Here is a 57,272-nt window from a genome sequence, read left to right as displayed (position 1 = left end):
TTGCTGGGCACCGTGTGGGGCATCTACCATGCGCTGGCCGCCGTGTCGTCGTCGGGCACCGTGGAGATCGACAAGGTCGCCGGCCCCGTCGGCGAAGCGCTGATCATGACGGGTGTCGGCCTGATGGTCGCGATCCCCGCCGTGCTGGCGTATAACGGCTACAACCGCGTGAACCGCCTGACCTTGTCCGAGCTGGACGCGTTCGCGCACGACCTGCATGCTTATTTAACGCGGCACTGACGAAGCACTGACAGCGATGGCATTCGGCGCATTCAACCACCACCGGCAGAAGGAATCGATGGCCGACATCAACGTCACGCCGATGGTGGACGTGATGCTGGTGCTGCTCGTGATCTTCATCCTGGCCGCACCGATGTTCACGCATGCGGTGAAGCTGGACCTGCCGAAGGCGGGCGGTGCGCGTGCGCCGCAACCTGCCGACACCGTGCGCATCGCGATCGATGCACAGGGCACCGTGTACTGGAACGACGAAGCGGTGCCGGCCGCCGAACTGCAACCGCGCCTGGCCGGCGCCGCGAAGCGCGATCCGCAACCCGAGCTGCAATTGCGCGCCGACCGCGCCACCCGCTACGAAGCCGTGGCCACCGTGATGGCGTCCGCGCAGCAAGAAGGATTGACGAAGCTCGTCTTCGTCACCGATCCAAAGGAAAAAAAATAAATGGCCAGTGTGACCCTGGACGGCGCGGCGATCCGCGACGAAGCAAGCTTCCACGCCGCGAGCCGCACGGCGTTCGGTTTCAACGACCACGTGGCGCCGACGATGGATTCGTGGATCGACGCGCTCTCCTACCTGCGCGACGACGAAGGCATGACGAAGTTCCGCCTGAAGGCGAACGAGGTGCTGGAGATCGTCGTCACGAATGCGGCCGCGCTGCGCGCCGCCGCGCCCGACCTGCTGGATGAAATCACCTACTGCATCGGTGGCATCAACGAGCGCTACGAGGATTACGGCGAGAAGCCGGCCCTGAAGCTCGTGCTGAAGTAAGGAGCCGCGATGAGCGTGCCCGCATGGATCGAGGAAGGCCTGGCGGCACGCCCCGATCTCGTGATCGCGGCGCAGCGTGCCTACAGCCTGCGTGCCGTCGACATCGACCAGCCGGCTCTCATCATTCCGCTGCACGGCAGGAAGACGCTGGACACGGGCGCCGCGGCCGTCGAGCTGGGCTCGGGCCGCTACCTGATGCTGCATCGGCCGCTGCGCTGCACGGTGCAGAACATTCCCGAGCATGGCGACTACCGCGCCTGGTGCATCGGGTTCCCGTGGCGCGTGATCGAACTGGCGCGCACGCTGCTGGACGCCCACGCGCCGCCGCCTTTGCCCGCGGCCACGCACAGCACCGGCGCACTCGGCATGCTGGATGCGGAACTGCGCCACGTGCTGGCGCTGCTGTGTGCCGGCACGCCGGACCAGTGCGCGCTCGACCATGCGCTGCTGGGCGTGCTGCTGGCGCTGCACCGTCACGGCGACGACCAGTTCCGGCTGGCGCATGACCTGTCGGTGGCCGCGCGCATCCGGTTGATCGTGTCGGCCGAGCCGGGGCGTGACTGGTGTTCCGCCGACTTCGAAGAACGGCTGCACATGAGCGGCGCCACGTTGCGGCGCCGGCTGGCGGATGAAGAGACTTCGTTGCGCATCGTGCTGCGCGATGCCCGCCTGCACCACGGCCTGGCGCTGCTGCAGACGACGCGCCGGCCGCTGCACGCGGTCGCCGCGGCCTGCGGCTACCGTTCCGTGCCCAGTTTCGCGCGGCAGTTCGCGGCGCGTTTCGGCACGCCGCCACAGTCCATCTCCACGCTCGCGCCCGAACCGGTGCGACGCCGCCCCGCGGCATCGGTGAGCGTTTCGCGACACTGATTGAGCGCACCGCGGCGGCCTGCCGCGGCATCCTGATGTTCCCGATCCTTCCCGATCTGCATAGGAGAACATCATGAAAACCACCATCGTCCTCGTCGTGTCGCTGCTGTGTGCCGGCGCCCACGCGCTCGACCTGCACAGCAAGGACTTCCGCGACGGCGGCACGCTGCCGGCACGCCAGGTCTACCAGGGCTTCGGCTGTACCGGCGGCAACGTGTCGCCGCAACTGGCGTGGAGCGACCCGCCGGCGGGCACGAAGAGCTACGCCGTGACGGCCTACGACCCGGATGCACCGACCGGCAGCGGCTGGTGGCACTGGGTCGTGTACGACGTGCCGGCCAGTGTGCATGCGCTGGACAGCGGCGCCGGCCGCGCCGACGGCTTGCCCGCCGGTGCGCGGCACGGCCGCAACGATTACGGCACGCAGGACTTCGGCGGCGCCTGCCCGCCGCCGGGCGACAAGCCGCACCGCTACGTGTTCACGGTGCACGCGCTGAAGGTGGAGAAGCTGGACGTGCCCGCCGATGCGTCGGCCGCGCTGATCGGCTACATGATCAACGCGAACCGGCTGGGCAGTGCGAAGGTGACGGCGGTGTACGGCCGATAAAAAGGCGCTGTTCGCGTTCACTGAGCTTTCATCCCGGAACGGAACTTATCGCAGAGATTACGGTCGCTCCTGCTGCCGGGGTGCAACCGCCGCCCGCAGCCAATGCTCGGGAATGGTCAGTGACGCCGCATCGAGCACCATTTGCCAGCCGGCGTAATTGGCCAGGTAGCGGCTCGCGACACCGCAGAAAACGCGCAGCCACGTCTTGAAGCGGCTATGCCAGCCGTTGACGCCGTTAACGTGGATGGCGCCGCGCGCATGCTCGCCGGCGCGCACGTTGATTGCCCGATGGCTGATCCGTGCCAGCTTCGCAAACGCTGGGTAAGCGGCAGCGCCGTAACTGACCAGCAAGGCGTCGCACGCCAGCACCGGTTTCAAGTAGCGCAGCAGGCGCTCGGCATCCGGCTCGCCCTGGCCGGCATGAAAAGCGTGCGTGGTCTTGCCGCGATCGCGCGCGACCAGCACGCACTCATGCTGACTGATGCCGCGGCACGTGGCCCTGCCACCGCGCTTGCGCGCCGGCCTGTCGAGATGGCGCGAGCCCTTCTGCGATTCGAGGACGTAGGTTTCGTCGGCTTCGACGATGCCCTTCAGCGTTGGCGGCTCCTCGCACCGCACGGCGGCGACGAACCGGTGGCGCCAGCGAAAGCTGGTCGACTTCGCAACCGCGACGCGTTCGGCGGCTGCGCGCACCGTGCGCGAGTCAATCAAGCACTGGAAATAGGCGAGCCATTTGTCGCGATGCCGCAGGCGCGCCAGCGGCGTGCCGGTCAGCGCATTGAAGCTATGGTGGCAGGCGATGCAGCGATACCGCTGCAAGCCATTGGCGTGCCCGCTGCGGTGACAGCGCGCATTGCCGCAATGAGGACAGGCACATCGCCCCTTCGCTTGCTCGATCAGGGCCAGGCAGCGCCCGGGCGCCTCCAGCGTGGCAAGCCAGTCGCGCAGGCAAGCGATCTCGTCGGCCGACAGCGGCAGCTGCGCCAGCGCACGGAATAGGTGCTGAAAGCCGCTCGTTCTCATCCTTGCCTCCTGTTATCGATGAGTTATCTCAACAGAAGGTAAGACAGCGTTGACGCCTGGAAGTTCCCCAACCTTACGCGAACAGCGCGGTAAAAAACCGGTGTCAGACACCGGTGTCAGACACCAGTTCCGGGTCGGTGGCCGCTCAGGCAGCCTTCTCGCCCGGTGCGAGTGTGAGTACGTCGAAGCCGGTCGCCGTCACGGCCACCATGTGCTCCCACTGCGCCGACAGCGAACGGTCGGCCGTCACGACGGTCCAGCCGTCTGGCAGCGAGCGGGTCTGGTGCTTGCCGGCGTTGATCATCGGCTCGATCGTGAACACCATGCCGGGTTCCAGCTTCAGGCCCATGCCCGGGCGGCCATAGTGCAGCACCTGCGGGTCTTCGTGGTACACCATGCCGATGCCGTGGCCGCAGTAGTCGCGCACGACGGAGAAGCCGGCGTTCTCGGCAAGCACCTGGATCGCATGGCCCACGTCGCCCAGGGTCGCGCCGGGCTTCACGGCGCGGATGCCGGCCCACATCGCGTCATACGTCACTTCGCACAGCCGGCGTGCCGCCTTGCTCGGATTGCCCACGTAGTACATGCGGCTCGTGTCGCCGAACCAGCCGTCCTTGATGACGGCCACGTCGATGTTGATGATGTCGCCATCCTTCAGGATCTTCTTCGGCGTCGGGATGCCGTGGCAGACCACCTCGTTGACGGACGTGCACACGGTCTTCGTGAAGCCGGCATAGCCCACGTTCGCCGGGATCACCTTCAGCACGTCGACGATGTACTCGTTGCACAGCTTGTCCAGGTATTCGGTGCTGACGCCGGGTTTGACGTGCGGGCCGATCATCGTCAGCACGTCCGCGGCCAGCTGGCCTGCGATGCGCGAGAGTTCGACCTGTTCCGGCGTCTTGATCAGGATGGCGTTGCTGTTCTTCTTACGCATCGTGCAGCGCCTCTCGCGTTACCGGTGTCAAGCGCAGCGGGCCCTGGCCCGTGTCGCCGCGCAGCAGCAGCTGGCACAGTTCGCTGTAGTTCAGGTCGGGATTGGTTTCGGCCAGCAGGCCGATGCGCAGCCAGTGCTCGGCCTGCGCATTGATCGAGCGGCTCAGTGCGCCGCTGGCGATGCGCAGGTTCTCATGCATCTGGTCGGAGATCTTGACGATGCCCATGGTGGTGCCTTTATATGGTCTATATACGAACCATATATTAGCACGTGCGACGCCGTCATGCTGCCGTTTCCCCTGGCGCCAGGGTCAGCACGTCGAAGCCGGAAGGCGTCACCGCCACCATGTGCTCCCACTGCGCGGACAGCGAGCGGTCCACGGTGACGACGGTCCAGCCGTCGGCCAGCGTGCGCGTGGCGTGCTTGCCGGCATTGATCATCGGTTCGATCGTGAAGACCATGCCGGGCACCAGGGTCACGCCCGTGCCGGGGCGGCCGAAGTGCAGCACGTGCAGGTCTTCATGGTAGACGGTGCCGATGCCGTGCCCGCCATAGCTGCGCACGACGGAGTATCCGGCGCCCTCGGCCACCTGCTGGATGGCATGCCCCACGTCGCCCAGCCGTGCGCCGGGGCGCACGGTGCGGATGCCGGCCCACATCGCGTCGTACGTGACTTCGCACAGCCGGCGTGCGGCCTTGCCGGGCTTGCCCACGTAGTACATCCGGCTGGTGTCGCCGAACCAGCCGTCCTTGATGACGGCCACGTCGATGTTGACGATGTCGCCATCCTTCAGCACCTGGTCCGGGCGCGGAATGCCGTGGCAGACGACGTCGTTGACGGACGTGAGGATCGTCTTCGGATAGCCGTGGTAGCCCACGTTGGCCGGCACGACCTTCAGCACGTCGACGATGTACGCGTGGCACAGCCGGTCCAGGTGCTCGGTAGTAACGCCCGGCTTGACGTGCGGGCCGATCATCGTCAGCACGTCCGCCGCAAGCTGCGCCGCGGCGCGCGAGCATTCGATCTGGTCCGGCGTCTTCAGGATGACGTCGCTGGTTCGGGTAAGCATGGGCGCCTCGGCATGAGTGAATATACGGTTTATATATGAAACGTATACTATCACACCCCGCGCCGCCCGCGTTATCGTGGATGTTTCCCAAAATCGGGGTCAGACCCCGTTTTTTGGAAACATTGGTGTGGCGCAGCGATCAGCGCACGGCGGCGACGTCGAAATGCGGGTTCTGGATCAGCCCCAGCACATTGCCGAACGGGTCCGCGAGCTCGACGACGCGGATGCCGTCGCCCACGTCCTGGATCGCCGAGTGGATGGTCGCGCCCAGTTCGATCACGCGCGCGGTCTCGGCGTCGATGTCGTCGACGCCCCAGTACACCTTGGTGCCCGCGGTACCGGGCTGGCCGTCCGGCACGATGCCCAGTTCGAAGCCGGCGATCGCGAAGCCCACGTAGAACGGCTGGTCGAAGTAAGGTTCGGTGCCGAACACCCTTGCGTACCACGCCTTTGCGGCGGGCAGGTCGTTGGCGGGATAGATGGCGGTGCGCAGTCCTTTGATCATGGTGCTCTCCTGGTTGACGATCCGGCCATCATGCCATGCCGCCCCGTGGGCGGATTGGAAAAATGGAAGGTCGTCAGCCCAGGCCGCCGCTTATGGCAAAGAGCGTGCGAGCAGCGGCGCGAGCCGGTCCACGGCGAAGTCGATGAAGGCGCGGATGCGCGGCGGCATGTGGCGCTGGTTCAGGAAGATCAGGTTGATCTCTTCCAGGTCGCCTGCATTGAAGGCGGGCAGCAGCTCGACGAGGTCGCCGCGCTGGATATCGTCGTACACGTGGAACAGGCCGACGCGGCTGATGCCCAGGCCCTGCAGCGTCAGCTGCCGCATCGTTTCGCCGTTATTCGTCAGCATGCCGCCGCCGACGGCCAGGTGCGTCAGGCGGCCGTCGACGAGGAACGGCCACTCGCCCGTCGCGCGGCGAAAGTTGAAGCCCAGGCAGCGATGGCCGGCCAGGTCCGACGGCACCTGCGGCGTGCCATGCTGCTCCAGGTAGGAGGGCGCGGCCACCACCGCCATCCGGCTGCGCCCCAGGTTGCGGGCGCGGTACGACACGTCGTGCAATGGGCCCATGCGCACGGCGACGTCCACCTCGTCGCGCTGCAGTTCGATCTTGGCATCGGTGAGCGAGATGTCGACGGTGATGTCCGGGTACAGCCGGCTGAATTCCGCCAGCGCGGGCACCAGGTAGTGCTGGCCGAACGGCAGCGACACGTTGACCCGCAACATGCCGCGAATTTGCGCGGAGCGCTGCGACGCGCGCTGTTCCGCTTCCTCGATGTCCTGCAGGATGCGCACGCAGCTGTCGTGGTATTCGCGGCCTTCGGCGGTCAGCGCCAGGTGCCGCGTGGAGCGCTTGAACAGCTGCACGCCCAGCCTTTCCTCGATGCGCGACACCACCTTGCTGACGGCGGAAGGGGAGAGGTTCAACAGGGGCGCGGTCGCGGAAAAGCTGCCCGTTTCCACGACCTTCACGAAGACCTGCATTTCGCCGCTGCGGTTATCCAACTCTGCCCCTTTCGCTGTACTGCCGGCGAGTATACCTGCGCTCAGGCGATCGTCTGTACCGTGCCGCCCTCGGCACGGATCGCCGCGCCGTTGATCACCGCGGCGCGCGGGCTGGCCAGGAAGGCGACGACGTCCGCCACCTCGGCCGGCTTGGCCAGGCGGTAGATCAGCGACGACGGGCGGTTCTCGTCCATGAACTTGCGTTCCGCCTGCGCGTACGGCAAGCCCGGGTTGACGGATTCGATGAACGACTTCAGGCTGTCCGTCTCGGTCGGCCCAGGGAGAACAGCGTTGACGGTGACGGCCGTGCCCTTCGTCAGCTCCGCCAGGCTGCGCGAGATCGACAGCTGCGTGGCCTTGCTGGCGCTGTAGTGCGCCATCGCGGCCATCGGCGTCAGCGCCACTTCGCTGGAGATGAACACGACGCGGCCCGCGCCGCGCTCCAGCATGCCCTTCATGTAGGTGCGGGCCAGCCGCACGCCGCTCCACACGTTCGTTTCGAACATGCGCTGCCAGTCCTCGTCCGTCGTGCTGAAGAAGTCCGACAGCGCATACGTCCCCATGTTGTTGATCAGGATGTCGACGTGCGGATAGCGCTCCGCGGCCGCCCGTTCCGATCCAGGCACGGACAGGTCGGCCGCCAGCGGCAGCACGCGCTCGAAGCCATGCTTGTCGCGCAGCGCGGCCACCGCCTTGGCCACGGTCGCTTCACTGCGGCCGTTGACGATCACGGTGGCGCCTTCGGCCAGCAGGCGGTCGGCGATCGCGTAGCCGATGCCGGAAGTGGATGCGCTCACGAGCGCGGTCTTGTCGTTCAGGTCCAGTTGCATAAGTCCTCCCAAAGATGAGCGGCAAGCATAGGTCCCGCGCGGCGCCCGATAAATGGGCGCTGGAGAACAAGACTTGTGAACCCGGTTCACGGACAGAAGTTACCGTTCGGCGGCCGGCGCGCTGGCGGCGAAGTCGTGGAAATCGCGGATCAGGTGGGATTGGTCGAAATAGCCGCAGTCGGCGGCCAGCGCGGCCAGGTCGCCGTCGGCAGCCGTGTCACGCAGCCGGTCCAGCGCGTGCCGGAACCGGCAGATGCGTGCGAACAGCTTCGGCGTCAGGCCCACCTGCTGCCGAAATTGCAATGTGAGGTGCTGGCGCGAGACGCCGAGATCGTCCGCCAGCGCGTCGACCCGCAGTGCGCCGCCCGCCGCCTCGATCGCGGCTACCGCGTGCAGCGCCAGCGTCGGTGCGCTTGGTGCGGGCGCCAGCCGGGCCAGCAACGCCTGTTCGATCAGCCGGAGACGGGCGGTATCGGTCAGGTCGCGGCTCCACAGCGCGTCGTCGAGCCGGTCCGCCGCGGCGCGGCCCCACAGCGCGGGCAGGTCGGCCCGGCTGTCGGTCATCACATGCAGCGGTACGCCGAGGAAGCGCCCGGCCGCGCCGGGCTTGAACCGTACCGCCACGGTGCGCACGGGCGTCGTCGCCGGCACGACGATGGCCGTGCTCATCATGCCGACGGCGAACGGGGCGGCGCCGCCGTCCTGCCACAAGATGTCCACGCAGTTATCGGGCAGCACCCGGTGGGCGTGCGGGGCGGCGGCGGAGACCGGGGCGGCCACCCGGGCCGTCCACAGGCACGCGACATGCGGGCGCAGTGCCGGGCAAGGGGGATATTCGCGATATGTCATCATGGCCGAACCAGTATAATGTCCGGTTCATATCCATATTTCACCGTTTTCCACTTTCTGCATCCATCATGCAAGACAAATATAGTCCCGCCGACGTCGAAAAAGCCGCCCAATCGCACTGGAAGGCGATCGACGCCTACAAAGCCGTCGAAAACGACCCGCGTTTCCCGAAAGGCAAGTACTACGCCTGCTCGATGCTGCCTTACCCGTCCGGCAAGCTGCACATGGGTCACGTGCGCAACTATACGATCAATGATGTGATGTACCGCTACCTGCGGATGAACGGCTACAACGTGCTGATGCCGATGGGCTGGGATGCGTTCGGCATGCCCGCCGAGAACGCGGCCATGGCGAACAACGTGCCGCCGGCGCAGTGGACCTACTCGAACATCGCCCACATGCGCTCGCAGATGGAGATGATGGGCCTGGCCATCGACTGGTCGCGCGAAATGACGGCCTGCAAGCCCGAGTACTACAAGTGGAACCAGTGGATGTTCCTGAAGATGCTCGAGAAGGGCATCATCTACAAGAAGACCGGTACCGTGAACTGGGACCCGGTGGACCAGACCGTGCTGGCCAACGAACAGGTCGTCGACGGCCGCGGCTGGCGTTCCGGCGCGCTGATCGAGAAGCGCGAGATCCCGATGTACTACGCCCGCATCACCGATTATGCGGAAGAGCTGCTGGACTTCGTCGACAACAAGCTGCCCGGCTGGCCCGAGCGCGTGCGCATCATGCAGTCGAACTGGATCGGCAAGTCGACCGGCGTGCGCTTCGCGTTCCCGCACCAGATCAAGGGCGACGATGGCGCGCTGATCGGCGACGGCAAGATGTTCGTGTTCACGACGCGTCCCGACACGATCATGGGCGTCACGTTCTGCGCGGTGGCGGCCGAGCACCCGATCGCCACGCACGCGGCGAAGAACAACGCGGAACTGCAGGCCTTCATCGCCGAGTGCAAGATGGGTTCCGTGATCGAGGCCGACATGGCCACGATGGAAAAGAAGGGCATGCCCACGGGCCTGTTCGTCACGCACCCGCTGACGAACGAGCAGGTGGAAGTCTGGGTCGGTAACTATGTGCTGATCACGTATGGCGACGGCGCCGTGATGGGCGTGCCGGCGCACGACGAGCGCGATTTCGCGTTCGCGAAAAAATACAACCTGCCGATCAAGCAGGTGATCACCACCGCCGACAACAAGGAATACTCGCTGGACGCATGGCAGGAATGGTATGGCGACAAGGAAGCGTCGATCGTCACGAACTCCGGCAAGTACGACGGCCTGCGTTACGCGGAAGCCGTCGATGCGGTGGCTGCCGACATGGCCGCGCTGGGCCTTGGCGAGAAGAAGGTCACGTTCCGCCTGCGCGACTGGGGCATCTCGCGCCAGCGCTACTGGGGCACGCCGATCCCGATGATCAACTGCGCCGACTGCGGCTCGGTGCCGGTGCCGTACGAAGACCTGCCCGTCGTGCTGCCGGAAGACTGCGTGCCGGACGGCACGGGCAACCCGCTGAACAAGCACGAGGCCTTCCTGAAGTGCGACTGCCCGAAATGCGGCAAGCCGGCGCGCCGCGAAACGGACACGATGGACACGTTCGTCGATTCGTCGTGGTACTACATGCGCTATACGTCGCCAGGCTCGAACGATGCGATGGTCGATACCCGCAACGATTACTGGATGCCGATGGAGCAGTACATCGGCGGCATCGAACACGCCGTGCTGCACCTGCTGTACGCGCGCTTCTGGACGAAAGTGATGCGCGACTTCGGCCTCGTGAAATTCGACGAGCCGTTCGTCAACCTGCTCACGCAAGGCATGGTGTTGAACGAGACCTACTACCGTGAAGACGCAGCGGGCAAGAAGACGTGGTACAACCCGGCCGACGTGGAACTGACCACCGACGACAAGGGCCGCCCGGTATCGGCGCTGCTGAAGGAAGACGGCCAGCCCGTATCGATCGGCGGCACGGAAAAAATGTCGAAGTCGAAGAACAACGGCATCGACCCGCAGGCGCAGATCGAGCAGTACGGCGCCGATACGGCCCGCCTGTTCACGATGTTCGCGTCGCCGCCGGAACAGACGCTGGAATGGTCGGGCAGCGGCGTCGAAGGCGCCAACCGCTTCCTGCGCCGCGTGTGGGCGTATGCATACGCGCAGAAGGACCGCATCGCCGCCGCCGGTGCCACCGTCACGGCGAATGCAAGCACGGACGCGGGCAAGACGCTGCGCCGCGAACTGCACAAGGTGCTGCAGCAGGCCGACTACGACTTGAAGCGCATCCAGTACAACACGGTGGTATCGGCCTGCATGAAGATGCTGAACACGCTGGAGTCGGCCAAGCTGGACGACAGCGCCGAATCGTCGGCGGTGATCTCGGAAGGCCTGTCGATCTTCCTGCGCCTGCTGAACCCCGTCGCGCCACACATCACGCACGTGCTGTGGGCGGAGCTGGGTTACGCGGCCGCCAACAAGGACATCCTCGATACGGCCTGGCCGCAGGTCGATCCGGCCGCGCTGGAACAGTCCGAGATCGAGATGATGATCCAGGTGAACGGCAAGCTGCGCGGCTCCGTGAAAGTGCCGAAGGCCGCCGACAAGGCGGCGATCGAGGCGGCCGCGCTGGCCGAGGAGAGCGTGCGGAAGTTCATCGAAGGGACGCCGAAGAAGGTCATCGTCGTGCCGGGCAAGCTGGTCAACATCGTGGTGTAAGGCTATGGCGACGACTCTGAAAGGCATTACCCGCAACGTGGTGCTGCTGGCCGCGCTGGCCGGCAGCGCAACCGCGCTTTCCGGCTGCGGCTTCCACCTGCGCGGCTCGGGCGGCAACTACACGCTGCCGTTCTCGTCGATGTACATCAGCCTGCCGGATTCGTCGCCGCTGGCGATCGACTTGAAGCGCAACATCCGCGTCAACGGCGGTACGACGATCGTCACCGATCCGAAGCGGGCCGATGGTGTCGTCGAGGTCATCACCGATCCGGAAAAAACGCGCAGCAAGTCGATCCTGTCGCTGAACAGCGCCGGCCGCGTCAGCGAATACCTGCTGACGTATAACATCGTCTTCCGCGTTACGAATGGCACGGGCACCCAGCTGCTGGGCCCCACGCAGATCACGCTGACGCGCCCGATCACGTTCAGCGAAACGCAGCTGCTGGCGAAGGAACAGGAAGAGGCGCAGCTGTACCGCGACATGCAGAAGGACCTGGTGCAGCAGATGATGCGGCGCATGGCGGCGATCAAGCCGTCCCGTCCCGATGCGGCGCCGACCAGCACGGTCAGCCCGCTGTCCGTGCCGGGCATCGTCGCGCCGGGTTCGGTCGCGCAGCCGGGAACGACGGCCACGCCGGTGCCGCAGGGACCTGCGGAGCCCAAGGAACGCCAGGAGTAGCATGATACTCCGCGCTGAAGCGCTGGACGGCCACCTGGCCAAGTCCCTGGCACCGCTGTACGTGATCACCAGCGACGAGCACCTGCTCGCGCTGGAAGCGGCGGACAAGATCCGCCGTGCCGCCCGCGCGCAAGGCTATTCCGAGCGCGACGTGCTGACGGTGGAGCGCAGCTTCAAATGGGGCGAGCTGCTGGCCGCCAACCAGGCGCTCTCGCTGTTCGGCGACAAGAAGCTGATCGAGTTGCGCATCCCCACGGGCAAGCCGGGCAAGGATGGCGCCGCGGCGCTGCAGGCCTATGTGAAGGACCTGTCGCCGGATAATCTCACGCTGATCACGCTGCCGAAGCTGGACTGGCAGACGGCCAAGGCGGCCTGGGTGGCGGCCCTGCAGCAGGCGGCCGTGTACGTCGAGATCCCGAACATCGAACGGGGGCAGCTGCCGAACTGGATTTCGATGCGGCTGTCGATGCAGGGCCAGAGCACGGACCGGCAAAGCCTCGACTTCATCGCCGACCGCGTCGAGGGCAACCTGCTGGCGGCGCACCAGGAAATCCAGAAACTGGGCCTGCTGCACGCGGCGGGCAAGCTGTCGTACGAGCAGGTGCACGACGCCGTGCTGAACGTGGCGCGCTACGACGTGTTCAAGCTGTCCGAAGCGATGCTGGCGGGCGACGCCGCGCGCCTCGTGCGCATGCTGGAAGGCTTGAAGGGCGAGGGCGAGGCGCTGCCGCTGGTGCTGTGGGCCGTGTCCGAGGAAATCCGCACGCTGCTAAAATTGAAGGCAGGGATGGCGCAGGGCCGGCCGCTGCCGGCGCTGCTGAAGGAATACCGCATCTGGGGCCCGCGCGAGCGGCTGATGGACCCGGCACTGCGGCGCGTGACGCTGCCGGTGCTGGAGGACGCGCTGCGCCAGGCCGCCCAGGTCGACAAGATGGTCAAGGGCTTGCGCGCCAAGGCGTACGCGGGCGACCAGTGGGACGCCATGCTGCAGCTGGCGTTGAGAATAGCTCGAGGACAATGATGAACGACGCAGTTCGACACGATGTCAGGCAGTACATGGAGGAGCTGGGCAAGCGCGCCCGCACCGCATCGCGCGCGATGGCCCGCGCCGACAGCGCGACGCGCAACCGCGCGCTGATGCTGATCGCCGATGCGATCGAGCGCGATGCGGCCGCGCTGCGCGCCGCCAACCAGCAGGACCTGGAAGCGGCCCGCGCGAACGGCCTGGCGCCGGCGATGGTCGACCGGCTGACGTTGTCGGAGAAGGCGATCGCCACGATGGTCGAAGGCCTGCGCCAGATCGTCGCGCTGCCAGACCCGGTGGGCGAAATCTCGAACATGAAGGTGCGCCCGACCGGCATCCAGGTCGGCCAGATGCGCGTGCCGCTGGGCGTCATCGGCATCATCTACGAAGCGCGGCCGAACGTGACGGTCGATGCGGCGGGCCTGTGCATCAAGAGCGGCAACGCGACGATCTTGCGCGGCGGCTCGGAGGCGATCCACTGCAACCGCGCGCTGGCGAAGATCGTCAAGCAGGGCTTGATCGACGCGGGCCTGCCGGAAGACGGCGTGCAGGTGGTCGACACGACCGACCGCGCCGCCGTCGGTGCGCTGATCACGATGCCGCAATACGTGGACGTGATCGTGCCGCGCGGCGGCAAGGGCCTGATCGCCCGCCTGATGGAAGAAGCCACCGTGCCGATGATCAAGCACCTGGACGGCATCTGCCACGTGTACATCGATGCGAAGGCCGACCTGAAGAAGGCGCTGGACATCGGCTTCAACGCGAAATGCCACCGCTACGGCACCTGCAACACGATGGAGACGTTGCTGGTCGAGCGCAGCATCGCGCCGGCCGTTCTGCCGGAGCTGGCCAAGCTGTACGTGGCCGAGCAGGTCGAGCTGCGCTGCGACGACGAGGCGTACGCGATCCTGTCGACGCCCCGTTACCCGCACCTCGCGCACGCGACGGAAGAAGACTGGGCCACCGAATACCTGGCGCCGATCCTGGCGGTGCGCGTCGTCGACGGCATCGACGCGGCGATGGACCACATCAACACGTGGTCGTCGAAGCATACCGAGGCGATCGTCACCGAGGACTACAGCGCGGCGATGCGCTTCCTGCGCGAAGTCGATTCGGCATCCGTGATGGTGAACGCGTCGACGCGCTTTGCCGACGGGTTCGAATACGGCTTGGGCGCCGAGATCGGCATTTCCAACGACAAGCTGCATGCCCGCGGCCCGGTGGGACTGGAAGGATTGACGTCGCTGAAGTACGTGGTGTTCGGCCACGGCGAAACGCGCAAATAACAAGGAATCGAGCCCCTATGCTGTGGATTAAAGCGCTGCACATCGTCTTCATCGTGTCCTGGTTCGCCGGCCTGTTCTACCTGCCGCGCATCTTCGTCAACCTGGCGATGGAACAGCCGGGGGCGACGACGGAGCGCCTGCTGCTGATGGCCCGCAAGCTGTACCGCTTCATGACGATGCTCGCGGTGCCGGCCGTCGTGTTCGGCCTGCTGCTGACGTGGATGCAGTACCGCACGCCGCAGGGCATGACGATGCCGGGCTGGCTGCATGCGAAGCTGCTGTTCGTCGTGCTCGTGCTGGGCTACCACCACGCTTGCGGTTCGCTGCTGAAGAAGTTCGAGCGCGGCGTGAACAAGCGCGGCGACAAGTTCTACCGCTGGTTCAACGAGGTGCCGGTGCTGCTGCTGCTGGCGATCGTGATCCTCGTCGTCGTCAAGCCATTCTGATTTGCTCGGAGGACGCATGAAGACCTGCCTGTACTACTTTGCCCCGCATTCGCCGTGGGCCTACCTGGGCCACGAACGCTTCGTGGCGCTGTGCCGCAAGCATGGCGTGCAGATCGACCTGCGGCCGCTGGACCTGGGCAAGGTGTTCAACGCGTCCGGCGGCCTGCCGCTGGCCAAACGCCCGCCGCAGCGGCAGGCTTACCGCCTCGTCGAACTGGCGCGCTGGTCGGCGTTCCTCGGCATGCCGCTGAACGTGCAGCCGAAGTTCTTTCCCGTGTCGCCCGACGCCGCCGCGAAATTGATCATCGCCGCCCGGCTGTCGCACGGCCTGGACGTGGCGCTGAACTTGGCGCAAGCGATCATGCGCGGCCTGTGGGCGGAAGAAAAGAACATCGCCGACGAAGCGACCCTGATCGGCTGCGCGAACGACCTGGAGCTGGACGGCGCGCAGCTGCTGAAATCCGCGCCGACGGCCAGCGTGCAGGCCGAATACGACCGCAACACGGAAGCCGGCACCGCCGCCAACGTGTTCGGCTCGCCGTGGTACATCCTGGACGGCGAAAGCTTCTGGGGCCAGGACCGGCTCGATTTTCTGGAACGGGCGATGCGTGCCGGTTGAGTTTTAAGAACCAACGGCGTAAAGCTGGGGTCAGACCCATCGGGTCTGACCCCGGGGTTTGCTTCTGGGTTTCGACTTGAGCCTGTGGCTCCTCGGTGACCCGTATTTTTGCATTTCACAACGGACAAAAGGTATCCCGATGACCTCCTATTTCTGCCCCTGCCCGCGCGGCATGGAAGCGGCGCTCGCTGAAGAGCTGGCCGAGATCGCGCAAACCACCCACAGCGCCACGCTGAAAGTGCACAACCAGGTGCCCGGCGGCGTGCATTGCTCCGGCGACCTGTACGACGCCTACCGCATCAACCTGCATTCACGCATCGCGTCGCGCGTGCTGATGCGCATGGGCGTGTGCCATTACCAGAACGAAAACGACATCTACGACCTCGTGCTCGCGCAGCCGTGGGAAGAGTGGTTCGGCGTGGACCACACGATCCGTGTCGACGTCACGGCCATCAAGTCGCCGTTGAAGAGCATCGAGTTCACGACCTTGAAGATCAAGGATGCCGTCTGCGACCGCTTCCGCGACATGTACGGCAAGCGCCCGTCCGTCGACACGCGCGAGCCGGACATGCGCATCGCAGGTTTCCTCGACCAGCGCCAGTTCATCGTCTATCTCGATACGTCCGGCGAGGCGCTGTTCAAGCGCGGCTGGCGCAGCGAGACGGGCGACGCGCCGCTGCGCGAGAACCTGGCCGCCGGCCTGTTGCGGGTATCCGGCTGGAAGCCTGGCATGCCGCTGTTCGACCCGATGTGTGGCTCCGGCACGATCCTGTGCGAGGCCGCGCAGATGGTGCAGGGCGTGCCGCCCGGCGCGCGCCGCCGCTTCGCGTTCGAGAAATTCCATGACTTTGATCCGGCCCCGTGGCTGGAGATGAAGGCATCGTTCAAACCGAACCCGCTGCCGTCCGAACCGACGATCTTCGGCTCCGACATCTCCGGCGACATGGTCGCAATGACGCGCCACAATCTCAGGAATGCCGGTATCCTGTTCGACGTTCCGTTGAAGCAGATCGAGGCGCAGCAGGTGCAGCCGCCGACCGCCACGCCGGGCATCCTGCTGACGAATCCTCCATACGGCGAGCGGATCGGCGTGCGGGGTGACAGCACGTTGCCGGAAGACGAGCTGGCGAAATCGTTCTACGCCGACCTCTCGAAGACGTTGAAGCAGCGCTTCGCGGGGTGGACGGCCTACCTGTTCACGGCCGACCTGAACCTGCCGAAGATGCTGCGGCTGAAGGAGTCGCGCAAGACGCCGTTCTTCAACGGCGCGCTGGAATGCCGCCTGTTCCGCTTCGACATGGTGGCCGGTTTCAACCGGCGCGAAGAAGCGAAACCGAAAAGCGAAGAGTGATACTGACCGGCTGGAGTGCCGGTACGGTCGAATGTAACCCCAAGGCGAAACCTGGGGTCGGACCCGCCGGGGCTTAGCCGGGGTTTTGGAGAGCTTGCTCTCCGCCGGCAAAGCGGTGATGGCTTGCAAGCCATCACTCCTTCCCGACCCCTGTCTCTGCTTCTGGGTTAACTTTGGATAAGCGAAGAAGCACGATGCTCCCCGACACCCCAGCCGACATCCCTCCCGATCCCGTCCCGCCCGCGCCGCCGCGCAAGAAGCCGCATACCCGCCCGCTGAGCCGGGGCGCGCTGGCCGTCGTGCTGGCCGCGCTGTCGATGCTCGGGCCGTTCTCGATCGACGCCTACCTGCCCGCGTTCCCCGAGATCGGCCGCTCGCTGGCCGCCACGCCGCTCGAAGTGCAGCAAAGCCTCACCGCCTACATGCTGTCGTTCGCGGCGATGGTGCTGTGGCATGGCGCGCTGTCCGATGCATTTGGCCGGCGCAACGTGATCCTCGTGTCGCTGATCCTGTTCGCGATCGGCACCATCGGCTGCGCCGCCGCGCACACGGTGCATTACCTGTGGTTCTTCCGCATGCTGCAGGGCGTGTCGGCCGGTGCCGGCGTCGTCGTCGGGCGGGCGATCATCCGCGACCTGTACCACGATGCCGAGGCGGCCCGGCTGCTGTCGCTGGTGACGATGATCTTCTCGATCGCGCCGGCCGTGGCGCCGATCATGGGTGGCGTGATCGTCAAGTACCTGGACTGGCGTGCGATTTTCCTGACCCTGTTCGCGTTCGCGATCGGCCTGTTCGTCGTCTGCTGGCGGCGGCTGCCCGAGACGCTGCCGCTGCACAGGCGCCAGCCGTTCAATCCCCGTTTCCTCGTCGGCAGCTATCGCGAGATCCTCGGCTCGCCGCTGTTCCACCTGAAGTCCCTGATCGTCGCGCTGAATTTCTCCGGCCTGTTCGTCTACATCACGGCCGCACCGCGCATGCTGCCGGAGCAGCTGCACCTGGGGCCCGACCAGTTCGGGTGGCTGTTCATCCCGGCGGTCTCCGGCATCTTCACGGGCGCGCTGTTCGCCAACCGGCTGGCCGGCAAGATCACGTTCGAACGGCAGATCGCCGTCGGCTTCTGCTTCCTGCTGGGGGCTGCCGGCATCAACGTCGCGTGGCACCTGTTCGTGCCGCCCGCCGTGCCGTGGACGTTGCTGCCGCTGTTCTTCTACACGTTCGGCATGTCCGTCGTCGCGCCGGCCGCCACGTTGATGGCGCTGGACCTGTTCCCGCACATCCGCGGCACGGTGGCCTCGTGCCAGTCGTTCGAGACGACGCTGGCCGGTGCCATCGTGGCCGGCGTCATCGCGCCGGCGCTGGCCGGCTCGGTGTTGTGGCTGGCCATCGGACAGCTCGTGTTTACATCGCTGGCGCTCGGCTTGTGGTTGACGGCGCGCGTGTACCGGCGCATGCTAACGCCCCAAACCGCAGAGCAACATTAATTTGCAGAAATTTTAGAACGAGTTCACTAGGAAATTTATGTTTCCTACAAGTTAATGTATATTTATGCTAGGATGAATCTTAAGTTGCGTTAAGAAAACAACAACAGCGCATCGGAACCATCCGACCCAACAGCGGAGTACAGATCAGGTGGCATGCCGGACGCGGCAGGGGCCGCCTTTATTCGGAAGACGTCCACGGCGGCAGTGATACGATGCACCAACCAGACCACGACATTCGCAACCGCTTGACCGTTGCCAGGCTGCCGGCGATGCCGCAGATCCTGATCAAGCTGATCGAGATGTTGCAGGCCGACGAAGCCGGCATGCCGGAGCTGGCCGCGCTGATCGCCCAGGATGCGGGCATGACGGGCAAGATCCTGTCCGTTGCCTACAGCTCGGCCTACCGCGTCAATCGAACGGCCGGCCTGGAGCAGGCTCTCGTCTCGCTCGGCACGGACATGATCAAGACGCTGGTCATCAGCGAATCCGTGTTCCAGACCTTCAACAACTTCCCCCATTCCGGCAGCGCCGACCTGCGCGCGTTCTGGAAGCATTCGCTGGGCGCGGCCGTCGTCGCGCGCGACGTGGCGCGGATGATGGAGTACCCGCACGTCGAGGAAGCGTACCTGGCGGGCCTGCTGCACAACGTCGGCCGCCTGGCCCTGCTGGCCACGGCGCCGCGCGAATACGCCAACAACTTCATGGCGCGCGACGATGAGGAGCTGTGCGCCGTCGAGCAGCGCACGTTGCAGATCACGCACACGGAGGCGGGCGCGTGGCTCGTCGAGCGCTGGAACCTGGATTCGTTCCTGGCCGACAGCGTGCTGTATCACCACGAGCCCGTGGCGCGCCTGGCCGCGGCGCATCCGCTGATCCGCATCGTGCGCCTGGCCCACCTGCTGGTGTACCACCCGGACCTGGGCGCGGCGATCGACACGGCCGCCGAGTTCTGTGGCGTCGCGCCGCGCGACCTGGATGCCGTGCTGAAGGCCGCCGCGCGCCAGGTGCAGAAATCGGCCGAGTACCTGGGCATCGATCTCGCCGGCGCGGACGACATCGTCGCGCTGCCCGCGCAGATGCCCGCGCCGCCGGTCGACCCCGTGCAGGCGCGCCTGCAGGAAGAGGTGCGCAATATGGTGCTCGTGACGGAGATGGGGCAGACGTTCGCCCGCCAGCAGGGCGAGACGGCGATGCTGGAAGCGGTGACGCGCTCGGCGCGCATCCTGTTCGACCTGGGCACCACGGTGATCCTGCTGGAAGACCCGACGGGCCAGGCGCTCGTCGGCGCCGCGGCCGGCGAACACCAGCAGCGGCTGGCCGAGTTCTCGATTCCGCTGGGCCGGCATGGCGCAGCGGGCAGCGCGATCGCCGGTGCTGCCGCCAACCGCAAGCTGACGCTGCTGACGCGCGGCACGCAGCCGCTCGGCATCGCCGAGGAGCAGCTGTTCCGCATCCTCGGCACCGAAGCGATGGCATGCCTGCCGCTGGTGGCGGGCCAGCGCTGCTTCGGCGTGCTGGTGGGCGGCGTCGCCGCGTGGCAGCTGCCGGCCATCGGCAAGCGCGAGGGCTTCATGCAGGCGTTCGGCAAGGAAGCTGCGGCGGCGCTGGAGACGGCGATCGCGGAACGGAGCCGGGCGCGCCGCCAGATCACCCACGTGGCGGAGGAATACCGCGAGGCGTCGCGCCGTGTCGTGCATGAAGTGAACAACCCGCTGTCGATCATCAAGAACTACCTGTCGGTGCTCGATGCGAAGCTGGCGCGGCGCGAGCCGGTGGTGGCGGAGATGTCGATCCTGAACGAGGAGATCGACCGCGTGGGCCAGCTGATCAACGGCCTGGCCGACCTGCAGCCGACCGACACGACGCGCGTGACGAACATCGCCCGCGTCGTCGACGACGTGCTGCGGCTGTTCCGCGCCACCGATTTCATTCCCGCCTCGGTGCAGGTGCTGGTGCGCATGCAGGACGATCCGAACGAGATCGATGGCGATGCCGACCTGCTCAAGCAGATCCTCGTCAACCTCGTGAAGAACTCGATCGAGGCATTGGAAGGGGGCGGGCGCATCGAGATCGCCAACCGCGGCCACGTGAACCGCGACCGCAAGCTGTACGTGGAGCTGGTCGTGGCCGATACGGGGCCGGGCCTGGCGCCGGAGGTGCTGGCGAACCTGTTCGCGCAGGTGCCCAGCAAGAAGGAAGGCAAGCACCATGGCCTGGGACTGTCGATCGTCCACGACCTGGTCAAGAAACTGAATGGGCTGATCACCTGCCGCAGCGGCAAGGACGGCACCAGCTTTGAAATTCTGCTGCCCGCCCGCGGCAGCAACAGCCAGCTCGCGGCAGTGCCCGCGCGCGTGATGGAAGCGTAAGGATGAACGTGAATACCGACCTCTCACCGGCCGGCCCTGCCGACTTCTTCCCCCGCCTGCTGCTGGTGGACGACGAACCGCGTCTGCTGTCGTCGCTGTACGAACTGCTGCGCGACCGCGACTACCACCTCGTCACCGCCACCTGCGGCAGCGAGGCGCTGGCGCACCTGCACCGGATGCAGTTCGACCTCGTGCTGCTGGACCTGCGCCTGCCCGACATGAGCGGCCACGAGATCATGGACGTGATCAACGAAGAGGAGTTCGATTGCGACGTGATCGTGATGAGCGGCGACGTCGGCATCGAAGCGGCGATCGGCGCGTTGAAGCGGGGCGCCTACGATTACCTGCGCAAGCCATACAGCCGCGAGGAGCTGCTGAAGACGGTGGAGAACGCGCTGCAGAAGCGCCGCCTGGCCGTCGACAACCAGTGCATCGCCCAGCGGCTGGAAAACTCCGAGAAGATGTACCGCTACCTGGTGGACAGCTCGCCGGACATCATCTACACGCTGAACCACGAGGGCAACTTCACGTTCATCAACGACCGCGCCTACCAGCTGCTGGGCTTCACGCGCGATGAGCTGATCGGCAAGCACTACTCGATCCTCGTGCACGACGAGGACCTGGAACGGGCCCGCTACGTGTTCAACGAGCGCCGCGTCGACGAGCGCGCGTCGCGCAACGTCGAGCTGCGCCTGAAGTGCAAGAGCGCGACGGGCGGCGCCGACCGCACGTTCAACAATACCCTGATGACGATCTCGCTGAACGCGATCGGCATGCACGTGCCGGACGGCCCGGAGAGCAAGCAGAACAAGCGCGAATTCTTCGGCACCTACGGCGTGGCGCGCGACATCACGGACCGCAAGCGCGCCGAGGAGATGATCTCCTACCAGGCCTACCACGACATCCTGACGGACCTGCCGAACCGCATGCTGTTCAAGGATCGCCTGGGCCTCGCGGTGATCCAGGCCAAGCGCAAGCTGACGGAGCTGGCCGTGATGTTCATCGACCTGGATCGCTTCAAGCTCGTCAACGACACGCTCGGTCACGTGAAGGGCGACGAGCTGCTGCAGCAAGCGGCCGCGCGGCTGAAGGAATGCCTGCGCAAGGGCGACACGCTGGCGCGCCAGGGCGGCGACGAATTCACGATCGTGCTGCCGGAACTGCGCGACCGCAACGATGCCAAGGTGATCGCCGAAAAATTCCTCGAGGCGCTGCAAAAGCCGTTCGACCTGGATGGCCACGTCGTGCACATCTCCGCGTCGATTGGCATCGCCGTGTATCCGACCGACGGCGAATCGATCGACGAGCTGCTGCGCCACGCGGACATCGCGATGTACCAGGTGAAGGCGCTGGGCAAGAACGGCCACAGCTTCTATCACAACTCGATGCTGGACATGTCGCACCAGAAGATCGCGCTGGAGCAGGCGCTGCGCCGCGCGCTGGAGAACAACGAGCTGGAGATGTACTACCAGCCGCAGGTGGACGTGGCCACGGGCCGCATCATCGGCGCGGAAGGGCTGATGCGCTGGAACCATCCGCAGCGCGGCCTGCTGTCGGCCGGCGAGTTCCTGCCGTTCGCGGAAGAGAACGGGCTGATGCTGCCGCTGTCGGACTGGATGCTGGGCGCGCTGTGCCGCGACCTGCTGCTGTGGAACCAGGCCGGTGGCGACAACATCCGGCTGTCGCTGAACTTGTCGCCGCAATACCTGGACCGCGGTGACTTCTTCGAGAAGATGCGCGGCGCGCTGACGCGCTACGGCATCTCGCCGGCGCAGATCGAAGTGGAGATCACGGAGAACATCTGCATCCGCAATCCGCAGTACGCGATCGAGCAGTTGAATAAACTGTGCCAGCTGGGCGTGTCGGTGGCGATCGACGATTTCGGCACCGGCTATTCGTCGCTGGCCTACCTGCACCGCTTCCCGATCCACACGATCAAGATCGACCAGAGCTTCGTCAAGGAGATCCACGACGAGAACGGCCACTACCCGGTGATCCTGGCGATCATCTCGATCGCCCGCGGCCTGGGCCTGCACCTGATCGCCGAAGGCGTCGAGACCGAGGTGCAAGCGCGCTACCTGCAGGCGAACGGCTGCACGACGATGCAGGGCTACCTGTACCACCGGCCGATCGCGCTGACGTCGTTCGTCGGCGTGCTGCAGGCGCAGAATCAGGCGCAGAATCAGGGGCAGAACGTGCCGCCGGCGCCGCCGATGATCGCCGTGCAGGCGTAAGGCGCGATGGGGGATAACGCAGTGCAGGCCGTCGATACGGCCGGGGGTTCCGATGAATTCCAGCGCATCAAGGCGCTGGCCGAGCGCGGTGTCGCCAACGCCCAGCACAGCCTGGGCTTCATGTACTTCAACGGCGACGGCGTGCCGCAAAGTTACGAGCTGGCGATGGCGTGGTACCGGCAGGCCGCCAACGCGGGCCTGGAGCATGCCCAGTACAACCTGGGGGTGATGTACCAGAAGGGGCAGGGCGTCGACGCCGACCTGGACGAGGCGGCGCGCTGGTACCAGCTGGCGGCCGAACAGGGTTACGCGGCCGCGCAGTACAACCTGGGCTGGCTGTACGCGAAAGGCCAGGGCCTGCCGCAGGATGCCGAGCGGGCCCGCCACTGGTTCAGCAAGGCGGCCGAGCAGGGCGACGCGGGTGCGCAGAACAACCTGGGCATGATGTACGACACGGGCAAGGGCGTGCCGCAGGACTTCGCGCAGGCGATCATGTGGTACCGCAAGGCCGCCGAGCAAGGCTATGCGCGCGCCCAGTACAACCTGGCGCTGCGCTACGACAGCGGGCAAGGCGTCGCCAAGGATGCGCAACAGGCCGCCGCCTGGTACCGCAAGGCGGCCGAGCAGGGCCACGCGCCGGCCCAGTTCAGCCTCGCGCTGCGCTACGAGCGGGGCGACGGCGTGGCACAGGACAGCGCGAAGGCCGTGCACTGGTACCGCGCGGCGGCGGAGCAGGACCACGTCAGCGCGCAGTTCAACCTCGCCCTCATCCACGACAACGGCCAGGGCGTGCCGCGCGACGAGCAGCAGGCCATCGAGTGGTACCGCCGCGCGGCCGAACAGGGCCACGCCGCCGCGCAGCACAACCTGGGCCAGCGCCATGAGCTGGGGCAGGGCGTGCCCCGCGACCTGGCCGCGGCGGCGCAGTGGTACCGCAAGGCGGCCGACCAGGGCTTCCCGTCCGCCCAATACCATCTTGGCCTGCTGTACGACAGCGGCACCGGCGTGCCGCGCGACGCGGCCCAGGCGCTGGCCTGGTTCCGCCAGGCCGCCAGCCAGGGCCACCTGCGCGCCCAGTTCGACCTCGGGCTGCGCCACGAAACGGGGCAGGGCGTGCCGCTGGACCTGCGCGAAGCGATGCACTGGTACCAGCGCGCCGCGGAGCAGGACTACGCGGCGGCGCAGTACAACCTGGGCCTGCTGCACGACCGCGACGACGGCCCCGCACCCAGCGTCGTGCAGGCGAACGGCTGGTACCGCAAGGCGGCCGAGCAAGGCCACACGCTGGCCCAGTTCACGCTGGCGCTGCGCTACGACAACGGCCAGGGCGTACCGCGCGACTTCGCTCAAGCGCTGGCCTGGTACCTGAAAGCCGCGCTGCAAGGCCACGCCCGCGCCCAGCTGAACGTGGGCCTCATGTACTTCGCGGGCCAGGGCGCCACGGCCGACATGACCCAGGCGCTGCAATGGTTCCAGCTCGCCGAGCGCAACGGCGAGCAAGCGGCAACGAAATACGTCCGCGAAGCCGAACTGCGGCTTGCCGCCGCCACGCCACCCAACACCCATCTCGATCTGATCATCACCTCCACCAGCAACGGTTGAGCTCGTGTCCCCTGGTGCCAGGCACCAGGGGACACGAGCTCAACTTTAACAAATGTCCCTTGGTGCCTGGCACGAGGGGACACGAACTCATCAATAATTTGATTCTTAGTGACAATTGGTGATGAAGTTTGGCAATTCCGCGCCGTTACTGCTGAGTAGGGGAAAGCCTTCTCCCCATCAGATAAGGGTGCCGCGATGGCAATGACTTTGAACACGAACGTCAGCTCGCTGTTCGCGCAGCGCGCGCTCACGCGTTCGGGCATGGATGTGACGACGTCCCTGCAACGCCTCTCCAGCGGCTTGCGGATCAATTCGGCGAAGGACGACGCGGCCGGGCTGGCGATCTCGGAGCGGATGACGTCGCGCCTGCGCGGCCTGGCGCAGGCCGGCCGCAACATCAATGACGGCATCTCGCTGACGCAGACTGCGGAAAGCGCGCTCGGCCAGATCGGCGACAACTTCCAGCGCATCCGCGAGCTGGCCGTGCAGGCCGCGAACGACACCAACAATGCGAGCGACCGCCGGGCGATCCAGCTGGAGGCCGACGAGCTGGTGAAGGAGAACCAGCGCCTCGTCGTCGACACCCGCTTCAACGGCATGGCGCTCTTGGACGGTTCGTTCTCCGGCGCGATCCAAGCCAGCGAGCGCGCCGGCGACCTGCTGATGTTCCAGATCGCTGCCGTCTTCACGCACGAGGACGAGGACATCGACATGAGCGATCACGCCGGCGCCACGCTGGCGCTGCAGTACATCGACAGCAAGATCGACTTCATCGACATCGAGCGCGCGCGGCTCGGCGCGATGCAGAACCGCCTCACCTACGCCTACAACAACGTGTCGATGACGTCGGAGAACCTGGCCGCGTCGCGCTCGCGCATCCTCGATACGGACTTCGCCGCCGAGGCGGCCAACCTGACGCGTGCGCAGATCCTGCAGCAGGCCGGCTCCGCGATGCTGGCGCAGGCGAACTCGATGCCGAACCAGATCCTGCAGCTGCTGCGCTAGCGATTCAGCACACTAGCGCGCGGTAGCGGCGCGCCCGAACTGGCGGTCCAGCCAGTCGTACGCCTGCTCCTGCGCCTCGACGGGGAAGGCGTGGCCGCCGGGCCGCACGTGGGCCTCGAACTTGTCGGCCGCACCCCACGCGCGCCACACCCGCGCCATCTTCGCGTAGGCGACGCGCACGGAGTCGACGGGGAACAGCTTGTCCTCCGCGCCGGCAAAGAACAGCGCCGGCTTCGGCGCGGCCAGGCTCGCGACGTCCGGATGATCGAGCCAGCGCAGCAGGCCCGGATGCATCATCTGGAATGCCGAGGATCCCTTCAACTGGTTACTGCCGGGGACCATCAGGCCGTCCGTCGTCGCCATCCAGTTCGAGGCGATGACGGCCTTCACGTCGTCCGACAGCGCCGCCACCTGCCACGCGCGGAACGCGCCCATCGAGAAGCCGAGCGCTGCGACGCGCGTCTTGTCCACGTCGGGCAGCGCGGCAAGGAAGGCGGCGGCGCGCACGTCTTCCAGCGCCATGTTGCCGGCCATCGAGCTGCCCAGGTTGAAGAAGTTCGACGCGAGCGCCTGCTGCGCCTCGCCCGTCAGCGGGCCGCGATCGCCCCAGCCGACGGCGTCCGCGCACAGCACCACGTAGCCGCGCGCGGCCAGCGCGTCGCCCGGCCAGCGGCCCGAGAAGTGCTTGTCAGCCCATGCCTTCGCGGACGCATGCTTCGCCGCGTCGGCCGCGCCGAACGGCTCGATCATCTTTTCCTTGCCGATGTCGAACTTGCCGCCATGGTCGTGCAGCATCAGCATCGCCGGATGCGGGCCCGCGCCCTTCGGCACCAGCAGCAGCGCGCGCACGCGGCTCATGCCCGTGAGGTTGAACACCACCTGCTTCGCCACGTAGCTGCCGCGGTCCTGCTCCGCGATCACCTGCGGCTGGAACGGCGTGTCGTCGGGCTGCTGGAGCGTGGCTTCCCACACCTTCGCACGGGCCTTGGCACGCCATGCCGCCAGGTCCTTCACGTCCGGCGAGTACGCCAGCGGAAACGTCATCTTCGCCTTCAATGCCGGCGCGAAGGCGGGCATATTGTGTTCGACGCCGGGCGCCTGGTAGTCCTGGGCGTGCGCGCCCGTCATCCATGCCGCGATGGCGCAGGCGCCGAGAAGCCGCAGCGCGGCAGTCAGACCGGCACTGGTTCCGTGATCGTACGTTGGCGTGTCGGCATGCTCGGCATTGCTCATTCGGCGTCTCCTGTTGTTCGCGGCAGGCCCACATCTTGCCACAACGCTTAGGATTGCCTTCATGTTGCGGCGCTATGCTATGTTCGGGCGCGCCCCACGATAAAACCAACAAGGAGTCCACGATGTCCAAGCCTGTCATTGCCGCGTTGTGCCTGTCCCTCTTCGCCCATGCGGCCCTGGCGCAAAGCGAACCGCCGACAGCGGAGGCGCCGCCGGAACAGATCCTCGTCGTCGGCCAGAAGCCCGGTCCCGGCCTGTGGAAGGTCACGAAGGACGATCATGTGATGTGGGTGTTCGGCACCTACGCGCCGCTGCCGAAGAAGATGGAATGGCGTTCGCAGCAGGTCGAAAACATCATCGCCCAATCGCAGGAGATGCTGACGGCGCCTTATGCGGAGCTGGGCGTGGGGTTCCTGCGCAGCCTGACCCTGCTGCCGTTCATGATCGGCATGGACAAGAACCCCGACGGCAAGACGTTGCACGACCTGCTGCCGGCCGACACCTACGAACGCTGGCTCGTGCTGCGCAAGAAGTACCTGAAGGACGACGCCGACTATGACCGCAAGCGCCCGTTCTTCGTGGCGGGCGAGCTGACGGAAAAGGCCGCGGGCGCGGCCGGCCTGTCGCTGGGCAAGGACGTGCGCGACAAGCTGCTCAAGCTCGCCAAGCAGAACAACGTGAAGATCACGCCCGTCAAGCTGGAGCTGCCGGTGGACAGCCCCGTCAAGGCGGTGCGCGACTTCAAGAAGTCGACGCTGGACGACGTCGCCTGCCTGGCCCGGACGATCGACCTGCTGGAAACGGACGTCAGCGCCTACCAGGCGCGCGCCAATGCGTGGGCGAAAGGCGACATCGCGGGCATCCGCGCGCTTGACTTCTCCGAGCAGGATTCGGCGTGCTCCCACGCGGTGGAGGAGAGCACGGTCATGAAGGAGCGCGGCCTGACGGACATCGACGCGCGCGTGCGCAAGTACTGGCTGGAGACGGCCGGCAAGGCGCTGGCCGCGAACAGGAGCACGTTCGCCGTGCTGCCGATCGAGCGCATCGTCGGCAAGGACAGCTACCTCGCCGCGCTCGAAGCGCAGGGCTACAAGGTCGAGCAGCCGGAGTAGGCGCGCTTCACCTGAGCTGAACGACCACCTTGCCCTTGGCGCGCCCTTGCGCCAGGTACTCCAGCGCTTCCTTCGCCTCGGCGAACGGAAACACCTTGTCGATCACCGGGCGGATGCGCTCCTGCTCCAGTAGTTGGCCGATCGTGGCCAGCTGGCCGCCGTCGGGACGCACGAAGAGAAACCCATAGCTGACGTCCCGTGCGGCGGCGCGGCGCTTGATCTTCCGGCTCATCAGGCCGAACACGAAGGTCAGCAGGAAGTTGAGCCCGCGCGCACGGGCGAACGCGGCATCGAGCGGGCCGACGAGCGAGACGATGCTGCCGCCCGGCTTCAGGATGCCGATCGATTTCTCGATCGTGTCGCCCCTGAGTGTGCCGAGCACGACGTCATAGCCCTGCAGCACCTGCTCGAATTCCTGCTTGCGGTAGTCGACGATCTCGTCCGCGCCCAGGCCGGCCACCAGTTCGACGTTGCCGGTGCTGGTGGTCGTTCCCACGATGGCGCCGAAGTGCTTCGCCAGCTGGATCGCGAAGGTGCCGATGCCGCCCGACCCGGCGGGCACGAACACCTTCTGGCCGGGCCGCAGGCCGGCGCGCTCGCGCAACGCCTGCCAGGTCGTCAGCGCGACCATCGGCACGGCGGCCGCCTGCACGAAATCCAGGTTGGCCGGCTTCAATGCGGCGGCGCTTTCCGGCACGGCGACGAATTCGGCCAGCGTACCCCTGCCCAGGTCGAACACGCTGGCAAAGATCGCATCGCCCGGCTTGAACCGTGTCACGTCGCGGCCGGTCTCGATCACGATGCCGGCGACATCGCTGCCCAGCGTGGCCGGCAGCGCGAATTTCAGCACGGGCTTGAACATCCCTGTCGGGATCATGTTGTCGATCGGGTTCACCCCGGCGGCGTGCACCTGGACGAGCAGCTCGTCAGGCCGTAGTGCCGGGAGGGTAACCTCGGTGATGCCGATGTCGGGTGACTTGCCGTAGCGTTGGAATGTCAGTGCTTGCATGGCGGTTCACTGCCCGATCGGTTGCCGGTAACGTTCGGCCGCGTTAGCCTGGCGGATGTCCGAGATCAGGCCCTGGCGTGCGCCGTCGAGCGCATCCCAGCGGTCGGCCACGTGCAGCGGCGGGATCGTGACCGCCTCGCGCCGATCGAAGCCCACCAGTGCCGCGTCAACCAGTTCGCCGACCTCCATCACTTCCGGCAGCTGGTTGATATCCATGCCGGCCCGCTCCCAGATCTCGGTGCGCGTCGCGGCCGGCAGCACCGCCTGTACGTAGACGCCCCGCGGCGACAGCTCCAGGCTCATGCCCTGCGACAGGAACAGCACGAAGGCCTTGGTCGCTCCATACAGGGTCATGCCCAGTTCGGGGGCGAGCCCCACGACAGAACCGATGTTCACGATGGCGCCCGTCCCCGCCTGCGCCAGGCGGGGCGCAACAGCGGCCGCCAACCGGGTCAGCGCCGTCGTGTTCAGCGCGATGACGCGTTCGATGGCCTCCGCGCCCTGCTGGACGAAAGCGCCCGTCTGCGCCATCCCGGCATTGTTGATCAACACGCCAATGCGGGCGTCGTCACGCAGCCGCTGTTCGACCGCCGCGAGGTCGGCCGCCTGGGTCAGGTCGGCCTGCAGCACTTCGACGGCGACGCCGCTGTCCGCGCGCAGGCGCTCCGCCAGCGCGTCGAGACGTTCCTTGTCGCGTGCGACCAGCACGAGGTCGTGCCCGCGGCGCGCGAAGCGCTCGGCGTAGGTGGCACCGATGCCGCTGGAAGCGCCCGTGATCAGGATGGTGGTGGATGGATTCATGAGGCTCTTTCGCAAAGGTGAGTGTGGACGGCGGCGCGCATCCGACCCGCCGGAAATGGTGGGATGGCTTAATGATGACGGTCATAATCTATCGTGTCAAGGGTTTGATTACGATCGACATCAATGTATAGTGGGGGCTTGCGGATAACGAGGTGGGATATGAAGGTGACGAAGGCGCAGGCGCAAGCCAACCGGGAACGGGTCGTCGAGACGGCGTCCGCGCTGTTTCGCGAGCGCGGCTACGATGGAGTCGGCGTTGCCGACCTGATGGCGGCCGCCGGCTTCACGCACGGCGGCTTCTACAAGCATTTCCGCTCGAAGGCGGACCTGATGGCGGAATCGGCGGCATGCGGCATCGCGCAGACGGCGGCGCTGTCGGACGGCGCGGACGAGGCGGCGTTCGTGCGCCATTACCTGTCGCGCCAGCATCGCGACGCGCGCGCCACGGGCTGCACGATGGCGGCGCTGGGCGGCGATGCCGCGCGCCAGCCGGAAGCCGTGCGCGCCACGTTCGCCGCGGGCATCGAGAGCCTGCTGGCTGCGCTGGGGTGCGGCGCCGGGGAGGAGGGGGCGGATGGAGTGGACCAGGCCGCGCGGCGCGCCGGCTGCCTCGACATGCTGGCGCACGTGGTCGGGGCGCTGGTCATGTCGCGCGCCTGTCCGGACGACTCGCCCCTTGCCGATGAAATCCTGGTGGTCTGCCGCGACAAGGTGCTTGCGTCGTTGGACGCCGCCGCGGGGGACTCCTCGGCTGAGGACGGCACGCACTGATCCGTACGCACGCCAGGGCCGGCCTCGGCAGACTGCCATATTGTCAATGCGGGGAAAAGCCGCGTAGAATGCGGGCAACGCGGGTGTAGCTCAATGGTAGAGCAGGAGCTTCCCAAGCTTAAGACGAGGGTTCGATCCCCTTCACCCGCTCCAGTGTTTATAAAGCCTTTCCTCTTCCTGAGGCTTTGCTCATCGCGAAGCTGATCCCGCAAGCCTGGCCAGCCAGGTTCGTAGCTGGCGCCTCGGTGCCTGTTGATTCGTGCGTCTTCCAGGCGAGACCCAAGTTCAATCATTGCGCAGGCAGCACGGCCGTGCGGTATCCCAGCTGCTTGCAGAACGAGTTCGGCAGACCAGCGGACATCCGGCCGAGGTATCGCTGGTCCGCCACCCCTGGGGCACCGTTTCGAGGGCCGCAGGGCAATGCTTGAGATTGAATTGCCGTGTCTAAGAAGCTGATTCGCGAAGCAATTGCACCGTGTCGTAACTCCGATCCAGATGCTCGCCCCACATCTCCTTACCTTGCTCCGACAGATAGAGCAACCAATCCAGAAGTAACGCGTACTCCGCCGATTTCCAACCACACAGGCGAGATGTGAAAAATTCGTCCCAAAGACTCTTGTCAGGCGTTCGATCAAGAGCCTGTAGTAAAGAATCGATTGGATACGACCATTCGACTGGTGCTTCCAGGGCGCACATCAGAATGGACGGAAAATAATATCTGAACGCTTCCGGTGTGAACGCCGAAAAAGCGCCTGGATGCCTGTTCCAATCATCCCTGCGGATTTCCTTCCACAGTTTGCCGGAAAACCACATCGCGTCCTGCCCATCCGGGTCAGACAAAGGCCGGCTGGTCAGCGCAAGCGGCTTAGTCGTGGCGGAGTAATAATCTATGATTTGCTGAGTTAACATCGGTTGCAAGGGTTCTTGAAGCGCCTGCATTTTGTGGGAGATAACTAGCTTAAAATCTTTTACATAGTCGCGTAAATAGAATTCCGATTCAAGAAGGCAAGAATTATGCAGTCGGTGCGCCGCATAAAGGAAGCTGTGCTTCCGTGCGGTGCATGAAGACGGAGCAGCCGGAAGCAGCCGGTGCGCCGAAATCATCGTATAATCCCCGCGCAACCGGCCCCCGCGGTGGAGCCGGCAACCACAGGTACCGATACGCGCCGCATGTCCTCACGCATCCTCGTTCAACTGCTGCTCTCGCTGCTGTTGCTGGTCTCCCAGCAGCTGGCGCTGGGGCACGGCTATGCGCACTTGCAGCGCATCGGCACGGAGCAGGTGGCGAGCGACGACGACGACGACGGCCAACCGCGGCCCCTGTCGGCCGACCACCTGTGCGGCCAGTGCCTTACCGCCCACCAGCTCGTGTTCGGGCTGGGTGGCTTGCCCACCTATTCGTTCAAGGCCGTAGCGCCCAGCTACCCGACCTTTGTTTCCGCCGCCACGTCGCCGGCCTGCCTGCAGGTCGTGTGCGTGTTCCAGCCGCGCGCGCCGCCTCGCGCCTGACCAGCACCAAGTCATCCGTTATCGCTTGAGCCGCCGCGCATCGCTTGCGCGGCGGCGGCTCGTCATTCTTTTCGAGGTTGAATATTCAATGAACACGCAACGCACGCTGCTGGCCAGCGCCATCCTGGCCGCCCTGTCTTCCTTCCACACCGCCGCTTTCGCCGATGCGGCCCCCGATGCCGCACCGGCGGCCGACGACGTCGTCCCGAAGGTCGTCGTCACCGCCAACCCGTTCCGCAGCGCCGAGGGCGAGCAGATCCTGACGCCGGCCAAGGTGCTGCAAGGCGACGAGCTGCGCGACAAGGCCGGCAGCTCGCTGGGCGAGACGCTGTCGCAGGAACTGGGCGTGTCCGCTTCCGCGTTCGGCGCCGGTGCCTCGCGCCCGATCATCCGCGGCATGGAAGGTCCGCGCGTGAAGATGCTGGAGAACGGCATGGCCGTCTCCGACGTGTCCGGGCTGTCGAACGACCACGCGGTGGCGGCCGAAGGCGCCGTCGCGCACCAGATCGAAATCCTGCGCGGCCCGGCCGCGCTGCTGTACGGCTCTGGCGCGATCGGCGGCCTGGTCAACGTCGTCAACGAGCGCATTCCCACCGCGCTCGAACCAAAGCTGACGGGCCAGGCCGAGGCGCGCTACAGCACCGTCGACCAGGGCAAGAACGCCTCCGGCACGCTCGATGGCGCGATCGGCAAGTTCGCGCTGCACGCGGACGGCAACTGGCGCAACGCCGACGACTACAAGATCCCCGGCACGCGCGTGATCGGCGATCCGGAGTCGGGCTCCGGCCGCCTCGCCAACTCGTTTACGCGCGAGCGCAACGCGGGCCTGGGCAGCTCGTACGTGGACGAGTGGGGCTACGTCGGCGCCTCCGTGTCGCACCTGACGAACCTGTACGGCATCCCCAGCGCGGAAGGTTCGAAGATCGACCAGAAGCAGACGCGCTACGACGTCGAAGGCCTCGTCAAGGCGCCGTTCGCCGGCTTCGAGAACCTGAAGTTCAAAGCTGGCCACACGGACTACGAGCACGCCGAACTGGGCGAGGACGATGCACCGGAAGTGATCTTCAAGAACCGTTCGACGGAAACCCGCCTGGAGCTGTCGCACCTGCCGGTGGCGGGCTGGCGCGGCACGTTCGGCATCCAGACGGAGAACACGCACTTCTCCGCGCTGTCCGCCGAGGGCGGCCCGGATACGGTGCCGACTACCCGGTCGACGTCGCAGGCCGGCTTCCTCGTCGAGGAAAAGGACCTGGGGCCGGTGCGGCTGTCGGCCGGCGGCCGCCTGGAGCACGTCAAGCGCGAACCTGTCACGGGGCTGGACCGCTCGTTCGACCTGAAGTCCGGTTCCGTCGGCGCCCTGTGGCCGTTCATGCAGGGCTACAGCGCGGGCCTTACGTTTTCGTACGCGCAGCGCGCTCCCGCCACCGAAGAGCTGTATTCGCACGGTCCGCACGACGCGACCGCCACCTTCGACATCGGCAATGCCGATTTCAAGAAGGAGGCGTCGCGCAACGTCGAGCTGTCGCTGCAGAAGACCAGTGGCCTGGTGCGGTGGAAGGCGAACGTCTATCGCAACAAGGTCAACGACTACATCTACGGCAACGTCACGGGCAATCTGCTGGACGAGGAAGGTAATCCGGGCGATGAGCTGCGCGAGCGCATCTTCGAGCAGGCCAATGCGACGATCCGCGGCGCCGAGGCCGAGCTGACGTACAACGAATACGGCGCCGGCTGGTCCGGCCGCGTGTTCGCCGACACGTCGCGCGGCAAGCTCGATGCCGGCGGCAGCCTGCCGTTGCAGCCGGCCGACCGCGTCGGCGCTTCCGTCGGCTACCGGATGGATGCGCTGCGCGCTGGCCTGTCGCTCGTGCATGCGCGCGGCCAGGACCGCCTCGCATCGTTCGAGACGACGCCGACGGACAGCTACAACCAGCTGAACGCGAACGTGTCGTACACGCAGAAGGTGGGCGACTACGACCTGACCTACTTCGTGCTGGCGAAGAACCTGCTGAACGACGAGATCCGCGTGTCGACGTCGGTGCTGAAGGACATCGCGCCGCTGGCCGGCCGCAGCTTCGTGTTCGGCGTGCGCGCGAAGTTCTGACCGAGTTTTCTTCCCCACCGGCCGGCGGAACCCGAGTATCGGTTACCGCCGGCGCCCTGGCCTTCGCCACAGCGCGAACGTGCGCGCTGCCCGGCCCGTTTCGCCCACACGTACGCGACCTGGACCACCCCCCGCCGACGCAGCGGATGGAACTTGCCTTAGGGTGCGGCATCTAACCGACGAGCAATGGGTCATGCGCGATCCTTTGCTTTACGACGTGTGTCGTGCTTGAAGGAGAAGATCATGTCAGATAATCTGCAACAACGAGGGCCGCAGGACCGCTCGCGGATCAACGTCAATGAGCCGTGGGAACTGCGCTACTGGACGAAGGAGCTGGGGCTGTCGGAAGACGAACTGCGCCAGGCCGTGAAGGAAGCCGGGCCGAGCGTCGAGGCCGTGCGCCAGCATGTGGGCAAGCTGCATTGAGGCGCAGTGGGAAGCCGTAAGGACAAGCCGTACTGAGAATCTGTACTGAGAAGCTGTACCGAGAAGCTGTAAAGCGGCGGCCGGGCATGGCGGTTCGGCCAGCCGATTTGTCCTGTCAGGTCAGCGGCAAGCGTGCGCGCGGCCGAGGCTGCGCGTGCTAGCATGCCCGCTTCCTCTCGCAGTTACACAGGCATTCACACTTTGTAGAAGTAGCATGACCGAAGACATCTGGGTAAAAGGTTACGTCTACAGCGTCGAGGTGACCGAAGAATCGGCCGGGCGCTATCGCGGGCAGATTCTGATCAAATCGCACCGCTACACGGGCCGCACGTTCGAGCCGCCCATCCTCATCGAAACCCCGGCGCTGTTCAAGCGCGAGCACGCGGCCGAGATCGAGGCGCGCGCGCTGGCGCGCGAACTGATCGACGGCGGGCACGTCGAAGACCGCATCCGCGTGGTCCAGCAAGGCGCGGCCTGACGCTGCCCGTCAGTCCTTCAGCGACACGTCGAGCGACACGGTGTAGGCCAGGCGCTTGCCTTCCCACTCGCCGCCCCCGCGCACCGCCGCATCCGTCGACGTGAGCTGGCCGGCGATCTCATGCCGCGCCAGCATCTCGCGAAACGCCAGCGCGTCTTTCGGCGCCAGGTAGCCGACCATCTCGCCGGCCAGGAACACGGCCACCGCCTTGTCTTCGTAGGGATTGGCGTCGTCCGGCAGCAGCAGTGCCGGGTGGCGTGCATCGGCCTTGTCGGCGCCATGTGCGCCGGCCAGCCGTGCGATCGTGTCGCGGTAGCGCGATTCGCCGACCACTTCCAGTTCGAAGCGGCCGCCGTCGGACCAGTGGCGCACGGGCGCGCCCTCGGGCACCGGCGTGTACGAGCCGCCGCTCGGATGGCCTTGCCATGGCGCGGGCTTAGGCCGTCCCTTCAGCAGGAAATACAGCGCGATGAGCGCGACGACGATGATTGCGATGTTGAGGGCGAGGGCCATGTGCTGCGCTTCGTGACGACAAAAAGAGCGCCATTATCGCAGGCCGCGGGCGCTTCTGGCGGGTTTGGGCGAATGCTATAATCGCCCTTTTTTTCAGCAGAGTTCCATGTCTTCCGAAACCCCACCGAAGGGCCCCGCGCGGTCCATGCTGTACGACCCGACCGAGCGCCGCATCAAGAGCTTCGTCACGCGCGCCGGCCGCCTGTCCACCGCGCAGGAGCGCGCGCTGAGCGAACTGGGGCCGAAGTACATGATCGAGTACGCGAAGGCGCCGCTGGACATGCAGCAGGCGTTCGGTCGCCAGGCCCCCGTCATCCTGGAGATCGGCTTCGGCATGGGCCAGACGACGGCGCACATCGCCAGGCAGATGCCGGAGAAGGACTTCATCGGCGTCGAAGTGCACACGCCCGGCGTGGGCAGCCTGCTCAAGCTGATCGGCGAGGAGGGCCTGACGAACCTGCGCGTGATCCAGCACGACGCCGTCGAGGTGCTGAACAACATGATCCAGCCGGGCACGCTGGCCGGCGTGCACGTGTTCTTCCCGGACCCGTGGCACAAGGCCCGCCACAACAAGCGCCGGCTGATCCAGGCGCCGTTCGTCAAGCTGCTGGTGGACCGCCTGCAGCAGGGCGGCTACCTGCACCTGGCCACCGACTGGGAAGATTACGCGGTGCAGATGCTGGAAGTGCTGTCGGCCGAGGAAGGCTTGCAGAACACGGCGGACGGCTATGCGCCGCAGCCGGCATACCGGCCGCTGACCAAGTTCGAGAACCGCGGCCTGAAGCTGGGGCACGGCGTGTGGGACCTGGTCTTCACGAAGAAGTAACGCAGAGAAGTGTCTCAGCGGGCGGGCGCCAGCGCGCCCGCCGCCGGCTTTTGCGGGCGTGGCAGGAACACCAGCAGATTGCCGGCGATGACGAGCGCCAGCCCGGCGAACGAGGCGGCGCTCCAGCGGTAATCCTCGTAGATCGACGACACCGTCAACGCAACGACGGGGAACAGCACCGTGCAGTACGCGGCGCGGTCCGGCCCCATCCTTCCCACCAGCAGCAGATACGCCGTGAAGCCGATCACCGAGCCAGGGATCGCCAGGTACAGCAGCGACCCGACGTACTGCGTGGTCGGCTCGAACGTGAACGGCATGCCGAGTGCCAGCGCACCCACCGTCAGGATGGCGGCGCCGATGTACATCGCCCACGTATTGGTCAGCCACGGCGTCAACCCGAGCGCCTGCATCTTCGACGACAGCAGATTCCCCGCCGAGAAGCACAAGGTACCGAGCAGCGCGAGCGCCAGCCCCGCCAGCATGCCGCCATCGCCCCAGTGGCCCTGCATCTGCGGCAGGAACAGCACGCCGATGCCGGCCAGCCCCAGCGCCGCCCCGCCCATCACCGCGGCACGGATCGGCCGGCCGAGGAACAGGCGGCCATTGATCGCGTTCCACACGGGCGCCGTCGAAAACACGACGGCCACGAGCCCGCTGGGCACGTGCGCGCTCGCATAGTAAAAGCACAGGAAATTACAGCAGAACAGCGCGGCCCCCTGGGCCAGCAGATAGCGCCACGCCTGCCGCGGCGGCCACAAAGGCTTGCGCGTCGCGACGAGGATCGCCAGCAGCACGGTGGCCGCCAACCAGAAGCGGCACGCAATCGACACCGGCGCCGGCACACTGCCCAGCTGCAATTTAATCGCAATCCACGTCGTGCCCCAGATCAGCACGGTGGTGAGGTAAAGCAGAGCATTCATATCAACCCTTGTCGTAAAAGCGGCACAGGGGACTGTCCCTCGTTTCGGGAAATATTGCCCAAATTCGGGGACTGTCCCTCGATTCTGGAAATATTGACCGCAGGATCGCTTTGTCGCTTGTCTGCCCTTGCGGACTTGCCGCCGTTCGCACGGGCAATGCCGTCCGGCTATTTCTGACCGCGCAGTGTGGCGATCGCGCGACGGAATCGTTGCAAACGACGAGAGGGACTGTCCCTCGATTTTGGAAATATTTCCTGTTTCGAGGGACAGTCCCTCGAATCTGGAAACATCGCGATTGTGCGATCTTGCGGTTTTCGGGGCGGTAGCCGGTGGTGGAGCGGTGGCGGTGCTAGACTTCCCGGTATGAACCCGGACTCGCTGCTTGCCACGCTCTCGGAAGACCGCCTGACGCCCGCCGCGCGCATCGCCCTCGCCGCGGCGCCGCGCGATGCGATGGGCCATGCGGTGTTTCGTACGATGTGCGGCACCGATGCGAAGCTGGAGCGCTTTGCGTGGTTCGGTGATGGCCTCGCGGCTGCCGTGTGGGAGCGCCATACCGACGAGCAGCTCACCGTCTACAGCGAGCCGGGCCACCATACGCTGTCGTGCTACCTGGGCGGCGGCTACCGCGTCGAGCGGAATGGGGCGCCGGGGCGGTTCGGGGCGCCGCACCGGCTTTGTTCGCTGCCGGACTGGCACGAGTCGCGCTGGATGGTGCGCGACGAACTGCGCCTGATGCACATCTACTTCATGCCCGAGCACTTCACGCGCCGCGCCGTCGTCGAACTCGATCGCGAGCCGCGCGAGCTGATGCTGCAGGACCGCACCTACTTCGACAATCCCCAGCTGGCCGCCCTGTGCGAATCGCTGCTCGACGCGCCGTGGCTCGGCAGCGACCAGCTGCTGCGCGCGAACGAGATCACGCACGACGCGCTGTCCCTGCTGCTGCACGACCAGGCGGCCGTGCGGCCGCACCTGCGCTTGAAGGGTGGATTGGCGCCTTACCTGCGCCGGCGCCTGGCCGAGTGGATCGACGCGCACCTGCACGAGAACATCACGCTGGGCCGCCTGGCCGAACTGGCCTGCCTGTCGGAGTTCCACCTGGCGCGGATGTTCCGCGTGTCGTTCGGGCTGCCGCCAGCGGGGTGGGTCGCGCTGCGCCGGATCGACCGGGCGAAGACGTTGTTGAAGACGGGGACGCTGCCGTTGCAGCAAGTGGCCGATGCGTGCGGCTATGCGGACCTGTCGCATTTCTCGCACCGCTTCCGTGCCGCGATGGGCGTGCCGCCGGGGCGCTACCGGCAGATCGTCAACGGGTGATCAGGTCATGTCCGTGATCAGGCGGACGATCTCGTCGCCGTAGGACGCGAGCTTCTTCTCGCCGACGCCCGAGACGCCGCGCAGGTGGTCGAGCGACGTCGGCTTGGCCTTGGCGATTTCACGCAAGGTCGCGTCGACGAAGATCACATACGCCGGCACGTTGTGTTCGCGCGCCGCGCCCATGCGCCACGCGCGCAGGCGCTCGAAGATCGCCTGTTCTTCCCCGTCGAGATCCATTTCGACGTAGCCTTTCGGCGCCGCGCTGCGCTTCACCTTCACGGGCTTCTGGTACTGGCGCAGCTGGACCTTCTGGCCGCCTTTCAGCACGGGGCGGGCGGCATCCGTCAGCTTCAATGAGCTGTACTGGTCGTGATCGACAGTGACGAGCCCCAGCGCGATCACCTGGCGCAGGATCGCGCGCCATTCCTGCTCGCTGCGGTCGGCGCCGATGCCGAACACGGACAGGCTGTCGTGATGCCACGTCTTGATGCGCTCCGTCTCGACACCGCGCAGCACCTCGATCACGTGGGTGGCGGCGAAGCGTTGGTCGACGCGGTAGATCGCCGACAGCAGCTTCTGCACGGGCACCGTGCCGTCGAACGACACGGGCGGGACCAGGCACGTGTCGCAGTTGCCGCACGGCGTGGACGGCTCGCCGAAGTAGTCGAGCAGCCGCACGCGCCGGCACGACAGCGTCTCGCACAGGCCCAGCATCGCATCGAGCTTGGCGCCCAGCACGCGCTTGAAGTCCTCGTCGGCCTCGGATTCGTCGATCATCCGGCGCTGCAGCACCACGTCCTGCAGGCCGTAGGCCATCCAGGCGCTGGCGGGCATGCCGTCGCGGCCGGCGCGGCCTGTCTCCTGGTAGTAGCCCTCGATGCTTTTCGGGAGGTCGAGGTGGGCGACGAAGCGCACATCCGGCTTGTCGATGCCCATGCCGAACGCGATCGTCGCCACCATCACGAGGTTCTCTTCGCGCAGGAAGCGGGCCTGGTTGGCGGCGCGCTTGGCGTGCTCCATGCCGGCGTGGTACGGCAGCGCGCGGATGCCGTTCTCGTTCAGGAAGTCGGCCGTTTCCTCGACCTTCTTGCGCGACAGGCAGTAGACGATGCCCGAATCGCCCGTATGCTCGCCGCTGATGAAGTCCAGCAGCTGCTTGCGGCCGTTGGTCTTCTCGACGATCGAGTAGCGGATGTTCGGGCGGTCGAACGACGACACGAATTGCGCTGCCGTCGTCAGGTCCAGCCGGTGCGCGATCTCGGCGCGGGTCTGCTGGTCGGCGGTGGCGGTCAGCGCGATGCGCGGCACGCCGGGGAACTGCTCGTGCAGTACCGACAGCTTGATGTACTCGGGGCGGAAGTCGTGGCCCCATTGCGACACGCAGTGCGCCTCGTCGATCGCGAACAGTGCGATCTTCGAATCCTGCAGCAGGTCGAAGCAGCGCTGCGTCATCAGGCGCTCCGGTGCCACGTAGACGAGGTCCAGCTGGCCCGTGCGCACCATGCGTTCGATGCGCGCCGTTTCTTCCCACGTCTGCGTCGAGTTCAGGAAGGCAGCCCGCACGCCGACTTCGGCGAGGGCATCCACCTGGTCCTGCATCAGGGCGATCAACGGCGAGATGACGACGCCGACGCCGTCGCGCAGCAGCGCCGGGATCTGGTAGCACAGCGATTTGCCGCCGCCGGTGGGCATCAGCACGAGCGCGTCGCCGCCATTGGCGACGTGTTCGACGATCTGCCCCTGTTGTCCGCGAAAGGCCGAGTAGCCGAAGACGGATTCGAGCAGGTGCAGGGCGCGTTGACTGATGTCCAGTTGATCCATTGAAGCTTGCGGGGTTACTCCGCCCAGGTGACGGCGCCCGTGTAGGCGGTGATGATGACGACGAATCCAAACACTATACGGTACCAGGCGAAGATGGTGAAGTCATGCGAGCTGATGTAGCGCAGCAGCCACCGGACGCACAGGAACGCGGAAACGAATGCGGACAGCGAGCCGATGCCGAACAGCGGCAGGTCGGCGGCCGACAGCAGCGCGCGCTCCTTGTACAGCGAATAGAACGTGGCGCCGAGCAGCGTCGGGATCGCCAGGAAGAACGAGAATTCCGTCGCGGCCTTGCGCGACAGACCCAGCATCATGCCGCCGATGATTGTCGCACCGGAGCGGCTGGTGCCGGGAATCAGCGCGAACGCCTGTGCGCAGCCGACCTTCAGCGCGTCGAGCACGCTCATGTCGTCGACCGACTGCACGCGTACCGCCACCGGGTTGTTGCGCGCACGGCGCTCGACCCACAGGATGATGAGGCCGCCGATGATGAACGCCATCGCCACCGGCACCGGCGCGAACAGCTGCTCCTTGATCTGCTTGTTGAACATGAAACCGAGGATCGCCGCGGGCAGGAAACCAACGATGACGTTCAGCGCAAAGCGACGCGCCTTCGGATCGCTGCCGAGACCGGCCAGCACGTTGGCGATCTTCACACGATACTCCCAGATCACCGCCAGCATCGCACCGCCCTGGATGGCGATCTCGAACACCTTGATCTTCTCCCCCGTGAAATTCAGCAGGCTGCCGGCAAGAATCAGGTGGCCGGTCGACGAGATGGGCAGGAATTCGGTAAAGCCTTCTACCAGCCCCATGATCAGGGCTTTCAGTGCGAGAACGATGTCCATGTGTACGAGAGGTGGGTGATGGGGATGCGCGCAGGAAAGCGCGGCCCGAAGCTTACCACGCGAGCAGCCCAGCAGCACGCCGCACTCGGCCATTTGCCCGCCAAACAGGCAGATTTCGATGCCATTAAGGCATTGTTAAGCAAACATCACGGCGAATGTTGCAGCAGCGAAAAATTTCCCAAAACCGGCGTCTGACCCCGAATCTGGGAAATATTTCCAAAAATCGGGGACAGTCCCCAAATTTTGGAAACTTTTTCGGTGCATATATCGGCTGCGGGCGAAATGCGCTGCGAACCGCAGGTAAGTGCGGGGAAACGCAGCGCGGTTGTGAAGCCGCGCCGGGTGGGGGTAACAAAATTGCCAAGAATCGGGGACAGTCCCCTGTTGTTTAGCGACCAGCTCAGCTGTCAGAACGTCAGGTCGACGCGGGCGCCGACGTAGCGGTGGTAGTCGCGCGGAGGCAGCCATTCCGTCGTGTTGACGGCCAGTGGGGTGTTCGGGGCGCGGGGGCTCCATGTGCCGTTGGCGATGCTGTTGTTCAGGCCGGCGGCGTAGCGCTTGTCGAACAGGTTGTTGATGAAGAAGCTCGCCTTCCAGCGGCCGCCCTTGTCCGTGGCGCCGAACGACAGGTTCGTGATGCTGTAGGCGCCCTGGATCGTCATCGGGTCCTGGTTCAGCGAGAATTGCGTACGGCTCTGGTAGCGCGTCGTGCCGGCGATGAAGGCGTTGAACGGCAGCGTTGCCAGCGGCAGGTCGTATTGGCCGCCCAGGTTCACTTTGACCTTCGGCGCGTTCGGCAGCGTTTTGCCGGCCAGGTCCTGCACGTTCGTGTTGTTGAATTCGGGGCTCTGGTAGCAGCCTGGCCCCGGCGCCGAACCCGTGCCGGCCGCGTTGACGACGTTGTAGCACGGGCCGTTACGGAACTCCGTGATCGTCGCTTCCGTGTACGCGAGGCTGCCGTTCAGTTGCAGCCGCGGCGTCACGCGCACCGAGCCTTCCACTTCCAGGCCCTGCGTGCGCAGCCCGCCCAGGCTGTTCAGCGCGGTGCGGAAGATGCCGTCGTAATCGAAGAAGCCGGCCGACTGCTGGAAGTTGCGGAAGTTCGTGCGGAACAGCGCCACCGAGAACATCGCCCGGTTGTCCCACAGGCTCTGCTTCCATCCCAGCTCGTAGCTGCGCGCCGTCTCCGGCGGCACGGCGGGCTTTGCCGCCAGCGCGGCCGTGAAGCCGGACGTCAGGTCGTACGCCACGCCCTTATGGCCCGTCGATACCGTGCCATACACCATCGCGTCGCGATTCAGCCGGTGCTCCAGGCCCAGCTTCCACGTCTTGCTGTGGTTGCTGTCGTCGTTCGTATAGAACTCCGTCTGCACGACGGCTTGCGGCGGCACCGAATAGCGCCGGAAGCGGTAGCCCGTGTCTTCCAGGTTCCAACGCGCGCCGACGATCAGACTCGTGTCGGGCCGGAAGTCCCAGCTGCCCTGGCCATACGCGGCCTTGTTGACGTTCCACGCGTCCGCGCCGTAGTTGGTGCCGTAATTGAAGATCAGCGGCACCTTCGCGAGCTCGCGATTCAGGTCGTTCTTGCCGTACCACAGGCCGGCCACGTAGCGCAGCGCGCCCTTGTCGGGGGACGTCAGCCGCAGCTCCTGCGTCGTCGACTTCACGTTGAACACGCCGTATTGATACAGCCCGCCATGCATGTTCGTCGGGGCGCCGTTCGGCAAGGTCAGGTACTGCAGGATGTCGATGTCGGTCGCGTCATTGTCCTGGTAATCGTCCATGTGGTACTTGCTGTACGACGTGATGGAGGAAAGCGTGTAGCCGCCGTCGAAGCCATAGTCGATCTTCAGTCCAGTACCCCAGTCGTGGAACTTGCCGCCCGTCGGGTAATCGTTGCGCACGTCGCGGTTGCCCGGCGCGATGCGGATGTCGCGCAGCACGACGGCCTGCGGCAGCTGCGGCGCGTTGCGGTAGATGCCGCCCGGCGTCATCGACGTGAACGCCGTCGTGCAGCAGAACTTCTCGGTGCGGTTGTAGTGCGGCGACAGCGTGAACTTCAGGTTCTCCAGCGGCTGCCATTCGAACTTCGCGTTGACGTTGTCGCCCTTGCTGCCATTGAGCTTGCCGCCCGTCGTCAGGTTGTTCAACGTGCCGTCGTAATCCGTCTTGCTGGCGGCGATGCGCATGCGGAACGTGTCCGACACCGCACCCGACACGCCCACCGCCACGCGCCATTCGTCGTCGTTCGTCGCCAGCATGCTGGCCGTGGTCTTCACGGGGCCGCCGATCGGTTTCGTCGTGATGTTCAGCGCCCCCGCGATCGCGCTCTTGCCGAACAGCGTGCTTTGCGGTCCCTTCAGCACCTCGATGCGGTGCACGTCCGCCAGGTCCTTGAACGCGTTGGCCTGCATGCCGAGCGGGATGTCGTCCACGATGACCGCCACGTCGGCCTCGACGCCGATCCCCAGCGAGAACGTGCCGACGCCGCGCATATTGATGCTGAAGTTGCCTGGCTGGGTGCCGTAGGACAGCGTCAGCGCGGGCGACAGCGCCGGCAGGTCGTCCAGCTCGCGCACGTTGGAGCGCTGCAGCACCGCGTCGCCCAGCACCGTGATCGATTGCGGCACGTCCTGCAGATTCTGGGCCCGCTTGTTCGCCGTGACGACGACCGATTCCAGCTTGCCGGTGTCGGTCTGTTGCGCGGCTTGTTGCGCGGTTTGCTGTGCATGCGCGCCGGCGGCAAGCAGCGCGGCGGCCAGCGCGAACGGGGTGCGTGTTCCAGTGATACGCATGATGTCTCCTTTTGTCGGCATGAAGGGAGCCGGGCCCCGGTCGCGTGGACAGGCCTGGCAGGGCGGGCGGGGCCCGCGGGGGTAAGGCGAAATCAGTTCATCGGTGTGCGAGGCGGAACACTTCGCTGCCGGCCAGCAGGAACGCGCCGACGCCATACACTTCGGTGGCCTGCGCATCGAACACCTTCGGCGCCAGGCCGATCGGCTGCACGTGCGTCAGCCTGCCGTCCGGATCGACGTTGGCCGCCAGCGCCGTCCAGGCCTTGCGCACGGCCGGTTCGAACGCGGCGCGGTCGAGCAGCGCGTTGTTGACGCCCCACGCCAGCGCATACGTGTACAGCGCCGAGCCGGACGACTCCTTCATCGGGTAGCTGGCCGGATCGAGCAGGCTCGATCGCCACAACCCGTCCGGCTGCTGCAGCGCCAGGATGCGAGTGGCCATCTCGCGGTACTGCTGTTCGAAGCGGGGCCGGGCCGGATGCGCGGCCGGCAGGTACTGCAGCACGCGCACCAGGCCGCCTATCACCCAGCCGTTGCCGCGGCCCCAGAACACCTTGCGGCCGTTCGCCTCGCGCTGGTCGAACGCATTGCTGTCGCGGTAGTACAGGTGCTCCTGCCTGTCGTACAAGTAGTCGGATGTCACCCACCATTCGCGCAGCGCGAACTCGGCATAGCGTTCGTCGCCGGTGGCCGCCGTCAGGCGCAGCCACGCGGGCGGCGCCATGAACAGCGCGTCGCACCACGACCAGCGGTCCTGGTTGCCCTTGACCTTGAAGTCCAGCGTGCCGGTGCGGGGATTGGCGAGAATGCTGTCGAAGTGGGCGCGCATCGGCGCGATCATCCGCGGCTCGCGCAGCTGCATCGCCAGCTCGGCATAGGTCTGGCCGACGATGTGATCGTCTGCGTGATAGAAGTTCGGTCCCAGCTTCCAGCCATTGCTCTCGCCCATGCGCACCATGGCGGCGCGGTAGGCCGGATTGCGCGACACGCCTGCCAGCGCCATGAAACCCGTATAGCCGACGGCCTGCGTCCAGTCGTCCGGGCGGTGCCGGCTGGGGTTGGCCAGCTGCCAATCGGCTACCCGCTCCAGCGTCGCCAGCACGGCGGCCGGCGCGAGCACATCCTGCGACCAGGCCAAGCGGGTGGGCAGCAGGGCGGTGGCCGCGGTCGACGCGAGCGCCAGTGTCCACACGCGGCGCTGCGCGGAAAAGTGTTGCGTCATGGTGCAGTCTCCTTTTTTCTTGGAAAGCTTTCCAATTTTTCAGCTAGAATAAATGAAACCGCTACCAACCTCAACGGGATTTGCGCGTGCTGTTGCGAAAAAGGGAAAACGTTTAATCTCGTGTCTCGCACCCGGCCCCGCAGGACCCGACCCATCCCCCGTCGGCGCGATTCTTTCGCACTGGCGCGCCTCCTTTCGCGCAGCAATTCCTCGTGTTGCATTTTCCCGCCACCGGCAGCTTGCTTGCAACAAGGTTTTCTTCTACGATGAGGTTAAACGTTTTCCATAGAGAAGACGAAACGAAGTGAACAAAGGAGACCAGGATGCACAAGCAAGCAAGGAAGGCGCCGCTGGCGCTGGCGGTAGCGATCGCGCTGCCCGCGTTGGCGCAGGCCCAGGAGCAGGGGCTGGAGCAGGTGGTGGTGACGGCCAACAAGCGCGTCGAGAAGCTGGAGCACGTGCCGATGGCGATTTCGGTGCTGACCGATACCGTTATCCAGAACAACAACGTGCGCGACATCGAGGACGTGATCGCGCTGTCGCCCGCGCTGACGATCACCTACGGCACCACGCCGCAGAACAACGGCATCAATATGCGCGGCGTGGGCACGACGTCGATCGGCATCGGCGTCGAGGCCGACGTGTCGGTGATCCTCGACGACATCCCGATGGGCATGCAGGTCAAGGCGTTCCAGGACCTGGCGGACCTGCAGCGCGTCGAGATCCTGAAGGGGCCGCAAAGCACGCTGTTCGGCAAGGCCGCGATCGCGGGCGCCGTCAACATCACGACCAAGCCGATTTCCGGGCCGCTGCGGGCGAACACCAGCGCGCTGTACACGAACGACGGCGAGTGGCGCCTGCGCGCATCGTACGGCGGCATGCTGACCGAGCGCTTCGGCCTGCGCATCAGCGGCAGCACGGCGCGCTTCGGCGGCCTGCTGCACAACATCACGAACGACACGGACGCCAACGGCTCGTCCGACAAGAGCCTGATGGCGAAGTTCATCTGGCATGCGACGGACGATGTCGACGTCGAGTTCTCGCCCCGCATCAACCGCTCGGTGCGCAACTGCTGCGCGATCGCGCTGACGGGCATCACGCCGGCGACGGGCGGCCTGCTGTCGAACATCCCGCAACTGCCCGCCACCGAGCTGCTGGCCGGTATTCCGATCGGCCCGGACAACACGACGATCCGCAACAACGACCGCACCGGCCAGGATTCCGTCGACCGCGGCGCGGGCCTGAAGGTCAGCTGGGCGATGCCGAACGGCGCCACGCTGTCGTCGATCTCCGCCGTGTCCCACTACACGGCGGACGATTCGCGCGACCAGGACTTCGTCGACGCGAACACGCTGCTGTATTACCCGTATGCGAACGGCCAGCCGGCCGGCGTGGCGGCGGGCTACGTCCAGTACGGCACCACGGTGGTCGATTCGCGCTCGCAGGAGCTGCGCCTGGTGTCGCCGGACAGCGGCGCGCTGCGCTACGTGGCCGGCCTGTGGTACGCGAAGAACGCGATCGCGCGGCACTTCGTGCGCGGCTTTAACGGCATCGCGCTGACGACGCCGGTGCAGTACGACACGGCCACGTACAACCGCACCTACGCGGCGTTCGGCCAGGCGACTTGGGACTTCGCGCCGACGTGGAGCGTGCTGGCCGGCCTGCGCTACAACCATGAGACGTCCGGCTACCGCTACGCGAAAGGCGCACCGCCGCCGGGTGAATTCGTCGTCACCGAAGCGTATTCGAGCCTGGGCAACAGCGAGGGTGCCGTTACCGGCAAGCTCAGTTTGCAGAAGCAGTTCACGCCCGGCGTGATGGGCTACGTGATGGCGGCCACGGGCTACAAGGGCATGGCCTACGATCTCACCAGCAGCCTGAATGCGGCCACCGCCGCCCAGCAGCCGGTGAAGTCGGAGACGGCGCGCACGTTCGAGGCGGGCATGAAGGGCAACTTCCTGAACAACCGGCTGACCGTCAGCCTGGCCGCGTTCCACACGAAGTTCGACGACTACCAGCAGAACTCCGGCAGCTACCTGCCCGGCACCACGACCTACGTCACGCGCCTGAACAGCGTGGGCGGCGTGGAGACGAAGGGTATCGAGCTCGATACGTCGGCGCTGCTGCACCGCGACTTCGTCGTCAACGCGAGCCTGGCGTACACGCGCGCCAGCATCACGGACTTCCGCAACGCGCCGTGCTACACGGTGGCGGGCAGCCCGAACGGCGGCTACAACGCCGCTTGCATTCTGAAGAACCCCGAGTTCGGTGGCCAGAACACGCAGGATGTTTCCGGCGGCACGATGCCGAATGCGCCGAAGATCAAGGTCAACGTGGGCGGCCAGTACGACCTGCGCCTGGCCCCAGTGAGCTTCGACGGCTTCTTCACGTTCAATACCCGCTACACGTCCGAAGTGCTGACGAACCTGAACCAGGACCCGGGCTCGCGTGTGCCGGGCTATGCGATCACCAATATCGGCTTCGGTGTGCGCGACAAACAGGACCGGTACAAGCTGTCCTTCTTCGTCAACAACCTGTTCGACCACCGCTATGCCAACTCCGGCCTCGGTGGCGGCGGCAGCTGGAGTTCCCGTGCGCCGAATCCCGTCGTCGTCGTCAACACCACCAGCTGGAACCCCGCCCGCGATGCGTTCCGCTACTACGGCGCGCGCCTCGACATGAAGTTCTGATTGCCTTTGCCGCGGCCGGGGTGTCCGCCCGGTCGCGGTTTTTTTTTGCCGGCTTGAAGGTAACGGTTACCATTTTTGCAGCTAAAATTGATAGCGGTACCAAGTATTCGGCGACAACCACAATAATGGAGACACGATGCTGAACCGATTGTATGCCGCCGCCCTGTTCGCGGTGAGCGCCGCCGCATGGCATGCGGCCGCCAGTGCCGCCCCGGCGCTGCAGAACGTGCAAGGCCGCAGCCACCAGAACCTGGACGGCCGCTGGCACTACATCGTCGACCCGTACGAAACGGGTTACTACGATTACCGCCGCAAGCCGTACGACCAGTCCGACTCCGGCAGCGGCGGCTTCTACGACGACCGCCAGCCGAAGGACAAGAGCGAGTTCGTCGAATACAGCTTCGACGGCTCGCCAACGATGGCCATTCCCGGCGACTGGAATTCGCAGGATGCCAAGCTCGAACTCTACGAAGGCACCGTGTGGCTGCGCCAGCGCTTCGACGCGGCGCCGAAGCCCGGCAAGCGCTACTTCCTGTACTTCGGTGCCGTCAACTACGAAGCACACGTCTACCTGAACGGCAAGAAGCTCGGCATGCACAAGGGCGGCTTCACGCCGTTCCAGTTCGAAGTTACGGGCAAGTTGAATGAGGGCCGCAACACGGTGATCGTCAAGGCCGACAATACCCGCCACGCCGACGAGATTCCCACCGTCTCGACGGACTGGTGGAACTACGGCGGCATCACGCGCGACGTGCTGCTGGCCGAAGTGCCGGACACGTATATCGCCGACTACAAGATCCAGCTGGCCAAGGGCGACCGGCGCCGCATCGAGGGCTATGTGCAGCTGGACGGCAGCCGCAAGGAGCAGGAGATCACCGTCGCGATCCCCGAGGCGAACGTCAGCGCGAAGGTGCGCACGGATGCGAACGGCCGCGCCACGGTGCGCATTCCTGTCGGTACGTTGCGCTACTGGTCGCCGGAAGACCCGAAGCTGTACGGCGTGACGATCGCATCGAACACGGACAAGGTCGCCGACCGCATCGGCTTTCGCACGATCGAGACGCGCGGGCGCGACATCCTGTTGAACGGCAAATCCGTGTTCCTGCGCGGCGTATCCGTGCACGAAGAGAACCCGCTGATTCCCGGCCGGCTGCGTGGCGCTGGCGACATGCGCATGATCCTGCAATGGGCCAAGGACATGAACTGCAACTACGTGCGCCTGGCCCACTACCCGCACAGCGAGGAGATGATCCGCCTGGCCGACGAGATGGGCCTGATGGTGTGGGCCGAGGTGCCCGTCTACTGGACGATCGCGTGGGAGAACCCGGCCACGCTGGAGAACGCGCAGCGGCAGCTGACGGAGCTCGTCGTGCGCGACAAGAACCGCGCCAGCGTGACCGTGTGGTCGATCGGGAACGAGACGCCCGTCAGCGCGCCGCGCAACGCGTTCATGGGCAAGCTGGCCGATACGGTGCGGGCGCTGGACGACACGCGGCTCGTCGGCGCCGCGCTGGAAGTGCACCGCAAGGGAGCCGAGATCACCGTCGAGGACCCGCTGGCGGACAAGCTCGACCTGGCCAGCTTCAACGAATACGCGGGCTGGTACTGGGCCAGCAACAAGGACATGTTGAACTTCCACTTCAACATCCCGTACGACAAGCCGGTCGTCATCACCGAATTCGGCGCCGATGCGCTGGCGGGCTACCATGGCGACGCGGACACGCGCTGGAGCGAGGAATACCAGGACCAGCTGTACAAGAACCAGTTCACGATGCTGGAAGCGATCCCCGGGCTGCGCGGCATGACGCCATGGGTGCTCGTCGACTTCCGCTCGCCGCGCCGGCCGCACCCGTACTACCAGGACTTCTGGAACCGCAAGGGCCTGATCTCGCAAAGCGGCAAGCCGAAGCAGGCGTTCCACACGCTGAAGGCCTACTACGACCGCAAGGCACAACAATACAAGAGCAAATAAGGAGACATGATGACGTTGAAACCGATGGTGGTGTCCGTGGCGCTGCTGTGCGCATTGCCCGCATTGGCGCGCGACCAGATCGATAAGAGCGTCGATGTAAAGGTCGATGCATTGCTGGCGAAGATGACGCTGCAGGAAAAGATCGGCCAGCTGCACCAGCTGTCCGGCCGCGAGGCGACGGGGCCTGAGAGCGCGAAGCGCGCCAGCCAGCTGGCCGAGATCGAGACCGGCAACGTGGGCTCTATGCTGAACGTGAAGGGCGCGCAGGACACCCGCGCAATGCAGGCGCTGGCATTGAAGTCGCGGCTGAAGATCCCGCTGCTGTTCGGCCTGGACGTCATCCACGGCTACAAGACGGTGTTCCCCGTGCCGCTCGGCGAAGCGGCATCGTGGGACCTGGAGGCGATCGAACGGTCCGCCCAGGTGGCAGCGCGCGAGGCGTCGGCGGCCGGCCTGCACTGGACCTTCGCGCCGATGGTGGACATCGGCCGCGACCCGCGCTGGGGCCGCGTGATGGAAGGCGCCGGCGAAGATACGTACCTGGGCGCGCAGATCGCCAGGGCACGCGTCAAAGGATTCCAGGGAGCGCGGCTGGGCAGCACGGACCGCATCATGGCCACCGCCAAGCACTTCGCCGCCTATGGCGCCGCCATTGCGGGCCGCGACTACAACGCGGTGGACATGAGCCTGCAGCAGCTGTATGAAGTCTACCTGCCGCCGTTCAAGGCGGCGGCTGATGCCGGCGTGGCCACGTTCATGAACTCGTTCAACTCGCTGAACGGCGTGCCCGCCACCGGCAGCGCGCTGCTGCAGCGGGACATCCTGAAGGGCGCCTGGAAGTACCCGGGCTTCGTCGTGTCGGACTGGGCGTCGATCAAGGAGATGGTCCCGCACGGCTATGCGGCCGACGAGGCCGATGCGGCCGTGAAGGCGCTCAATGCCGGCAGCGACATGGACATGGAGGGCGAGGTGTACATCGCCCACCTGGCGCAAGCCGTCAAGGCGGGCAAGGTACCGCAGAAGAACGTCGACGACGCGGTGCGGCGCATCCTGCGCAAGAAGTTCGAGATGGGGTTGTTCGACGATCCTTACCGCTTCTCCGATCCGAAGCGCGAGCAGGTGGTGCTGGCCGACCCGCAGCACCGCGCGGCCGCGCGCGACGTGGCACGCAAGTCGCTGGTGCTGCTGAAGAACGAGCGCAACGTGCTGCCGCTGGCGAAGAGCGGCCGGCGCATCGCCGTCATCGGCCCGCTGGCCGATTCGAAGCGCGACCTGGAAGGGGGCTGGGTCGTGTCCGACGTGCGGGGCGACGTCGTCACGCTGTTGCAGGGCATCCGCGGCCAGGCGCCGGGCGCGCAGGTGAGCTACGCGGCCGCGTGCGCGCCGGGGTGCGCGAACGCGGACGGTTTCGCGGCCGCTGTCGATGCCGCCGCGAAGGCCGACGTGATCGTGCTGGCCGTCGGCGAAACGTGGGACATGAGCGGCGAAGCGAAGTCGCGCACGGATATCGGCCTGCCGGGCCGGCAGACCGAGTTGTTCCAGCGCCTGAAGGCCACCGGCAAGCCGGTCGTCGCCGTGCTGTTCGCGGGCCGGCCGATGATCTTCAACGAGATCGCCGACCAGGCCGATGCGATCCTGTACGCATGGTTCCCCGGTTCCGAAGGCGGCAACGCGGTGGCGGACGTGCTGTTCGGCGACTACAACCCGTCGGGCAAACTGCCCGCCACGTTCCCGCGCAACCTGGGCCAGATCCCGATCACGTATGCGCAGACGATGACTGGCCGCCCCGTCGTCGACGAGAAGAACATCGTCTACCGCTCGGCCTACATCGACTCGCCGAACACGCCGCGCTATGCCTTCGGCCACGGCAAGAGCTACACGGAGTTCGGCTATTCCGGCCTGCGGCTGGACAAGGCCACGCTGCGGCAGGGCGAATCGGCCACGCTGTCGTTCGAGCTGGAGAACAAGGGCAAGGTCGCCGGTACCGAGATCGCCCAGTTGTACGTGCGCGATATGGTCGCGTCGATCGTGCGGCCCGTGAAGGAGCTGAAGGGCTTCGCGAAAGTCCAACTGCAGCCGGGCGAGCGGCGCCGCGTGACGTTCACGATCGACCCGGACACGCTGTCGTTCTTCAACGGCCAGCTGAAGTGGGGCGCGGAACCGGGCGCCTTCAAGCTGATGGTCGGCAGCGCGTCCGACGACATCCGCCTCGACACCACGTTGCAGCTGCAATGACGGACGATTCCAGCAACGAGCAAGGCAAGCGCCGCCGCCGCAAGGGCCTGGGCCTGACGCTGCGCGACGTCGCGCGCCTGGCCGGCGTGGCGCCGATCACCGCGTCGCGGGCATTGAACACGCCGGATGCGGTGTCCGACGAGATCCTGCAGCGCGTGAAGGATGCCGTCGAACGCACCGGCTACGTGCCGAACCTGCTGGCCGGCGGGCTGGCGTCGCGCCGTTCGCGCCTCGTCGCCGCCGTCGTGCCGACGATCAGCGGCTCCGTGTTCCTCGAGACGGTGCAGGCGTTGACGGAAACGCTGGCCGCATCCGGCTACCAGATGATGCTCGGCCAGTCCGGCTACCACGGCTCGCGCGAGGATGCGCTGCTGGAGACGATCATCGGCCGCCGCCCGGACGGCGTGATCCTGACCGGCATCATGCACTCGACCCTGGCGCGGCGGCGCCTCGTCGCCAGCGGCATTCCCGTTGTCGAGACGTGGGACCTGACGCCGACACCGGTCGACATGCTGGTCGGCTTCTCGCACGAGAAGGTGGGCACGGAAGTGGCGCAGTACCTCTACGGGCGCGGTCGCCGGCACATGGCCGCGATCAGCGCGGACGACGAGCGGGCGATCCGCCGCAACCGCGCGTTCGCGAACGCGGCGCAGGCACTCGGCGCCGCGACGTTATCCAATGCGGTACCGACACACGTCGTGCCGGCTCCCAGCTCGGTGGCCAGCGGGCGGGAGGGCCTCCGCGTGCTGCGCGCGAAGGATCCGTTGATCGACGCGATCTTCTGCAGCTCGGACATGGTGGCGCTCGGCGTGCTGACGGAGGCGCAGGCGCAGGGCATCAAGGTGCCGGAACAGCTGGCGATCATCGGCCTGGGCGACCTGGCGATGTCGCGCGAACTGCACCCGGCGCTGACGACGGTGCGAGTGGACGGCACCCTGATCGGGCGCACCGCGGCGCGCTATATCATGCAGCGTGCCGAGGGCGGAACGGTGGCCGAACCGGTATGCGACGTGGGTTTTACCATCGTCGAACGGGCGACTACCTAGCGGCTTTTTCCGTCAGCGGCTTCACGTACTGCAGCAGGCTGACGAGCGTCTTGCCCGGTTCTTCCCACGGCACCATGTGGGCCGAGCGCTCGAACCACACGGCCTGCTTGTACGGCGCCTTCACGGCGTTCAGCCATGCCTCGGTCGGCGCGTTCGGCGTCGTGTAGTCGTGGCGGCCCATGAACATCAGCACGGGAATCGGGAATGCCTTCACACGGCTGTAGTCGACCGTCACGAATTCCGGCAGCAGGCGGCCCAGCGTAAACAGGCTGCCTGCATCGATCGCCTTTACGTCGTCGATCGTGTACTCGGGCGACAGCAGCGGGCCGAGGAAGAAGTAGTTCGATTCGCTGCGCCAGGCGGACATGCCGCCGTAATACTGCGGCCACTTGCGAGCGAGGACGATGCGCTCGCGGGTGATTGGCTGGTCGCCGGGGTAGGGCGCGATCGACTGCAAGTCCTTCAGCGCTTCCTGGTTGCCCAGGCGCTTCGCTTCGGCCAGCGCGTACTCGTAACTAATGCGTTCATTCTCGCGCACGCTGATCACCTGGCCGATGCCGACGTAGGCGTAGAACAAGTCAGGTCGCTTCAGCGCCGCGCCCATGCCGACGATCGTGCCCCAGCTGTGCCCCATCAACACGACTTTCTCCTTGCCGTACTTTGCGCGCAGGTGCTCGGCCACTTCGATCGCATCGTCGACGTATTGCGCGACGTTGACGGTCGAACCGATCGTCTCGCCGTCGGTCGGGCGATAGCTCTTGCCGGCGCCCCGCTGGTCGTAATGCGCGACCGTGAAATACTCTTCGATGGGCCGCTGGAATTCCCACGTCGTCGGCGTCATGGGCGAGGCCGGACCGCCATGGATGAACAGGATGATCGGGTTGGCCTTGTCCTGCCCCCGCACGCTGATGTACTGCTCGACGCCGCCGATCTTCCGCTTGTAGCTGTCCTGGATGCCGTTCGGCGCCACGATCTTCGTCAGGTCGGCCACGGCCGTGCGGGCGCGCTGATAGTACTTGGCGTCCTGCGCGTCGTCGGCGCGGGCGGTGGCCGTGGCGAGGATGAACAATGCGGCGAGCCATGCTTTTTTCATCGTGCTGTCCTTTCTTGTGCTGGAGAGCAGGATGATAGCGAGGACCGGCCTCAACGCGCGCGATGTGCGACGGACTGCGCAAATCGGGCAATGAGTTGTGTGCAGGCCACGAAATGCGATGCTGGAAATGCCGGCTCGACGTGACGCGACAGGCCGGCGATCACTCTGCAGTAGGCCGATCAACGCGGCCGCTTCGCCGCCTGATGCCAAATAAATTTTTTGCAATTCCCGGCTGCAGGCTCGTACACTAAAGCTAATATCTTCGGTATGGAATGGGTTCGCAAATGATAGCGAACGCCTCTGAGCTGGCCATCCTCAGCTCCGTGCCGTCAGGGCGCTCGCCTGGCCAGGTTCAACCAGCCTCACCCGCTTCACCGCCGTGCATTACGCATCGCCGTTGTTTGCAGCCGAGTTGTTTTCGTCTTTTCAGTACTTTGTTTCGACGCGTTCAAGACTTGGGGGGAATATGAAAACCTGTGTAGTGGATTCGAAGCACCGCATGCAAGGCAAGGTCTTCCTGAAAAACGGGGTGGATATCTATCGATGCGGCGACTGCGGCTGCATCATGGCGGATATCGATTTCAATCACGAGCAGTACGAATCCAACGAATACTACACAATGTCCTACCGGACGCTGGAGAGCATCGACAAGGTGTGGGGGTTCCGCTGGCGCTATGTGCTGGACAAGATCGTCAAGAGCGGCAACGTTGCGTCGCTGCTGGACGTCGGCGCGGGCAACGGCTATTTCGTTTCGCTGGCCGCGAAGGAGTTCGGGTTGCGCGCGACCGGCCTGGAAATCTCCACCGAGGAAATCCGCTTCGCCGAAGAACACGTGGGCGTGAAGCTAGTCAACGAGGACGTCTGCCGGCACAAGGAAATGTACGACGTCGTCACGTCGTTCAACGTGCTCGAGCACGTGGCCGATCCGCACGGCTTCCTGTCGGCGGTGCTGGAGCGGGTCAAGCCGGGCGGGCTGATCGTCGTAACGACGCCGAACCCCGGCTGCATCCACGCGAAAGTGAAGGGCCTGGAGCGCTGGAACATGGTCTGCCCGCCCCACCACATCAATCTGTTCTCGAAGCAGTCGCTGCTGGAAATGCTGGAGCAGCGGGGGGCGGAGCCGCTGTCGTACGAAACGCTCAGCACCTACATCAGCTTCGTACGCGATTTCGACAGCAGCAACCTGGTATTGCGGCGCACGTTCTTCAACCTGCTGCGCATGGCCGGCCTGGGCGCCGACCACTGCGTGATTGCCAGGAAAGCGCCAGCCGCCGCGGCACGGCACTGAACCGGCCCGGGCATTGCCGTCACGCGGGAGCGGTTGCCCGCTCCAGATCCGCCAGCCACCGCAGGGCGTGCTGGCGGTCCACGCCGCACATCTCCGCCGACGGCTGCAGGCCGCCGCAAAACGCGGGCCGCTCCGGCTTGCCGAAGATCCTGCAACGCTGGTCGTCGTCCAGCTGCACGCAGCGTACGCCGGCCGGCTTGCCGTTCGGCATACCGGGAATCGGGCTGGTGATCGAAGGGGCGGTGCAACAGGCACCGCAATGGTCGCGGCAGTTCATTGGGCAGTAAGTCAGGCGGGCAGAATGTCAGGCGGGCAGAAAGTCGGGCGGGGAGTGCTGGCAAGCGGGCTAGCCCGTCATTGTAACGCGCTCAGTGCCCGCCAAGCAGCAGCGACAGCGAATACAACAGCACGCCGACGACGCCGCCCACCAGCGTGCCGTTGATGCGGATGAATTGCAGGTCGCTGCCCACGTGCAGCTCGACCTTCTGGGCGATCGTGTCGGCGTCCCACTTGTCGATCACGCGGCGCACGACGGCGACGATCAGGCTGCGCCGTTCGACGATCGCGTCGACGGCGAACGATTTCAGCCAGTCGTTCAGCTTGGCGCGCACCGCCTCGTTCTGCCCCAGCGCGGTGGCGAACACGCGCAGCGCATCCTGCGCGCGCAGCAGCAGGCGCGAGTCGGGCGACGCGCTCGACGCCAGCAGCCGCGCGCGCACGTCGCGCCAAACGTCGGCGACATAGGCCCGGAACACCGGGTGGCCCAGGCCGCGCGTGAGCAGCGCGCGCAGCCGCTCCTCGTATTCGGGCGACTGCTCCAGGTTGTGAATCAATTCGTCGATCGCGTCGTGGAAGCGGGCGCGCCAGTCGCCTTCCTCGTCCGCCATGTCGTCGAGGATGCTCTGGATGCCGTCCATCAGGCGCTCGAAGAATTTCTCGTCGATCATCCGCGGCATCCATTTCGGGCTGTGCTCGTGCACCTTCTGGCGGATGTAGCTGCGATTCTCGTCGAGCGCATTGCCGACGAGGCCCAGCACCTTCTGCAGCAGCCGCACGTGCTGGCCGCCGGCGACGAGCACCGACAGCACCTGGGCCAGCACCGGCGCGAGGCGCACGTCCTTCAGGCTCGATGCCAGCGTGCCGCCGACGAATTCGGCCGCATCGCGGTCCTCGATCATGTTCAGCACGGCGGGGATCGTGCCGACGAGCCGCTCGGCCACGGCGCGGCTGTTCGCATCGTCGGCGAGCCAGCGCGCGGAGACGCCGGCAAAGTCGACGTCCTTCAACTCGTCGCGCACGACTTCCGGCGTGATGAAATTATGTTCGAGGAATTCGGCGATGTTGGCGCCGATCCGGTCCTTGTTGCGGGGGATGATCGCCGTGTGCGGGATCGGCAGTCCGAGCGGGTGGCGGAACAGCGCCGTCACCGCGAACCAGTCGGCCAGACCGCCGACCATCGCCGCTTCGGCGAACGCGCCGGCAAAGCCCAGCCATGGGTAGCGCGGCTGCAACAGGCGGGCGGCCACGAACAGTCCGGCCATCGCGGCCAGCAGGCAGGTGGCGTTGCGGCGGATGTGCTGCAAGCGTTGGCGCGGATCCCTGTGCGGCAAAACATACTCCCGAACTGAGCTTGGACGGATGATAACGCCGCTTGCGCAGGCCGACGGTGCGCTTGGCAACGGTGTGCAGGGGCGGGCCCGGCATTCATTATCATGGACACAAGGAGGTGGC

Annotated in this window: 52 protein-coding genes and 1 tRNA gene (1 of these 53 only partly in view); 32 read left to right on the top strand and 21 right to left on the bottom strand. The window is 65.9% G+C overall.

What is annotated here, in order from left to right:
- The 5 genes from IP92_RS11520 to IP92_RS11500 form a co-directional block, all read left to right on the top strand.
- Positions 1–240, top strand: partial view of a MotA/TolQ/ExbB proton channel family protein gene (locus IP92_RS11520; RefSeq protein ID WP_145874697.1) — the final stretch only. Its footprint begins 429 nt before the window's first position; the window shows 240 of its 669 coding nt (coding positions 430–669); its start codon lies off the left edge, out of view; it ends in the stop codon at positions 238–240.
- Between the two features lie 16 nt (positions 241–256).
- Complete coding sequence (locus IP92_RS11515; RefSeq protein WP_145874695.1) at positions 257–679, top strand: ExbD/TolR family protein; 423 nt, start codon at positions 257–259, stop codon at positions 677–679.
- Positions 680–1,006 carry a barstar family protein gene (locus IP92_RS11510; protein WP_145874692.1) on the top strand — a complete coding sequence of 109 codons (327 nt, stop codon included), beginning with the start codon at positions 680–682 and terminating at the stop codon, positions 1,004–1,006. It begins immediately after the preceding gene.
- Between the two features lie 9 nt (positions 1,007–1,015).
- The gene (locus IP92_RS11505) at positions 1,016–1,876 is read left to right on the top strand and encodes a helix-turn-helix transcriptional regulator (RefSeq protein WP_145874690.1); all 861 of its coding nucleotides are present in this window, start codon (positions 1,016–1,018) and stop codon (positions 1,874–1,876) included.
- A 73-nt stretch (positions 1,877–1,949) separates the two neighbouring features.
- Positions 1,950–2,483 carry a YbhB/YbcL family Raf kinase inhibitor-like protein gene (locus IP92_RS11500; protein ID WP_145874688.1) on the top strand — a complete coding sequence of 178 codons (534 nt, stop codon included), beginning with the start codon at positions 1,950–1,952 and terminating at the stop codon, positions 2,481–2,483.
- A 57-nt stretch (positions 2,484–2,540) separates the two neighbouring features.
- On the opposite strand, the gene IP92_RS11495 is transcribed toward IP92_RS11500, so the two are convergent.
- The 8 genes from IP92_RS11495 to IP92_RS11460 all read right to left on the bottom strand — a co-directional run bounded on the left by IP92_RS11495 (position 2,541) and on the right by IP92_RS11460 (position 8,702).
- Positions 2,541–3,506, bottom strand: coding sequence for an IS1595 family transposase (locus tag IP92_RS11495; protein WP_199271944.1), 966 nt, complete (start codon positions 3,504–3,506; stop codon positions 2,541–2,543).
- Positions 3,507–3,651: 145 nt separating this feature from the next.
- Positions 3,652–4,443, bottom strand: coding sequence for a type I methionyl aminopeptidase (map, locus tag IP92_RS11490; RefSeq protein ID WP_145874686.1), 792 nt, complete (start codon positions 4,441–4,443; stop codon positions 3,652–3,654).
- A complete protein-coding gene (locus IP92_RS11485; protein WP_145874684.1) occupies positions 4,436–4,669 on the bottom strand; it encodes a ParD-like family protein in 234 nt (77 codons plus the stop codon). Before IP92_RS11485 ends, map (IP92_RS11490) begins: the two co-directional genes overlap by 8 nt.
- Positions 4,670–4,724: 55 nt before the next feature.
- On the bottom strand, positions 4,725–5,513 hold the full coding sequence (gene map / locus IP92_RS11480) for a type I methionyl aminopeptidase (RefSeq protein WP_145874681.1): 789 nt from the start codon (positions 5,511–5,513) through the stop codon (positions 4,725–4,727).
- Positions 5,514–5,652: 139 nt separating this feature from the next.
- Positions 5,653–6,018 (bottom strand): VOC family protein, encoded by a 366-nt coding sequence (locus tag IP92_RS11475; protein ID WP_145874678.1) that lies wholly within the window; start codon positions 6,016–6,018, stop codon positions 5,653–5,655.
- 90 nt (positions 6,019–6,108) lie between these two features.
- A complete protein-coding gene (locus IP92_RS11470) occupies positions 6,109–7,020 on the bottom strand; it encodes a LysR family transcriptional regulator (protein ID WP_145874676.1) in 912 nt (303 codons plus the stop codon).
- 41 nt (positions 7,021–7,061) lie between these two features.
- A complete protein-coding gene (locus IP92_RS11465) occupies positions 7,062–7,850 on the bottom strand; it encodes an SDR family NAD(P)-dependent oxidoreductase (protein ID WP_145874674.1) in 789 nt (262 codons plus the stop codon).
- A gap of 99 nt (positions 7,851–7,949) precedes the next feature.
- Entirely contained in the window at positions 7,950–8,702 is a 753-nt protein-coding gene (locus tag IP92_RS11460) for a DUF6597 domain-containing transcriptional factor (protein WP_229418726.1), read from the bottom strand.
- Between the two features lie 65 nt (positions 8,703–8,767).
- Between IP92_RS11460 and leuS the strand changes: the two genes are divergently transcribed.
- The 12 genes from leuS (at position 8,768) to IP92_RS11400 (ending at position 25,509) form a co-directional block, all read left to right on the top strand.
- Positions 8,768–11,413 (top strand): leucine--tRNA ligase, encoded by a 2,646-nt coding sequence (gene leuS, locus IP92_RS11455; protein WP_145874672.1) that lies wholly within the window; start codon positions 8,768–8,770, stop codon positions 11,411–11,413.
- Positions 11,414–11,417: 4 nt separating this feature from the next.
- Positions 11,418–12,092 (top strand): LPS-assembly lipoprotein LptE, encoded by a 675-nt coding sequence (locus IP92_RS11450; protein ID WP_145874670.1) that lies wholly within the window; start codon positions 11,418–11,420, stop codon positions 12,090–12,092.
- A 1-nt stretch (position 12,093) separates the two neighbouring features.
- Positions 12,094–13,113: a DNA polymerase III subunit delta gene (gene holA / locus IP92_RS11445; RefSeq protein ID WP_145874668.1), complete on the top strand. Its 1,020-nt coding sequence runs from the start codon at positions 12,094–12,096 to the stop codon at positions 13,111–13,113.
- A complete protein-coding gene (locus IP92_RS11440; RefSeq protein WP_229418725.1) occupies positions 13,110–14,402 on the top strand; it encodes a glutamate-5-semialdehyde dehydrogenase in 1,293 nt (430 codons plus the stop codon). Before holA ends, IP92_RS11440 begins: the two co-directional genes overlap by 4 nt.
- Positions 14,403–14,419: 17 nt before the next feature.
- Entirely contained in the window at positions 14,420–14,848 is a 429-nt protein-coding gene (locus IP92_RS11435; RefSeq protein ID WP_145874666.1) for a CopD family protein, read from the top strand.
- 16 nt (positions 14,849–14,864) lie between these two features.
- Complete coding sequence (locus IP92_RS11430; RefSeq protein WP_145874663.1) at positions 14,865–15,467, top strand: 2-hydroxychromene-2-carboxylate isomerase; 603 nt, start codon at positions 14,865–14,867, stop codon at positions 15,465–15,467.
- A 139-nt stretch (positions 15,468–15,606) separates the two neighbouring features.
- Positions 15,607–16,818, top strand: coding sequence for a THUMP domain-containing class I SAM-dependent RNA methyltransferase (locus tag IP92_RS11425; RefSeq protein ID WP_371860919.1), 1,212 nt, complete (start codon positions 15,607–15,609; stop codon positions 16,816–16,818).
- 194 nt (positions 16,819–17,012) lie between these two features.
- A complete protein-coding gene (locus IP92_RS11420) occupies positions 17,013–18,299 on the top strand; it encodes a multidrug effflux MFS transporter (protein ID WP_145874660.1) in 1,287 nt (428 codons plus the stop codon).
- Between the two features lie 212 nt (positions 18,300–18,511).
- Positions 18,512–20,668, top strand: coding sequence for an HDOD domain-containing protein (locus tag IP92_RS11415; protein ID WP_229418724.1), 2,157 nt, complete (start codon positions 18,512–18,514; stop codon positions 20,666–20,668).
- A gap of 2 nt (positions 20,669–20,670) precedes the next feature.
- A complete protein-coding gene (locus tag IP92_RS11410; protein WP_145874658.1) occupies positions 20,671–22,902 on the top strand; it encodes a putative bifunctional diguanylate cyclase/phosphodiesterase in 2,232 nt (743 codons plus the stop codon).
- Positions 22,903–22,908: 6 nt separating this feature from the next.
- On the top strand, positions 22,909–24,504 hold the full coding sequence (locus IP92_RS11405) for an SEL1-like repeat protein (RefSeq protein ID WP_145874655.1): 1,596 nt from the start codon (positions 22,909–22,911) through the stop codon (positions 24,502–24,504).
- Positions 24,505–24,699: 195 nt separating this feature from the next.
- Positions 24,700–25,509 carry a flagellin N-terminal helical domain-containing protein gene (locus IP92_RS11400; RefSeq protein WP_145874653.1) on the top strand — a complete coding sequence of 270 codons (810 nt, stop codon included), beginning with the start codon at positions 24,700–24,702 and terminating at the stop codon, positions 25,507–25,509.
- A 12-nt stretch (positions 25,510–25,521) separates the two neighbouring features.
- On the opposite strand, the gene IP92_RS11395 is transcribed toward IP92_RS11400, so the two are convergent.
- Positions 25,522–26,742 carry a dienelactone hydrolase family protein gene (locus tag IP92_RS11395; protein WP_145874651.1) on the bottom strand — a complete coding sequence of 407 codons (1,221 nt, stop codon included), beginning with the start codon at positions 26,740–26,742 and terminating at the stop codon, positions 25,522–25,524.
- Between the two features lie 122 nt (positions 26,743–26,864).
- Between IP92_RS11395 and IP92_RS11390 the strand changes: the two genes are divergently transcribed.
- A complete protein-coding gene (locus IP92_RS11390; RefSeq protein WP_145874649.1) occupies positions 26,865–27,854 on the top strand; it encodes a TraB/GumN family protein in 990 nt (329 codons plus the stop codon).
- A 7-nt stretch (positions 27,855–27,861) separates the two neighbouring features.
- Here the strand turns inward: IP92_RS11390 and IP92_RS11385 are convergent, their stop codons facing one another.
- Complete coding sequence (locus IP92_RS11385) at positions 27,862–28,863, bottom strand: NADP-dependent oxidoreductase (protein WP_145874647.1); 1,002 nt, start codon at positions 28,861–28,863, stop codon at positions 27,862–27,864.
- A 6-nt stretch (positions 28,864–28,869) separates the two neighbouring features.
- Positions 28,870–29,664, bottom strand: a complete 795-nt coding sequence (locus tag IP92_RS11380; protein WP_145874645.1) for an SDR family NAD(P)-dependent oxidoreductase — start codon at positions 29,662–29,664, stop codon at positions 28,870–28,872.
- Between the two features lie 159 nt (positions 29,665–29,823).
- Here IP92_RS11380 and IP92_RS11375 point away from each other — a divergent pair, with 159 nt between their 5' ends.
- The gene (locus IP92_RS11375; protein WP_145874644.1) at positions 29,824–30,435 is read left to right on the top strand and encodes a TetR/AcrR family transcriptional regulator; all 612 of its coding nucleotides are present in this window, start codon (positions 29,824–29,826) and stop codon (positions 30,433–30,435) included.
- 79 nt (positions 30,436–30,514) lie between these two features.
- Positions 30,515–30,588: transfer RNA gene (locus IP92_RS11370), tRNA-Gly, on the top strand.
- Positions 30,589–30,879: 291 nt separating this feature from the next.
- On the opposite strand, the gene IP92_RS11365 is transcribed toward IP92_RS11370, so the two are convergent.
- Positions 30,880–31,539, bottom strand: a complete 660-nt coding sequence (locus tag IP92_RS11365; RefSeq protein WP_145874643.1) for a hypothetical protein — start codon at positions 31,537–31,539, stop codon at positions 30,880–30,882.
- Positions 31,540–31,605: 66 nt separating this feature from the next.
- Between IP92_RS11365 and IP92_RS11360 the strand changes: the two genes are divergently transcribed.
- The 4 genes from IP92_RS11360 (at position 31,606) to IP92_RS11345 (ending at position 34,952) form a co-directional block, all read left to right on the top strand.
- Positions 31,606–31,944, top strand: coding sequence for a hypothetical protein (locus IP92_RS11360; protein WP_145874642.1), 339 nt, complete (start codon positions 31,606–31,608; stop codon positions 31,942–31,944).
- 88 nt (positions 31,945–32,032) lie between these two features.
- Complete coding sequence (locus IP92_RS11355) at positions 32,033–34,048, top strand: TonB-dependent receptor (protein ID WP_145874641.1); 2,016 nt, start codon at positions 32,033–32,035, stop codon at positions 34,046–34,048.
- A 243-nt stretch (positions 34,049–34,291) separates the two neighbouring features.
- Positions 34,292–34,474, top strand: a complete 183-nt coding sequence (locus tag IP92_RS11350) for a DUF3606 domain-containing protein (RefSeq protein WP_145874640.1) — start codon at positions 34,292–34,294, stop codon at positions 34,472–34,474.
- Between the two features lie 214 nt (positions 34,475–34,688).
- The gene (locus IP92_RS11345; RefSeq protein ID WP_145874639.1) at positions 34,689–34,952 is read left to right on the top strand and encodes a hypothetical protein; all 264 of its coding nucleotides are present in this window, start codon (positions 34,689–34,691) and stop codon (positions 34,950–34,952) included.
- A 9-nt stretch (positions 34,953–34,961) separates the two neighbouring features.
- Here the strand turns inward: IP92_RS11345 and IP92_RS11340 are convergent, their stop codons facing one another.
- Entirely contained in the window at positions 34,962–35,465 is a 504-nt protein-coding gene (locus tag IP92_RS11340; protein WP_145874638.1) for a hypothetical protein, read from the bottom strand.
- Between the two features lie 145 nt (positions 35,466–35,610).
- On the opposite strand from IP92_RS11340, the gene trmB reads away from it, so the two are divergent.
- Positions 35,611–36,291: a tRNA (guanosine(46)-N7)-methyltransferase TrmB gene (trmB, locus tag IP92_RS11335; protein ID WP_145874899.1), complete on the top strand. Its 681-nt coding sequence runs from the start codon at positions 35,611–35,613 to the stop codon at positions 36,289–36,291.
- 14 nt (positions 36,292–36,305) lie between these two features.
- Here the strand turns inward: trmB and IP92_RS11330 are convergent, their stop codons facing one another.
- The gene (locus IP92_RS11330; RefSeq protein WP_145874637.1) at positions 36,306–37,211 is read right to left on the bottom strand and encodes a DMT family transporter; all 906 of its coding nucleotides are present in this window, start codon (positions 37,209–37,211) and stop codon (positions 36,306–36,308) included.
- Between the two features lie 363 nt (positions 37,212–37,574).
- Between IP92_RS11330 and IP92_RS11325 the strand changes: the two genes are divergently transcribed.
- On the top strand, positions 37,575–38,531 hold the full coding sequence (locus IP92_RS11325; RefSeq protein ID WP_145874636.1) for an AraC family transcriptional regulator: 957 nt from the start codon (positions 37,575–37,577) through the stop codon (positions 38,529–38,531).
- Here IP92_RS11325 and recQ read toward each other — a convergent pair whose 3' ends face one another.
- Together recQ and IP92_RS11315 are read right to left on the bottom strand one after the other, a co-directional pair.
- Positions 38,532–40,352, bottom strand: a complete 1,821-nt coding sequence (recQ, locus tag IP92_RS11320; protein ID WP_145874635.1) for a DNA helicase RecQ — start codon at positions 40,350–40,352, stop codon at positions 38,532–38,534.
- A gap of 14 nt (positions 40,353–40,366) precedes the next feature.
- Positions 40,367–41,200: an undecaprenyl-diphosphate phosphatase gene (locus IP92_RS11315; RefSeq protein WP_145874634.1), complete on the bottom strand. Its 834-nt coding sequence runs from the start codon at positions 41,198–41,200 to the stop codon at positions 40,367–40,369.
- A gap of 15 nt (positions 41,201–41,215) precedes the next feature.
- On the opposite strand from IP92_RS11315, the gene IP92_RS11310 reads away from it, so the two are divergent.
- Positions 41,216–41,395 (top strand): hypothetical protein, encoded by a 180-nt coding sequence (locus IP92_RS11310; protein ID WP_145874633.1) that lies wholly within the window; start codon positions 41,216–41,218, stop codon positions 41,393–41,395.
- A gap of 212 nt (positions 41,396–41,607) precedes the next feature.
- Here the strand turns inward: IP92_RS11310 and IP92_RS11305 are convergent, their stop codons facing one another.
- Both IP92_RS11305 and IP92_RS11300 read right to left on the bottom strand, forming a co-directional pair.
- Positions 41,608–43,995 (bottom strand): TonB-dependent receptor, encoded by a 2,388-nt coding sequence (locus tag IP92_RS11305; protein WP_158206738.1) that lies wholly within the window; start codon positions 43,993–43,995, stop codon positions 41,608–41,610.
- A gap of 97 nt (positions 43,996–44,092) precedes the next feature.
- Positions 44,093–45,217, bottom strand: coding sequence for a glycoside hydrolase family 88/105 protein (locus IP92_RS11300; RefSeq protein ID WP_145874631.1), 1,125 nt, complete (start codon positions 45,215–45,217; stop codon positions 44,093–44,095).
- Between the two features lie 323 nt (positions 45,218–45,540).
- On the opposite strand from IP92_RS11300, the gene IP92_RS11295 reads away from it, so the two are divergent.
- The 4 genes from IP92_RS11295 (at position 45,541) to IP92_RS11280 (ending at position 53,160) form a co-directional block, all read left to right on the top strand.
- Positions 45,541–47,907, top strand: a complete 2,367-nt coding sequence (locus IP92_RS11295) for a TonB-dependent receptor (protein WP_145874630.1) — start codon at positions 45,541–45,543, stop codon at positions 47,905–47,907.
- A 136-nt stretch (positions 47,908–48,043) separates the two neighbouring features.
- Positions 48,044–49,879, top strand: a complete 1,836-nt coding sequence (locus IP92_RS11290; protein ID WP_145874629.1) for a glycoside hydrolase family 2 protein — start codon at positions 48,044–48,046, stop codon at positions 49,877–49,879.
- A gap of 6 nt (positions 49,880–49,885) precedes the next feature.
- Positions 49,886–52,114, top strand: a complete 2,229-nt coding sequence (gene bglX, locus IP92_RS11285; RefSeq protein ID WP_229418723.1) for a beta-glucosidase BglX — start codon at positions 49,886–49,888, stop codon at positions 52,112–52,114.
- Positions 52,111–53,160: a LacI family DNA-binding transcriptional regulator gene (locus IP92_RS11280; protein ID WP_145874628.1), complete on the top strand. Its 1,050-nt coding sequence runs from the start codon at positions 52,111–52,113 to the stop codon at positions 53,158–53,160. Before bglX ends, IP92_RS11280 begins: the two co-directional genes overlap by 4 nt.
- On the opposite strand, the gene IP92_RS11275 is transcribed toward IP92_RS11280, so the two are convergent.
- Positions 53,153–54,253 carry an alpha/beta fold hydrolase gene (locus IP92_RS11275; protein ID WP_145874627.1) on the bottom strand — a complete coding sequence of 367 codons (1,101 nt, stop codon included), beginning with the start codon at positions 54,251–54,253 and terminating at the stop codon, positions 53,153–53,155. The genes IP92_RS11280 and IP92_RS11275 overlap by 8 nt on opposite strands.
- A 466-nt stretch (positions 54,254–54,719) precedes the next feature.
- Between IP92_RS11275 and IP92_RS11270 the strand changes: the two genes are divergently transcribed.
- Positions 54,720–55,541, top strand: a complete 822-nt coding sequence (locus IP92_RS11270) for a class I SAM-dependent methyltransferase (protein ID WP_145874626.1) — start codon at positions 54,720–54,722, stop codon at positions 55,539–55,541.
- A gap of 19 nt (positions 55,542–55,560) precedes the next feature.
- Here IP92_RS11270 and IP92_RS11265 read toward each other — a convergent pair whose 3' ends face one another.
- Both IP92_RS11265 and IP92_RS11260 read right to left on the bottom strand, forming a co-directional pair.
- On the bottom strand, positions 55,561–55,818 hold the full coding sequence (locus IP92_RS11265) for a YkgJ family cysteine cluster protein (RefSeq protein ID WP_145874625.1): 258 nt from the start codon (positions 55,816–55,818) through the stop codon (positions 55,561–55,563).
- 91 nt (positions 55,819–55,909) lie between these two features.
- On the bottom strand, positions 55,910–57,124 hold the full coding sequence (locus tag IP92_RS11260) for a DUF445 domain-containing protein (protein ID WP_229418722.1): 1,215 nt from the start codon (positions 57,122–57,124) through the stop codon (positions 55,910–55,912).
- Positions 57,125–57,272 lie beyond the last annotated feature (148 nt).

Source organism: Pseudoduganella flava (assembly GCF_007830495.1).
Lineage (GTDB): Bacteria > Pseudomonadota > Gammaproteobacteria > Burkholderiales > Burkholderiaceae_D > Rugamonas > Rugamonas flava.
This window is presented reverse-complemented; position numbering and strand designations above follow the sequence as displayed.

Coding starts and splice junctions, on each gene's coding strand:
- IP92_RS11515 (WP_145874695.1), top strand. CDS start 257: ATGGCATTCGGCGCATTCAACCACCACCGGCAGAAGGAATCGATGGCC.
- IP92_RS11510 (WP_145874692.1), top strand. CDS start 680: ATGGCCAGTGTGACCCTGGACGGCGCGGCGATCCGCGACGAAGCAAGC.
- IP92_RS11505 (WP_145874690.1), top strand. CDS start 1,016: ATGAGCGTGCCCGCATGGATCGAGGAAGGCCTGGCGGCACGCCCCGAT.
- IP92_RS11500 (WP_145874688.1), top strand. CDS start 1,950: ATGAAAACCACCATCGTCCTCGTCGTGTCGCTGCTGTGTGCCGGCGCC.
- IP92_RS11495 (WP_199271944.1), bottom strand. CDS start 3,506: ATGAGAACGAGCGGCTTTCAGCACCTATTCCGTGCGCTGGCGCAGCTG.
- map (WP_145874686.1), bottom strand. CDS start 4,443: ATGCGTAAGAAGAACAGCAACGCCATCCTGATCAAGACGCCGGAACAG.
- IP92_RS11485 (WP_145874684.1), bottom strand. CDS start 4,669: ATGGGCATCGTCAAGATCTCCGACCAGATGCATGAGAACCTGCGCATC.
- map (WP_145874681.1), bottom strand. CDS start 5,513: ATGCTTACCCGAACCAGCGACGTCATCCTGAAGACGCCGGACCAGATC.
- IP92_RS11475 (WP_145874678.1), bottom strand. CDS start 6,018: ATGATCAAAGGACTGCGCACCGCCATCTATCCCGCCAACGACCTGCCC.
- IP92_RS11465 (WP_145874674.1), bottom strand. CDS start 7,850: ATGCAACTGGACCTGAACGACAAGACCGCGCTCGTGAGCGCATCCACT.
- IP92_RS11460 (WP_229418726.1), bottom strand. CDS start 8,702: ATGATGACATATCGCGAATATCCCCCTTGCCCGGCACTGCGCCCGCAT.
- leuS (WP_145874672.1), top strand. CDS start 8,768: ATGCAAGACAAATATAGTCCCGCCGACGTCGAAAAAGCCGCCCAATCG.
- IP92_RS11450 (WP_145874670.1), top strand. CDS start 11,418: ATGGCGACGACTCTGAAAGGCATTACCCGCAACGTGGTGCTGCTGGCC.
- holA (WP_145874668.1), top strand. CDS start 12,094: ATGATACTCCGCGCTGAAGCGCTGGACGGCCACCTGGCCAAGTCCCTG.
- IP92_RS11440 (WP_229418725.1), top strand. CDS start 13,110: ATGATGAACGACGCAGTTCGACACGATGTCAGGCAGTACATGGAGGAG.
- IP92_RS11435 (WP_145874666.1), top strand. CDS start 14,420: ATGCTGTGGATTAAAGCGCTGCACATCGTCTTCATCGTGTCCTGGTTC.
- IP92_RS11430 (WP_145874663.1), top strand. CDS start 14,865: ATGAAGACCTGCCTGTACTACTTTGCCCCGCATTCGCCGTGGGCCTAC.
- IP92_RS11425 (WP_371860919.1), top strand. CDS start 15,607: ATGACCTCCTATTTCTGCCCCTGCCCGCGCGGCATGGAAGCGGCGCTC.
- IP92_RS11420 (WP_145874660.1), top strand. CDS start 17,013: ATGCTCCCCGACACCCCAGCCGACATCCCTCCCGATCCCGTCCCGCCC.
- IP92_RS11415 (WP_229418724.1), top strand. CDS start 18,512: ATGCACCAACCAGACCACGACATTCGCAACCGCTTGACCGTTGCCAGG.
- IP92_RS11410 (WP_145874658.1), top strand. CDS start 20,671: ATGAACGTGAATACCGACCTCTCACCGGCCGGCCCTGCCGACTTCTTC.
- IP92_RS11405 (WP_145874655.1), top strand. CDS start 22,909: ATGGGGGATAACGCAGTGCAGGCCGTCGATACGGCCGGGGGTTCCGAT.
- IP92_RS11400 (WP_145874653.1), top strand. CDS start 24,700: ATGGCAATGACTTTGAACACGAACGTCAGCTCGCTGTTCGCGCAGCGC.
- IP92_RS11395 (WP_145874651.1), bottom strand. CDS start 26,742: ATGAGCAATGCCGAGCATGCCGACACGCCAACGTACGATCACGGAACC.
- IP92_RS11390 (WP_145874649.1), top strand. CDS start 26,865: ATGTCCAAGCCTGTCATTGCCGCGTTGTGCCTGTCCCTCTTCGCCCAT.
- IP92_RS11385 (WP_145874647.1), bottom strand. CDS start 28,863: ATGCAAGCACTGACATTCCAACGCTACGGCAAGTCACCCGACATCGGC.
- IP92_RS11380 (WP_145874645.1), bottom strand. CDS start 29,664: ATGAATCCATCCACCACCATCCTGATCACGGGCGCTTCCAGCGGCATC.
- IP92_RS11375 (WP_145874644.1), top strand. CDS start 29,824: ATGAAGGTGACGAAGGCGCAGGCGCAAGCCAACCGGGAACGGGTCGTC.
- IP92_RS11365 (WP_145874643.1), bottom strand. CDS start 31,539: ATGATTTCGGCGCACCGGCTGCTTCCGGCTGCTCCGTCTTCATGCACC.
- IP92_RS11360 (WP_145874642.1), top strand. CDS start 31,606: ATGTCCTCACGCATCCTCGTTCAACTGCTGCTCTCGCTGCTGTTGCTG.
- IP92_RS11355 (WP_145874641.1), top strand. CDS start 32,033: ATGAACACGCAACGCACGCTGCTGGCCAGCGCCATCCTGGCCGCCCTG.
- IP92_RS11350 (WP_145874640.1), top strand. CDS start 34,292: ATGTCAGATAATCTGCAACAACGAGGGCCGCAGGACCGCTCGCGGATC.
- IP92_RS11345 (WP_145874639.1), top strand. CDS start 34,689: ATGACCGAAGACATCTGGGTAAAAGGTTACGTCTACAGCGTCGAGGTG.
- IP92_RS11340 (WP_145874638.1), bottom strand. CDS start 35,465: ATGGCCCTCGCCCTCAACATCGCAATCATCGTCGTCGCGCTCATCGCG.
- trmB (WP_145874899.1), top strand. CDS start 35,611: ATGCTGTACGACCCGACCGAGCGCCGCATCAAGAGCTTCGTCACGCGC.
- IP92_RS11330 (WP_145874637.1), bottom strand. CDS start 37,211: ATGAATGCTCTGCTTTACCTCACCACCGTGCTGATCTGGGGCACGACG.
- IP92_RS11325 (WP_145874636.1), top strand. CDS start 37,575: ATGAACCCGGACTCGCTGCTTGCCACGCTCTCGGAAGACCGCCTGACG.
- recQ (WP_145874635.1), bottom strand. CDS start 40,352: ATGGATCAACTGGACATCAGTCAACGCGCCCTGCACCTGCTCGAATCC.
- IP92_RS11315 (WP_145874634.1), bottom strand. CDS start 41,200: ATGGACATCGTTCTCGCACTGAAAGCCCTGATCATGGGGCTGGTAGAA.
- IP92_RS11305 (WP_158206738.1), bottom strand. CDS start 43,995: ATGCGTATCACTGGAACACGCACCCCGTTCGCGCTGGCCGCCGCGCTG.
- IP92_RS11300 (WP_145874631.1), bottom strand. CDS start 45,217: ATGACGCAACACTTTTCCGCGCAGCGCCGCGTGTGGACACTGGCGCTC.
- IP92_RS11295 (WP_145874630.1), top strand. CDS start 45,541: ATGCACAAGCAAGCAAGGAAGGCGCCGCTGGCGCTGGCGGTAGCGATC.
- IP92_RS11290 (WP_145874629.1), top strand. CDS start 48,044: ATGCTGAACCGATTGTATGCCGCCGCCCTGTTCGCGGTGAGCGCCGCC.
- bglX (WP_229418723.1), top strand. CDS start 49,886: ATGATGACGTTGAAACCGATGGTGGTGTCCGTGGCGCTGCTGTGCGCA.
- IP92_RS11280 (WP_145874628.1), top strand. CDS start 52,111: ATGACGGACGATTCCAGCAACGAGCAAGGCAAGCGCCGCCGCCGCAAG.
- IP92_RS11275 (WP_145874627.1), bottom strand. CDS start 54,253: ATGAAAAAAGCATGGCTCGCCGCATTGTTCATCCTCGCCACGGCCACC.
- IP92_RS11270 (WP_145874626.1), top strand. CDS start 54,720: ATGAAAACCTGTGTAGTGGATTCGAAGCACCGCATGCAAGGCAAGGTC.
- IP92_RS11265 (WP_145874625.1), bottom strand. CDS start 55,818: ATGAACTGCCGCGACCATTGCGGTGCCTGTTGCACCGCCCCTTCGATC.